This window comes from Kitasatospora sp. NPDC040550 (assembly GCF_055594965.1).
Genome location: NZ_JBVIWC010000028.1, coordinates 1 through 55,978, shown reverse-complemented (window position 1 = coordinate 55,978; position 55,978 = coordinate 1). Strand labels below are relative to the sequence as shown.

The window sequence follows — 55,978 nt, the reverse complement described above, 5'->3', positions numbered from 1 at the left end:
GCTCCAGGTTCGCCCAGGTCATGCCCTTGTGGGCGCCGACCGGGCCGAACAGGGCCTCGTAGCTGCTGCGGTAGATGTTCCACTGCTGGTAGGCGCCGTCGTTGCAGCCGAACATGTAGAGCTTCCAGCCGCCGAAGTTCTTCTCGGTGTTGTCCAGGCACAGCGAGCTGGACACGTTCTGGATCCGCACCCCGACCATGTCGTACTTCGCGCTCTGGCCGGCCGCCGTGTAGGGGGTGATCCGCCACATCTGGCTGGTCACGTTCGCGTAGCACTGGGTGCCGCCGGGGCGGCTGTCGGAGGCGGTCAGGCAGGAGCGCTTGTCGGCCTCGTTGTTGATCGTGTAGACGCCGTTCCAGCCCGGGACCGGGGTGAACACCCACCTGCCCGGGTTGTTCGAGGGCGCGCAGGGGTGCATGTCCTGGGTGTCCCACACCGCGCCGTCGGGACAGCGTTCGGAGGCCTGGTTGAACAGGACCGTCGCGGGGGTGTCGGCCGAGGCGGCACCGGGAGCCAGCGCCAGGCCGCCCAGGGCGAGCGCGGCCGAGAGGACGATGCGTCGGATGAGCGAGCGCAAGGGATCTCCAGATCGAGGGGGTACGGGGCAGAGGCGGTACGGCCGGCCGACCGGCACCCAGGCTGTCAGGAACCCGTCACCCGCCGGTATCCGAGCTTTCTCGGACCCGCCGCGCACCCCCCCCGCGCCCCGTCCTCGCCCGGTTACGTCATCCCTACTGATGCGTGACCGATTCGCCCGCCACCCCCCGCGCCCTACCGTCGGAGACGTCAGCACGACGCGCCCCTCCGACACCGCCACGGGAGCAGCACATGAGCGCCTACGCCCTCGCCCAGGTCCACGCCGCCGAGATGTGCCCCGACATCGTGGAGTACCTGGAGCGGATCGACGCCACCCTCGACGACTTCGGCGGGCGCTTCGTCGTCCACGGCGGCACGTTCGAGACGCTGGAGGGAAGTTGGGGCCCGCTCGGGCTGATCCTGATCGAGTTCCCCGACTACGAGCAGGCCCGCGCCTGGTACGACTCGCCCGCCTACCGGGACATCCTGCCGCTGCGCACCCGGCACATGAGTGCGGACGTGATCATCGCCGAGGGCGTGCCGGCCGGCTACCGAGGCGCGGACAGCCTCAAGGGGCACTGAGCCCCCAGGGGGCCTACGACCGCTCGCGCCACCAGGCGACGGTCGCCGCGAGCTGCTCCTCCAGCGGGGTCGCGCGGACGGTGAAGGCGGCCTCGTAGGCGGTGGAGTCCACCACGAAGGGGCGGTCGAACTGGTAGCGGGTCTCGCGCAGTTCGCGCAGCAGGGGGGAGAACAGGCCGGCCGCGGCGAGCAGGACGGGGGAGAGGCGGCGCACCGGGACGGGGTCGGTGCCGGCCTCGGCGGCGAGGCGCTCGACCATGGCGCGCACGGACAGGGCGGGCGCGGTGGGGACGTGCCAGGGGCGGCCCCAGGCGCTCTCCTCGCCGGCGACCTCGACCATGGCGCGGGCGACATCGGGCAGGTAGGTCCAGCTGTGCGGGGCGTCCGGGTCGCCGAGGACGGTGACCGGGCGGCCCGTGAGCAGGGCGGGCACGGCCCGGGAGGCGAGGTGGCCGCCGTCGGTGACGCCGGGGCCGAAGAAGTCGCAGGCCCGCACCTCGACCGCGCGGATCCGCCCGGCCTCGTGCAGGGCCCGGGCCTGTTCCCAGGCCGCGGCGCGGACCCGGCCCTTGGGGCCGGTGGCGGCGAGCGGGAGGTCCTCGGTCAGCGGACGGTCCACGGGGCCGTAGCCGTACAGGTTGCCGAGCATCACCAGCACCGCCCCGCTGTCCTCGGCGGCCGCGCACAGCGCGGAGGCGAGCGCGGGCCACTGCCCGGCCCACCGCGCCAGCGGCGGCGCGGCACAGCCGTGGATCGCGACGGCCCCGCGCGCGGCCTCGGCCAACCGCACCGCGTCGCTCGCGTCCAGGGCGAGGTGCTCGACGCCGTCGGCGGGGGCGGCGGGGCGCCCGGTACGGGTGACGACCCGCACCTCGTGGCCCTGTTCGGCCAGCAGGCGGGTGGTGGCGGCCCCGGCGGGCCCGTGTCCGACGACCAGATGAAAGCTCACGCGCCCACCCTAGGGGCTGTCACTGACAGGCCGTGACGTCCGCCGGAACGGTTTGTCCCGGTCCGGGAGAGCTCGGCAAATACCTGGTATGGCAATAGCAAAAAGGGGCCTATGCTGTCGGGCGTTCAAGATCTCTTCACAGGAAAAACAGGTCTGCCCGCATGAAGCTGCCCCGGGTGTCCACCGTCGTCGCCGCCGCGGTCCTGGCGCCCGCCGTCCTCTTCCCCTCCTCGGCCTCCGCCGCCGACGCCCCCCGGCCCACCGGGCTCTCCGGTCCTGACACCGCCTCCGGCTCCACGCCGGACGTCACCCCCGGCGACGACGGCGCCAACGGCGGCCCGGGCGACAGCAGCCGCCCCGAGGCCCCCGACGGACAGGAGCAGCGCGACCGCGCCGAGATCCAGAAGATCCTGGACGACAAGAACACCGGCCCCGGTGTGCGCGAGGCCGCCCAGCAGGCCCTCAAGGGCAACGCCGCCCAGCTGCGGCACTTCCTGGAGATCGACTTCCCCAAGAACCGCCTGGACGACCTGCGGGTGAAGGTCTCCCAGTACATGAACCACGGCGGCCCGGCCGTACGCGCGGCCGGCGGCAAGGTGCTCGAGGGCAGCGAGGCGGACCTGCTGAGGTTCCTCTCGGAGGGCCTGCCGGCCGCCCAGGCCGAGGACGCGGACCGCGCCGAGATCCAGAAGATCCTGGCCGACCCGAACACCGGCCGCGGCGTGCGCGAGACGGGGGAGCAGGCCCTCAAGGGCGGCGCCGCCCAGCTGCGGCACTTCCTGGAGGCCGAGCTGCCCAGGCAGCGCGCCGACGACAACCGGGTCAAGGTCGCCCAACTGCTCGCCTCCGGCGGCCGCGAGGTGCGCGAGGGCGCCAACAAGGCGATGGACGGCAGCGACGCGGAGGTCGCGAAGTGGCTGGCGGAGGGCTACCCCGCCGCCCAGGCCTCGGACGACCGCGTCGCGGTCTTCGTCGCGCTGTCCGACAAGAACACCGGCCGGCACACCCTCGACGCCGCCAAGAAGGCGCTCGCCGGTACCCCGGCCGACGTCGCCCAGTTCCTGCGCGACCTGCCCAAGCTGCGCGCCTCCGACAACCGCGTCAAGGTCTCGCAGCTGATGGAGACCGGCGGCCCGGCCGTACGCGCGGCGGCCGGCAAGGCGATGGAGGGCAGCGACGCCGACATCGCCACGTTCCTCGCCGAGGGCTGGGCCACGGCCCGCGCCGCGGACGAGGCCGCCGCCGGCAAGCCGGCGGACAAGCCCGCCGAGAAGCCCGCCGAGAAGCCGGCCGACAAGCCCGCCGGGCAGCAGGACCAGAGCGCCCAGCAGCCGCAGACCGTCCAGCCGGCCGCCCTGACCGGGACCGCCACCACGGGCACCGCCACCACGGTCACCGGCGCTCCCACCGGCAGCGGCTCGCTCGCCGCCACCGGCACCGAGGGCCTGGGCTGGGAGGCGGGCGGCGCCGCCGCGGCCCTGGCCGCGGGCGCGGCGCTGGTCGCGCTCTCGCGCCGCCGCTCCGCCGAGAGCTGACACACCGAGAGCTGACACACCGAGGGCCGACGCCCGCTCGTGTCCCCGGCCGCCGTGCCCACCACGGCGGCCGGGGACACGCCGCGTCCGGCCCCCACTCAGTGCCTCCGGCTCGGCGCCTTCGGCTCAGTACCCGTGTTCGGCGAACTTCTGCGCGAGCTGCTCGCGCCAGCGCGCCGCGTTGCTGCCGTCCAGCTGCCCCTCGAAGGTCCGACGGGCTGCCGCCACCAGTTCCTCGACCGTCCCCGGGCCGGTGCGGTGGCCGGTCGCGGCGTCGTACACCGCCCACAGCGCCTCCTCGGTCGGGTCGTCCAGACCCAGGCAGGTCGCCACCCCGTGCCCGGCCAGGGCGTCGGCCAGCCCGACCTCGAAGACGCGTCGCAGCCGCTGTCCGTCCGTCACGCCTCAGCTCCCGTCCCCGCCGCCCTCGCCGCCGCTGCTCCGGCCCAGCATCCACCGCTCGCGCCGCTCCCGCCGCCGCCGGCGCTGCTCCGCGCCGCGCAGCAGGTCGCCCGCGCCGAGCGTCACCGCCGCCACCGCGCGCACCCAGCCCGGCCCGCCGCGCGCGGCCCACACCACGCACCCGCATCCGGCGAGCACCAGCACCAGCACCCCGACCAGCACCGCTCCGACCACCACGGCCACCTCCACTTCCCCTACCGGTTCGGCCACGAATCCTCGCATGTGCCAGGATGCCCATCCGAACGCCGAACAGGACCGACGAAGAAGGAGACACCCGTGGCCAACGCCCGGTTCGCCACCCTGCACACCACGGCGGGCCCGATCCGGCTGGAACTGTTCCCGTTCCACGCGCCGAAGACGGTCCGCAACTTCGTCGAACTCGCCGAGGGCGCCAAGGAGTACACCGACCCGCGCACCGGCGAGCCGGGCAGCGGCCCGTACTACGACGGCACGACCTTCCACCGGGTGGTCAAGGGCTTCATGATCCAGGGCGGCGACCCCACCGGCACCGGCACCGGCGGGCCCGGCTACGCCTTCCCGGACGAGTTCCACCCGGAGCTGTTCTTCACCCGGCCGTACCTGCTGGCGATGGCCAACTCCGGCCCGGGGACGAACGGTTCGCAGTTCTTCATCACGGTGGGCACCCCCACCCACCTCAACCGCAAGCACACCATCTTCGGCCAGGTCGCCGACGCCGCCTCCAAGGCCGTGGTCGACGCGATCGCCACCGCGGAAACCGACGGCGAGCGCCCGGCGCAGGACGTGGTGATCACCAAGGTCGAGATCACCCACGCCTGACCCCGGGGGCCGTAGGCCCACCCGCGGGCCCACCCGCCGCCCCGCCCGCCACCCGCCGAGCACCCCGCCGCACGCCGAGCACCCCCGCCGCCGCCCGGCGAAGTACGGGCGGCGGCGGGGGAGTTGACGGCAGTCGGCGCTCAGCAGCCGCCCGCCGGGCGTTCCCGGGTCACCAGGTCGGCACGCCCCGCCGTGGCGTCCAGCCACACCACCCGGGTGCCCCGGTCGGCGGCCACCGCGTACTGGCCGCCGCGGTCGCAGGAGACCCGCTGCGCCGGGCCGCCCGCCAACGGCACCTGCCACAGCTTGGGCAGCGCCGCGTTGGTCCAGCCGCCGGCCGGCTTCGCCGACGTCAGCTGGTAGCTGACGGCCTGGTCGGAGGCGGTCAGCGTGGCGAACCGGGGGGCCTGCGGGGAGCTCGCGGACAGCACGTCCACGATCCCCGAGCCGTCCACCGCCCCCGAGCGGATGGTGCTGCGCGCGGCCGGGTCGGCGGGGGTGTCCAGCCACACCAGGCGCCCGCCCGCCAGCAGGGTGGAGGAGGTGAGGCTGGGCCCGGAGCCGGCCGGGGCGTGCGCGGTGTACTGGGCGGTGACCTTGCCCGCCGCGATGGAGTAGACGGTCGGGGCGGTCACCGTCCGGTCGCCGTCCTGCCAGGTCTCGGTCCAGCCGAGCAGGCCGTCGCGCAGGGTCAGGCCGGACAGGCCGTGCCCCTCGGGCAGCGGGAGTTCGACCGCCGGGGCCCCGTCGTGGACGAGGAGGGCGCGGGTGCGGTGGGCGGTGTGGTCGGTGAGCACGTACGCGGTGTCCGGGCCGGAGACCTGGAGCCCGCCGATGTCCTGGGTGGTGCGCAGCAGGCTGCGCACCGGGCCGGCGCCGGTGAGCGGGGCGGTGAGGATCTCCTTGCCCGGTCCGCCGGAGCCGCCCTGGGCCTCCCAGACGGCGGTGGTGCCGTCGGTGGCGGCCCAGCTGTGGAAGCGGCCGTCCTGGGGGCTGAGGCGTACGGGCCTGCCGCGGCCGTCGGTGGTGCCGGTGTACAGCCCGTTGCCGTCGGGGCCGTCGGCCAGGAGCAGCCAGTGGCCGTTGGCGGCGACCGGGGTGGCCTGGCCGTTGGGGGCGCTGGGCAGCAGGGTGCGGGCGTCCATGCCGAGCTTCTGCTGCCAGCCGGCCCGGATCCCGTGGGCGTCGAAGGCGGCGGCGACGGCGCGCAGTTGGCGGGCGTTGAGGCCCTGGTCGCGTCCGGCGGCCAGGACGGCGTCGCGTCCGGCGAGGAAGTCGTCGGTGGGGGTGAGGTAGTCGGCGAGGGCGTGGTAGACGACCCGGTCGGCGGTGAGCGGGTCGAGGGCGCGCCGCACGTCCCACAGGGCGCCGCCGAAGATGGTGGAGTTCAGGTGCACCCCGCCGGTGTCGACGTCCAGGGTGCCCAGGTAGTCGTCGACGGTGGTGCGGTGGTCGTCCAGGTGGCGCTGGGCGCAGGCCTGGGGGGTGCCGGTGCGGCACAGGCTCTCGCCGAGCAGCGCGGCGGCGGGGTCGTCCATGGCCAGGCCGCGGGCGGTGACCTCGATGGCGTTGCCGAAGTAGTCGGCGAGCGCCTCGTCCATGGCGCCGGACTGGCCGAAGTAGACGAGGTCGGCGGTGTTGGTGATGACGGCGTGGGTCATCTCGTGGCCGGAGACGTCCAGGGCGGCGGAGAAGGGGTAGTAGCCGGGGCCGCTGCCGTAGATCATCTTGCTGCCGTCCCAGAAGGCGTTCGGGAACGGGTCGCCGTGGTCGCTGACGTTGACCACCGAGACGATCGGCCCGCCCTTGCCGTCCAGGCCGTTGCGGCCCAGGCGGTCGCGGTAGAAGTCGTACACGATCCCGGCGTTGACGTGGGCGTCGGTGGCGCCGTCGTCCCCGGCGGCGGCGGGGAAGCCGGGGGTGGGGGAGGAGGCGGGGGAGACGTCGGCGGGGACGGCGCGGTCGAAGTCGCCCGCGTCGCGGCCGCCGGCGTCGTAGGTGGTGATGGTGGCGGGGCGGGTGAGGTCGGTGAGCTGGTAGCCGCCGTCGGGGCGTTCGGCGATGTTGACGGCGGTGGGACGCCCGTGGGCGTCGGGGGCGGTGCCGGTGGCGGGCCGCAGGCCGTCGGCGGCACCGGCGGTCGGGTGGGCCGGGGCGTTCGGGTCGGCCGCCGGGCGGGGCGCGCGGGCGTCGTGGGCGAGGGCGACGGTGCCGGTGGTGGCGTCGACGTACACCTCGCGGGTGGTGGTGCCGGTGGCGGGGTGCACGGTGTAGTGCTCGGTCAGGCGGCCCGGGCCGCCGGGCAGGACGACGGCGCCCAGGTCCTCTGCGGTGGCGCCGGTGCGCTGCTGCGGGTCGGTCAGCGCGTCGATCGCGGCGCGGCGCAGGGCCTCGGCCGGGACGGCGGGGGTGGTGGGGGCGGTCAGGCCCGTGAAGTAGCGTCCGCCCGCCGACTCGACCTTCTGGGCGTCGCCCTGTCCGGTCAGGTGCACCAGGTACTGGCCGCCGAGGACGGGGATCCCGCCGTGGCGCTGCTCGAACCTGACGGTGCGCCGGCCGTCGGGGCCGGGGGTGGAGGCGAGTTCGGTCAGCTCGCCGGTGTCGATGCGGTAGCGCTCGGGGTGCGCGGCCAGGTGGGCCCGGGCGGCCCGGCCCGGGTCGCCGGGGGCGGGCTCGGCCAGGCCGGTCACCAGCTGGGGGGCGGCGGTGTCCCTGCCCTCGACCAGGGCGGGCACCGGGTCGGCGCCGACGGCGGCCGGTTCCGGTGCGGGTGGCGGTGCGGCCAGGGCGGTCGGCGCGGTCAGGGCCAGCGCCACGGTGGCGGCGGCGACGGCCAGGGTACGGGCGGTGCGCGGGTGTCGGGGCACGGCGGTCCTCTCGCATGCGGATGCGGCGGCGCGACGGCACAGCGGTGCGGTCGCGCCCACCCACCATATGCAGTCTGGCGGCATATGTCGATTGACTGCCTATCAAGTGCGGTCCCACAGGCCCCTCCCGGTTCAACGGCCCTCCGTGGGCGACCAGTTCAGCCCCACTCGCGCCCGCCCGGCTCCCGCGCCGGCCCCGCCCCCCGACGTCGCGCCCCCGTCACCCGACCCGAGCATCGGACCACCCGGGGACTCAGCCCGTACGGCGCACGGGGGTCTCGTCCTCGGCCCCGGCCACCCAGGCCGGCAGGGGCTCGCGCCGGGCGAGCCAGCCGGCGGCCGGACCGCCCAGGCCGGTGCGGGCGGCGACCACGCCGCCGGTGATGGCACAGGTGGTGTCCACGTCGCCCAGGCCCTCGGCGGTGGTCCACAGGGCGTCGGTGAGGCTGTCGAGGTGGTGGGCGGCCGACCACAGGGCGAACGGCACGGTGTCGCCGGCCCGCACCCGCTGCCCGTTGCCCAGCAGGTCCGCCGCGCGCCAGGGCTCGGTGTCCGGGGCGAGTTCGGCGGCCCGGGCCAGTCCCTCGCGCACCGGGCCGGCCGGGGTGCGCCCGGCCACCTCGGCAAGGAAGGCGGCCCCGGCGAGGAAGGCGGCCCCGGCCGGCGCCGGAGCCCCGGCGCCCCCGCGTCCGCGCGCGGCCAGCGCGGCCGCCAGCGCCACGGCCACCGCGCCGGCGATCCCCTCGGGGTGGGCGTGCGTCACCTCGGCCGACAGCGCGGCCTGTTCCGCGGCCTCGTCCAGGTCCGCGTGGAACCAGGCGCCCAGCGGCGCCACCCGCATCGCCGCACCGTTGCCCAGGCTGCCCTGCCCGTCGAACAGCCTGCGCGACTCCTCGCGCCACGCCGACGGCCGCCCGGCCAGCCGGGGCAGCAGCAGGCTCATGCCGTTCCCGTAGCCGCGGTAGGCGTCGGCCAGGTACGTCGCCCCGAAGGCCTGGGCCAGGCGCTCCTGGTGCACCGCCTCGTACGCGGTGAGGATCCCGTACACCGACAGCGCCATCGCCGTGTCGTCGGTCCAGTGCCACGGGGTCTCCGGCGGCACCTGCCGGGCCCGGATCTGTGCGAACGCCGCCTTGGGTCCGCGGAAGAGCGGGAACCACCGCTCGCCGAAGCCGTCCCCGAGCGCCAGGCCCTCCAACGCGTCACGTGCTGCCGAATACGTCATGGCCGCATGATCGCACCGGCCGTGCCCCGGCGGTGCGGTGGTCCGGCGTCAGTTCGCCGTGACCGGGAGCAGGCCGCGCTCGCCGAAGACCTTCTTGGCGACGAAGGTCGCGTTCAGCGCCTTGGGGAACCCGCAGTACACGGCCGAGTGCAGCAGCGCCTCGGTGATCTCCACGGGGGAGAGGCCGACGTTGAGCGAGGCGTTGATGTGGACCTCCAGCTGCGGCTCGCAGCCGCCGAGCGCGGTGAGCATCCCCAGCGTCACCAACTGCCGATCGCGCGGGGCGAGTTCGGGACGGCTGTAGATGTCGCCGAAGCCCCAGGCGACGACCTGGTGGGCCAGCTCCGGGCTGATGTCGGCCAGCGCGTCCACCACCCGCTGCCCGCCCTCCCCGTCGACCCGGGTGAGCACCTCCATGCCCCGCTCGAACCGCTCCTGCCGCTGCCCGGCCCCCTGCTCCGCAACACCCATGGCGCCTGTCCTCTCCTCGTACCCGTTCTCGTGCCGAGGCCTCGGCCGACCGGCCCTGACCACGGAAGGAACCGTAGGACTTGGAGTGCACTCCAACTCAAGCCCGGCCCGGAACCACGGCCTCCGTGCCACCCGGATGCACGACACCCCGTCAGGGGGCCTGTTGCGGTTGGGTCACGGAGTGTCCGATTCATCGGGCATTGCACGGGAGTGCGGTGATTGTTTTCGTTGGCGAGAATGTCATCGGACTCTCATAATCCCTGCTGAGGCGCGTGATGGCCGGTCCGGGAAAGCCGCGGGGGAGCGGATTGCGACGGTGGCCCACGTGCGACATTCCGATCATTCCCCTGGGGGAGTCCTTTGCCCGCGCCCGAGAACGAGAGCGCCGCGTTCACCGACCCGCCGCCGGCCGTCGTAGCACAGCCGGCCGTCGTAGCGCCCGAGCCCGCAGCCGCGCCGGAAGCGGCTGTCGTGCCCGAGCCCGCGCCCGCGGCCGAGCCCGTGGCCGCCGACCCGGCCCCGGCGGCCACGGCCCCGCGCCGGCTGCCGCGCGCCCTCGGCGTCGCGCTGGCCACCGCCGGACTGCTCGCCGTCACGGCGGCCAGTGCCGCGGTGACCGTCGCCGTCGGCAAGCCGGACGGCCACCCGGCCGCCGCACCCGCGCCGCGCACCACCGCCACCGCCCCGGCGAGCGCCGGCGCGAGTGCCACCGCGAGCGCCACGCCCTCCGCCGTGCCCGTCCCGGTGCCGACGGCCGTCCCGACCGCGCCCGCCCCGGCCAGCACCGTCAAGGGCACCGTCAGCGGCGGCAAGCACGACGGCGACCTGCGCTACTTCCTGCTCCCGATCCCGGCCGGCGGCGAGTCCTACGGGCCCGCCGACGGGATGGCGATGACCCGCGACGACGTCTCCGAGATGTTCGGCAAGCCGGACGACATCGACACCATCCTCAGCCGCCTCGGCTACCGGGACGGCGCCACCCGCACCTACCGCACCGCCGACGGCACGGCCGAAGTCACCGTCACGCTGCTGCACTTCGGCTCCGCCGACCTGGCGGGACGGTTCGTCCAGGGCTACACCGTCACGTCGCAGGAACCGATCGACATCGACGGCGACCCCAACGCCCACGGCTTCCGCCGCAAGCCCAAGAACGAGGCCTACACCGGCTCGATGACCGGCATCTCCAGCCAGGGCGACGTCCAGTACACCGTCGACGTCGAGGTCAAGGGCACGCCGGACAAGGCGCTGCTGAACGACCTGATGAAGCGCCAGCGCGAGTGGCTCGCCTCCGGCGGCTGAGCCCGCGCCCGCGCGATCGCCCCTCGACGTCCTCCCGCCCCTCCTCCTCTGGAGTCGCTTCCCGTGACCACCGAACCCGAGCAGCCGCCGGCCGCGGCCGCTGAACCGTCCGCGTCGGCCGCGTCGGCCGAACCGCCGACGCCGCCGCTGCCGCCCGCACCGCCCGCACCGCCCGTCCCACCGGTCCCGCCGGTGCCCCCGGTGCCCGCCGAACCCTCCGTAGCGCCGGTCCCGCCGGTGCCCCCCGTCCCGGCGCCGTCCCCCTGGTCGGCCGAGGCAACGGCGCACCAGGCGCCGGTCGTGGAGGAGTTCGCCCCTGCGGCGGACGTCTACGCCGACTACCTGTGGGCCGGTCCCGAGACCGCCCCGCGCCCCGCGCGCCGCCCCCGCCCGGTGCTGCTGTCCGTCTGCGCCCTGGTCGTGGGCGTGCTGGCCGGCGGCGGCGTCGGCTACGCGATCCAGGCCCAGCGCCCGCCCACGCCGCTGCCCCCGCTCCAGGTCGCCCTGCCCGCCTACCCGGCCGAGGCGGTCGACCCCGCAGCCCTCGCCGCCGCCCAGCCCCCGCCGCCCGCCATCGAGGGCGACCTGCGCAAGCTGCTGATCAGCGCCCCCGACGGCAGCACCGCCTGGGGCGACTACCCGGACAAGCCCGGCTGGATGTCGATCGGCGAACTCGCCGAACGCAAGGGCGACGCGGCCGTCGTCTTCAAGGACCTGGCCGAGTCCGGCTTCCGGCGCGCCGCCGAGGTGGACTGGATGAAGGACGACATCCGCTACCGGGTCACGCTCACCCAGTACACGCCCGAGCACATCGACGAGGCCGCGGCCTTCCAGGGGCAGACCTTCGCCGACGACACCGACGGCGGCTACCGGGTGGACCCGGAACCCAGGCACTGGTCCGACACCAAGGACCAGTACTACTACGGCCACGCCGCCGCCCAGCGCGGCACGGTGCTGATGACCGTCGAGGTGTTCAGCCCCAAGCCGGTGGAATCCGGGGACCTCAAGGCCCTCGCCAAGCAGCAGTGGGAGCGGCTGGCATGACCGACGACTCCGTGACCGCGGTGCCGGCCACCCCGGCCGAGCCGCACACCCCGGCCACCCCGGCCACCCCGGCCACCCCGGCAACTTCGGCCACCCCGGCCGAGCAGACCCCCGCAGCCACCGAACCGGCCGCACCCGCAGCCCAGTTGACCCCCACGCCGAACCCGGCCTCCCGCCGCCTGCTGCGCGCGGGCGCCGCCACCGTCGCCGCCGCCCTGGTCGGCGTGGTCATCGGCGTCGGCATCATCAAGACCCAGTACGACGACCCCGCCCCGGTCGCCGCCGCCGGCCCCACCGGCACGCCCGCCCCGACCGCCACCCCCACGCCCTTCGGCGCCAAGTCCAACGGCAGCCACTTCGGCTCGCTGCGCGACCTGCTGCTGCCCGTCCCGGCCGGCTACGCTCCGGGCCCCGACGAGGGCGGCTACGGCAACGACACCGAGCTCGGCGCCGGGCAGCTGACCGACGAGATGGACGCCGAGCTCCAGCAGGTCCCCAAGGACAAGCGCGACAAGCTCCGCTCCTACTGGCAGGGCCTGCACGTCAAGGGCACCGGCGTGCGGACCTACCGCAACGACGACGGCAACCTGGTGGTGGGCCTGCGGCTGCGCCAGTTCAACCAGCAGGAGGTGCAACGGATCAACGAGTACACCGCGGTGTTCACCGGTGACACCGGCATCTTCCGCTCCGGCCCGCAGGTCCCCGGCCACCCCGAGGCGCACTGCTACCTGATGCCCGCGCCGCCGTCCGCGCCGATCGACTACCTGGAGTGCTCGGCCGCCGAGGGCGACCTCCTGGTGATCATGAGCGCCGAGGGCGTGGCACCGCTCCCCAAGGACCGGATCGTGGCCCTCTTCACCATGCAGCTCGACCGCCTCGCCAGCCCCGGAGCCTCCGTATGACCGACCACGCCGCCACCCCGCAGCCCACCCCGCAGCCCGGGCCGCAGTCCGCCCCGGAGTCCGCCCCGGAGTCCGCCCCGGAGTTCGCTCCGGAGTCCGCCCCGCCGCTCGACGCCGCCCCGGCCCCCGCCCCGGCGCCGACCGCCGAGGAGCAGGCCCTCGCGGCGCAGGCCGCCGAGGAGCAGGCCGCCCACCGCACCCGCCGCCGCAAGGCCGCGGTGCGCTGGGGCTGCGCCGTCCTGGTGTTCGCCCTGGCCGGCACCGGCACGGCGCTGGCCGTCACCGCGCCCGAGCGCACCGACATCCCCGGCCTGGCCACCGCCGGCGACGGCCGCTACACCTTCCCGCCGCTGGCCCTGCCGCCGCTGCCCTCGGGCAAGGCCGCGCCCGACCTCAAGGACAGGAGCAAGGACAAGAGCGCCGCCGCGCACCTGGCGGACCTGCGGCACCTGCTGCTGCCCGTGCCCAAGGAGGCCGGCGGCTCGGTGAACCCGCCGGTCTTCCCGGCCCCGACGGCCCCGACGCTCCCGACGGGTTCGGCCTCGCCCACGGCGGAGCCCTCCGACACCCCGTCCGGGACCCCTTCGGCCACCGCGAGCCCGAGCGCCTCCGGCACGGCGTCGGCGGTCCCCGACGGGGCGGCCCCGGCCAACTGGGTGTCCTGCGACGCGCTGCTCGGCGACCTGCAGAACCCGGCCCGGATGCGCACCCTGCTGCGGCAGAACGTGTGCCGCGCGGCCACCGTCCGGGAGTGGACCGCCTCCGACGGCACCAGTACCCGGATCCGGCTGATGCGCTTCGGCACCTCCGCCGAGGCCTGGGACACCTTCTCCCGGACGCGCTCGGAGATCCAGCTCAAGGCCGCGCCCGACGCGCGGACCGCCACGTCCTCGGCCGACGGCGAGCTGCCGGACGGCGTCGAGGTGACCCGCAAGGAGTCCCGGGAGACCGCGGGCAAGGACGTGCCGACGACCCGGCTGGCGTTCGTGTCGGCCTCCGACGTGGTGGCCGTGATCACCATGACCAACCCGCGCGGCGTGCCCGCCGCGGCCTTCCGCCAGGTGGTCGACCTCCAGTCCGACCTGCTCGCCTGAGCGCGGCGCCCACCCGAGGGCCCCGCACCCCCCCCGCGCAACGGGTGGGGGTGCGGGGCCCTCGGGCCGTCACGGTACGGCGGCCGGGCCCGGCCCCGGGCCGTTCCGCCGGCCCGGCCCGGCCGGTGTGCCGTACCCGAACGGCCCTTCGGGCGCCGGGCGGTGACAGAACGGTGACGAATCCCTGATGAATCCCTTGCGAAAACCGGTGCTCCGCGGACTTACGATCATCGGCGCCCGGTGACCACACCGCCGGGTCACCACACATGGGGGATCGACGGATGAGCACACCGGCACCGGGCGGCTTCGGGGTCAACCACGCCGCGCTGGACAAGGCGCACGCCACGCTGACCAACCTGGCCCACGACTGCCCGGGCGCGGGCGCGGTGGCCGACGACGCCACCGGGACGGCGGTCGGCGCCCTCAAGAACTGGGACAGCTCCGGGGCGTTGAAGGACTCGCTGGACGAGTGGCACCAGCAGGTCAAGGCGCTGACCGGGCGGCTGAACGCCAACGCCGCCGCGATGCAGAGCACCGGCGCCAACTACCGCAGTACCAACCTGTCCATCGCCCAGTCCCTCCAGGTGCAGTGACCATGCTCGGATACGAAGACGTCATCAACGCCAACCCGGACGCGCTGACCGCGGCCGCCACCCAGTGGCGCGCGATGGCCACCCGGTTCCACACCATGCAGACCACCATGGAGCAGGACGTCCTGGGCGGCTCGGGCAACGGCGGCGGCATCGGCGGCAACGGCCTGTTCACCCCGGGCGGCCCCGGCCTGCCGGGCAGCGGCAACGGCCTCACCGGCGGCCCCTGGTGGACGGGCGGCACCGCGAACCTGGCCAACGCGGCGCTGCTGGCCACCAAGGGCCAGATCGTCGACGCCCAGACCGAGGCCAACGCGATGGCCTCGCTGCTCGACGAGGCGCACGCCGACTTCGCCGCCGCGCAGAAGCAGACCCGCGACGCCGCCGACGGCGCCGTCAAGGACGGCTTCAAGGTGACCGGCACCGGCACCGCCGTGTTCGACGAGAGCACCCTCGACCCGGCCACCCGCCAGGCCCTGCACCACGACCCGGAGGCCCGGCAGTCCTACCAGGACGCGGCCGACAGGTGGACCAAGGCGATCACGGCCGGCGTCCAGGCCGCCACCCGCGCCGACCAGCGCATCGCCGCGGCCCTGCGCGGCGCCTCCAAGGCGGGCAACCCGCTGGACACCACCTTCAACGGCCAGGCCGTGGGCGGCGGCGACGCCGGTGACGCCCAGCGCGCCGCCGACCTGGCCACCCACCTGGACGACCTGACCCCGGAGCAACTGGTCCAGCTGCAGGACCTGATGAAGGACAAGGCCGACCACCCCGCCTTCTCCCAGGGCCTGCTGGACCGGCTCGGCCCGGACGGCATGCTCAAGCTCGCCGGGAAGCTGAGCAGCCCCGGCGGCGACCGCAAGGCCGCCTACACCGACCTCCAGGGCGGCCTCACCCACGCGCTGGCCTCCGCCACCCAGGACACCAACACCGACTTCTACCGGCGCTGGCGCGCGGGCATGAGCAAGATCGGCTGCGACGGGGACCACAACTACGGCTCCAACACCGACCCGGTGTACGGGTACCAGGTCCTGACCACGCTGATGACCAAGGGCGACGCCACGTACTCGGCCGGGATGCTCGGCGACCTGGCCGACGACATCACCGCCGCGGAGAAGAAGACCCCCGACGCGTGGGCCTACAAGGCCAACCACAACGGCACCGCGCTGGGCGCCGACCCACTGGACAACGTGCTCGCCGTGATGGGCCGCGAGCCGGACGCCGCCACCGCCTACCTGGACCCGAACGCGGGCGGCGGCAACCAGCACCTGCACTACCTGCTCAAGGACCGCAAGTGGCCCGAGGGCTGGGTCAGTTCGATGGCCGGCCCGTTCAAGGCGCCCGACCCGCTGTCGCAGAGCGGCCTGGGCGCGGCGCTGGAGGCCGCCACCACCGGCCAGCCGGCCGGCGCCCCGCACACCGGGCACCACACCGAGGCCCAGGCCCGGATCATGCACGACACCGTCACCACCCTGGACGAGGGCCAGGGCGGCAACAAGGTCAACGCCAACCTGCGCCAGCCGCTGGCCAACGCGCTGGCCGACTACACCAACGACAGCCACGAGATCTTCAACGGCCGCAACTCCCAGTACCTGGACCACGGCAGCACGGTGTGGACCGACGCGAACGGCACCGTGCACATGGGCGTCGGCGAGGACAGCCTGGTGCGGGTGATGCGCGGACTGTCCGACAACCCCGACGCCTACGCCACCCTGCACCAGGCGGAGAGCGCCAAGATCGCCCAGGAGCTGTCCTCGATCGGGCCCAACCCCTCGCAGAACGACGTCCAGGACGTGATGAACAAGGGCGCCGCGAGCCTGGGCGTCTACGACGCGATCCGCGCCGACGTCGCCATGGGCCAGCGCGACGACGCCAACCTCCAGGCCGACTGGAAGGCCAAGGTCGCCTACCACGTGGTCGGCGCCCCGCTCACCCCCATCCCGTGGGTCGGCGACAGCGCCCAGCGCCTGGTCGACACCTGGGCCTGGGAGTGGGACAACCAGATGAAGGACCACAACAACAGCGTCGCCAACGCCAAGATCTCCGACACCTACCTGGACGCCAACAACGAGATGACCCACCTGGTCAGCGGCTGGGCCAAGGACCGGGGCATGGACCCGGACAGCAGCATGATCCACGTCGTCGAGGACGCCTCCCACGACCGCCGCTCCACCAGCGCCACCACCGCCGGCCACTTCCTGGGCCGCGGCAACTCCTGACGCACTCCTGACGCGCTCCTGATGTGCCGTCAACCATGCTGCGGCCGCCGCCCCCGGAACTCCGGGGGCGGCGGCCGCAACGGCGTCCTCAGGCGCGGTGGTACTGGACGGGGGTGTGCACCTCGCCGCCCAGCTCGCCGGCCGCGTGGCGGGCCCAGGACGGGTTGCGCAGCAGCTCGCGGCCGAGCAGGACGGCGTCGGCGCGGCCGGCGGCGAGGATCTCCTGGGCCTGGGCCGGCTCGGTGATCAGGCCGACGGTGGCCACCGGCAGGCCGACCTGGTCGCGCACCGCCTCGGCGAAGGGCACCTGGTAGCCGGGGCCGGCCTCGATCGCGGCGTCGGGCACCAGGCCGCCGGTGGAGACGTCCAGCAGGTCCACGCCGTGCGCCTGGAGCTCCTTGGCCAGGCGCACGGTGTCCTGCGAGGTCCAGCCCTCGCGGCCGTCCTGGGGGTTCTCGGTGAGCCAGTCGGTGGCCGAGACGCGGAAGAACAGCGGCAGCTCCTGGGGCCACACCTCGCGCACCGCGTCGACGACCTCCAGCGCGAAGCGGATGCGGCCCTCGAAGGAGCCGCCGTAGGCGTCGGTGCGGCGGTTGCTCTCGGGGGAGAGGAACTGGTGGATCAGGTAGCCGTGGGCACCGTGGATCTCGACGACCTGGAAGCCGGCCGCCAGGGCCCGCCGCGCGGCGTCGGCGAACTGCCGGACGATCTCGGCGATCTGATCGGCCGTCAGCTCCTCGGGGGTGGTGTGCTCGGGCGAGAAGGGCAGCGCGCTGGGGGCGACCGGGGTCCAGCCGTGCTCCTCCTCGGGGCTCAGGGCGCGCCCGCGGTCCACCCAGGTCCGCTCGGTGGAGGCCTTGCGCCCGGCGTGCCCGAGCTGGACGGCCGGGACGGTGCCCTGGGCCTTGAGGAAGTCGGTGATCCGGCGGAACGCCTCGACCTGGGTGTCGTTCCACAGCCCGAGGTCGTACGGGCTGATCCGCCCCTCGGGGCTGATCGCCGTGGCCTCGGTGATGATCAGCCCGGTGCCGCCGGCGGCCCGCGCCGCCTGGTGGGTGTAGTGCCAGTCCGTGGGGACCCCGGCGGCCTCCCCGGCCGGTGCGGCGCTGTACTGGCACATCGGCGGCATCCAGACCCGGTTGGGGACGGTCACGTCCCGCAGGGTGTACGGAGTGAAGAGAGTGGTGGTGCTCATGTCGGACTCCCATGAGGTCGGCGCCGCCGGAGGTGCCGGGTGGAGTCCGGCGATGGGCGCGCAGCCGATTGCGGATGAACTTTACGCGCTCCAACAATAGTTGCGTACCGATTAAGTTGCAAGGGCCGTATATTTCGTGTGGCTCCTATCGTGAGGGCCCGGACTCCGGCCCCGGCTCACCGGCGGCACGCGATGCCGGGGATGCCGTGGGCGGGTCCGCTCGCGGAACTCAGAGGAACCTCAGAGCTCCGCGAGCCTGCCACCGGATTTGATGCGGCGTCAGAATTGGCGCCGCCGCGTCAAATGAGGCCGGGTCGTCCCGGCCGGCCCGGCGATCCCGTGCACAGCCGACACCTCCCGAACGCCTTCCCGCCCCCACCCGACCGAGGAGTTCCCGTGACCGTCGACCTCTCGTCGCTCTTCGAACGTGCCCGCCCCCTGGTCCTGGGGCTGTTCCGCATCGTGGTCGCCCTGCTGTTCGCGTGCCACGGTGCGGCGACCCTCTTCGGCGTCCTGGGCGGAGCACACGGCAAAGCGCCCGAGGCCGGACAGTGGCCCGGATGGTGGGCGGCCGCGATCCAGCTGGCCGGTGGGCTCCTGGTCCTCGTCGGGCTGCTGGTGCGCCCGGCAGCGCTCGTCTGCTCCGGCTCGATGGCCTACGCCTACTTCAGCGTGCACCAGGAGCACGGCCTGTGGCCGATCCAGAACGGCGGCGAGGCCGCGGTCATGTTCTGCTGGGCCTTCCTGCTGATCGCCACGGTCGGACCGGGCGGCCTGGCCCTGGGGCGGGTCCTGCACCGCGCGCCCGGCAGACCCCTCCTCTCCGTCTGACCACTGCCGGCGCCGGCCCGGTTCGCCTCAGACGCCCGGGCCCGCGGACAGCAGGCCGCGGGCCCTGGCCCCGAGGCCGTCGGCGCCGCAGCGGACGGCCAGCTCCAGGCCTCGGGTGAGCGCGGTGCGGGCGGACGGAGCGGAGCCCAGTGCCTCACCGAGGTCGACCAGGGCGATCGCGTGCTCGTAGCGGGCCGGCGAGCGCTCCAGGTACCGGACCGCCTCCGCCAGCAACCCGGCCGCCCGCGGGGCTTCGTGCACCGCGGCGCACAGCCGCAGGGCGCTGCCGACGGCCGAGTCCGTGGCGGACTCCCGGGCCCGGCGCACCGCCTCCTCGGCGAGGTCGCGAGCCCGGTCCGGCTGATCGGGGGCCACCGCTCGGGCCAGGTGCCCCAGCCACGGCGCCCACACCGTGTTGCGCCACCCGCGCGCGTCCAGGGCCGCCCCGGCGGCGGTCAGCACCTCGGCCGCGCCCGGCGCGTCGCCCCGGGCCAGCAGCAGGCGGCCGTACAGCGTGGGGGCGTCGGGCAGCACCATCACCGTCGGGAACGGCGGGCCGAAGGCGTGTTCGCGCGCGAGTTCCAGGGCCTCCTCCAGCCGGCCGCGCGCGGCCACGGTCTCGGCCAGCGCGCCGACCGCGTCCCAGTGCAGCGGGGTGCCCGGGCCGATCCGTTCGGCACTGCGAAGGGCGCGGCGCAGGTAGTCCTCCGCCTCGACGAGGGCGCCGCAGCGGAACCGCAGCATGCCGGTCAGCAGGTACGCGAAGCCGAGGTGGCCGCCGCTCCACCCGGCGACCTCGTAGGCGCGTACCGCCTCGGTGAACAGTTCCTCCGCCCGGTCGACGCGGTCGGCGTACAGGTAGCTGAGACCCAGGACCCCGGGCAGTTCGAAGCCCCAGGTGGCGTTGGTCCAGCCGAGGCTGCTCGGCAGCCGGCCCTGCGGCAGCGCGGACTCGCCCAGCGCGAGTGCCCGTGCGTGGTCGACGCCGCGCAGCGTGAGGTCCCAGCAGCGCAGCACGGCCACCGCGTGGGCCAGGCCGTCGTGTTCGAACACGACGGCCTGGCCCGGGGCCGTCGGGCCGGCGCCGGCATCGGTGAAGGCCAAGCCGACGGTGTCCAGCATCCGGTGGAACTCCGCGAGCCGCCTGGAGCGGCCGGGCCCGTCCGCGTCCTCGGACTGGAACGCGGCGAACATGAAATGGGCGACCTCCAGGCGCAGCCGGCCCGGCCCGGGCGGGGTGAGCGCGGCCTCCTCGGCGCACAGCGCGGCGGCCTCGCCGAGCCGGTTGCTGTGGGCGAGGGCCTGGGCGAGCCGGAAGGTCGCGTCCACCCGCAGCCCGGGTTCCAGCCCGTACGGATCGGCGAGCGCCAGGCGGAGCTGGTTGACCGTGGTCGCCGGGTCGGTGAGCAGGGCCGAGCAGCCGAGTTCGTAGAGCACCGAGGCCCGGTCCTCGTCGGCGGGCGGTTCGCTGACGGCGCGGCGCAGGCAGCGCTGCGCCGCCTCGGGCGCGCCGATGGCCAGGTGTTCGCGGGCCGCCCGGCGCAGCTTGGCCACGATGCGGCCGTCCCCTTCGGGAAGGATCTCCAGCAGGTGCCGGGAGGCCGAGAGCAGGCCGAGACCGGCGTTCTCGATCTCGACGGCGGCCACTCCGTGCATCCCGGTGCGGGTGGCGGGTGGCATCGACTGGTAGACCGAGGTGGCGACCAGCGGGTGGACGAACTCCAGCCGGCCCGTCGGCGTACCGGTCAGCACCCGGTGCCGGCGCAGTTCCCGGACGGACTGGGCGGCGGCCTCCGGCCCCTGGGCGCAGATGACGGCGGCGAGTTCGGGGCGGATGTCGGTGTCCAGCACCGACGCCGCCCAGGCGAAGCGCAGCGCGGTGGGGCCGAGCCGGTCCAGCCAGTGCCGCAGCGTCATTCCCTTCGCCGTGGCGGCGAGTTCGCGCAGCAGCCCGGTGCTCTCCTCGACCGGGGCGAGCCGCTGGTCGGCCACCTCGCGCAGCAGAGCGGCGGTCTCGTACGGGTTCCCGGCGGTGACCGCCCAGACGTGCCGGCAGAAGGCGTCCTCGGCCCGCGCGCCCAGGGCCGCGCGCACCAGGTGCGCGACCGAGGCGGGCTGGAGCGGGCGCAGTTCGTGCCGGCGGTCGGCGCGGTCGGCGAGGCCGCGCTGCAGTGCCAGCGCGTCGTCGGGGAACTCGTCGCGGCAGGCGAGTACCAGCAGGGCCGGCAGCTCCCGGGCGCGGACCGCGAAACCGGCCAGCCAGCCGAGCGATTCCGGGTCGGCCCAGTGCAGGTCGTCGACCAGCACGGCCACCGGCGAACGCAACTGCACGAGACGGGTCAGGACGAAGTCCAGTCCGTCCCGCACCCCCTGCGGATCGAGCTGCCCGCCGGGTGGCAGCAGGCCCGCCGCAGGTCCGACGACGTCCTCCCACGGCCCGAAGACCCGCGCCCGCTCGTCACCGGACAGGGCCGACAGCACCGGCCGCACCAGCTGGCGCACCACGTGGAACGGTTCGTGGCACTGCCGCTGCCCGCCCCGGGCGAACAGCACCGTGCAGCCCGCGCGTTTCGCCGCCCGCCGCACCTCGGTGAGCATCGCGGTCTTGCCCAGCCCGGCCGCGCCGGTGTAGAGCAGCAGTTCACCCACCCCGGTACCGGCGGGCAGGGTGAGTGCCTCGATCGCCTGCGCCGCCGAGCGGAGTTCGGCCTCGCGCTCGTGCAGCGGCCCGTCGCCGCCCCGTCCGGCCCCGCCGTCCCCGGCCCTGCCCTCGGCCACCGCCGCCCCCAATCCGCCCTGCCCGAACCGTCGTTGCAGAGGGCCGAGGCTACTGCCGATCGGTCGGCTCCGGCACGGGCTTGACAAAGCCGCCCACCGGGCCCGGAAAACCCGTTGGCCCACACCCGCCCGGGCGGCGATACTCGCCCGTCGGCGGGGCGGACGAAGGGGGAACGGGCGGGCATGGAGGCCTTCGAGTGCAGGGGGTGCGGCACCGCACTGACCGTGCCGCTGACGCGGGTCCCGTACCCGCTCTACGCCGGGGTGCCCTTCGGCAACGGCGTGGCCATGCCCGTCCTGATGGAGTCCGGCACCTACGCCGTCGACCAGGGCACGGCCGGGCCGGAACTCTCCATCGTGATCGCCCCCGGCGACGCCCACGGCACCGCCCTCGTCCAGCGGCGCGAACTCGGCGCCTGCTGCGGCATCGACGGCCGCTACGGCCCCAACGTCACCTGCGCCGGCTGCGGCCGCAAGGTGGCCACCAGGATCGACGACTGCTCGCTGTGGCAGGCCACCTGGCTGGAACCGTCCGCGGTGCGCCCCGTCCCGGCGGGCCCCGACGCCCCGATCGCCGACTGGCACACCGTCACCGACCGGTGGTGCGCCACCGACCCGGCGGACGGCGACGGCAGCCGGAGCATCCGCTGGGACGTGGAGGCCGCCGTGACCCTGGCCCACCTGGTCCACGCCGCCGACGGCGCGCCCCTGGCCCTCGCCACCGGCCCGCTCGCCCAGGCCTTCCGCCCCCTCCTCGCCCAACTGCCGCCCCCCGCGGCCGACCCGGCCCGCACGGCCCGCACGTCCCGGCGCGCGGCCCTGGCCGGCCCGGGCCGACCACTGCCCCACCGCCTCCCCGACATCGCCGTCGTCCCGCGACACCCCCGGACCGGCGAGTCCTGGCCCCTGCCCCCGGGCGTGGCGGCCGTGCCGCTGGCCGCAGGGTTCTGGACCGCCCTCGCCTTCCGCGACGAACGCGAACTCGCGCCCGCCACCGGCGGCCTGCCCCCGGGCGTCGAACGCGACGACCCCCTCCCGCCCCACCCCAAGTACCCCGGGTACCTCGACCGGTGGGTCTTCCGGGCCGTCCTGAACCGCCTGAACGGCGTCGACGACACGGCGGACGCCCTCTGGTGAGGAGAAACGGCGGCGCCGCCCGGGGAAACCCCGGACGGCGCCGCCGCCACGACCAGCTGTCAGCGCACCGTCTGCGCCACCCGCTGCGCCGGGACGCCCGGCGCCCGGCCCGTACGCGGCGCGGCCGGGGAGGCGCCCAGCGCCGTGCCGCGGGTCTCCTCCGCCCACAGCACGCACACCAGCAGGCCCAGCGCCGTCACCCCGGCGGCGATCAGCATGGTCGGGCCGGTGCCCAGCCCGGTCAGCGCCAGCGGCAGCAGGTAGGTGCCCACCGCGGCGCCGATCCGGCTGACCGAGGTGGCCATGCCCACGGCGGTGGCCCGGATCTCGGTCGGGAACAGCTCGTTGGGGTAGGTCCAGTCGAGCACGTTCGGCCCGCCGCACAGGAAGGCGTACGCGCACAGCGCGGTCAGCGCCACGGCCGCCGGGGCGGTGGGCCACACGCCCAGCAGCGCCAGCGGCACCGTCATCAGCGCGAAGGACCAGATGATGACGGGGCGCCGCCCCTTGGTGTCGATCAGGCGCAGCGCCGGGTAGCAGCCGAGCAGGAAGACCAGGCTGATCAGCCCGGTGCCCAGGGTCTCCATCACGGTGCCGCCGGGCATGCCGAAGGAGGACAGGATCTGCGGGCCGAAGGTGAGCATCGCGAACAGCGGGCCGACCTGGCACAGGAAGAACAGGCCGCAGAACAGGGTGCGGCGCCGGTAGGGCGGGGTCATCAGCAGCCGCAGCCCGCCGGCGGCGCGGGCGCGCCCGGCCGGGTCGGGCATCAGCTCGCGGCCGTCGACCCGCACCCCCAGGTGCTTCTCGACCACGCGCACCGCCTCGCCGACCCGCCCGTTGGCGGCCAGCCAGCGCGGCGACTCCGGCGAGCCGCGGCGGATCACCAGGAACACCACGCACAGCACGGTGGAGCTGGCCAGCATCCACCGCCAGCTGCCCGGTCCGGCCAGCTCCAGGAACAGGTAGCCCACCACGTAGGCGAGCACCGAGCCGGCGTACCAGGCGACGATCTGCTGGCCGAGCAGCCGCCCGCGGTGCTTGGCGGGCAGCCACTCGGCCAGCAGGGAGGTGGCGATCGGGTAGTCGGCGGCCACCGCCATGCCGAGCACGAAGCGCAGCACGGTGATCGCCCACACCGAGTCGACCCAGAACGAGAGCACCGAGCAGGCGACCATCACCAGTAGGTCGGCGGTGTACATCACCTCCCGGCCGATCTTGTCGGTCAGCACGCCGAACACGGCGCCGCCGACGAACATGCCCACCAGGGCGGCGGCGCCGATCAGGCTGACCTCCGCGGTGGACAGGCCCAGGTCGGGGCGCATCCCGATCAGGGCGACACCGACGATGCTCAGGATGTAGCCGTCGAGCAGCGGCCCACCGGAACAGGCCAGCGCCAGCCTGCGGTGGAAGGCGGTGTACGGGGCGTTGTCGATCGTTTGGGACATGGGCTTCGGGGTCCTCCGGGACGTACGGCCACGCGCTCATCACGCGTCCCGTGCGCCGGGTAGACGGCAGGGAACGACGCCGCCCACCGTGGACGGCGCCACCGCCCGATCACACCGGGCGACCGTCCACGGTTGCCCGGATACGCACGGTGAACCACCGGGCCGAAGGTCGGCCGGATTCGTGCCCAAGGTCCCGAAGCGGACAGGGCCTTCGCCCGTGCCGGTTTACGCCCCGCCCAGTCCTCACGGGCCGGACCACGATCCACCCCCCTGTCCGGGGGTGCTGAGTGACCCTCATCACTTCCGGGGCCGCAGAGTGTGGGACCCGCCACATTTCGCCGCACCGGTCCAGACCACCGGCCCACAGGTCAGACGGTGGGCCGCGCCGCGCGCAGCCGCTCCAGCCCCGAGTCCAGCACCCGCCTCTCAGGTGCACCTCCCGGGCCTTCGGGCCTGACTTCGCCGTAGCTGACCCCTGTATGTTCCTTGCGCCCGGCTCGGCGGCACTGAGCCCGGAAATCCAGTGTCGGCGGGCGACGCTCGATTCCACGCAGGTAGCCCGCGAGACGTACCTACCCAGATCATGCTGAGCCCGGCCAGCTTTCCGCTGGCCGGGCTTCTGCGATTCTTTGAGGCCGAAGGGCGAGTTCAGCTTCCGTAGCGCGACGCGTACGCGTCGGGGTACAGGGAGGGCGGGAAGTCCGAGCGTGTCACCCAGACCGAGATGCCTTCTAGCACGACGGCCCATGAGTGCGCGGCTTGCTCCATGTCGCCGTTGTTCACCGCCACTCTGGTTCGCGCCAGGTTCTTGTCCATGAGCTGAGACCATGCATCGAACGCCGCAACAATATCGGCCTCGCACGACGCCAGTTTGGAACGATTACGCCGCTGGCAGCTGATGACAAATGCCCGTGCGTCTCCGTACTGTTCCTCGGTCGGAATCGGTCCAGCAGCGTTCAACTTCCGCTCCCATCATTTGCTGCGAGCATAACCTTCCGCAGGTCCTCGATAGGGATGGTCACGGTGACTCGACTATCGGGATTTATCCGGAAGTCTATCGCACCCGGAATCTCGGCCAGCAGGCGAACCGGCATCGGTACGGCGCCCGGCCAGTTTCGCGGAATGTATTCGAGGGATGTGCAGCCGTCAATCATCTTTCTGCCATCTTCTCCGAGAACTGCGACAGGGCCTCGCCAGGTCGAGCCGGTGTAGACAAACAGCTCTGCTTCCAGAAGTGCCGCCGCAAACCGCTGCTCACTGTAATATCCAGTTGCCGTCAGCTGCAGCTTGTTCTCTATCTCATTAGCTGGCTGAGGCAATCCGAGTGCCATCGGTGAAGGCGCATAGTTTGGATTATGAACAAATTCCATTGCATTGCCGGCCTGGTCAATTTTCCACGCCCCTGCAATTCCCTGTGGAGGGACCTCGCCGTTCGGGTCGAAGCCGGGGTCTATCGAGTAGAGCCACTGACCCGGACGCTTCCGCGCCGCAGCGCGCATGGCATTGGTCAGGGTGGGTTCCTTGCGGTCTGCCATCAGCCGCCGCCTACCTTTCCAGGCGCTCTCGCGCCATATTCTCGCAACAGCTGACCTCTAGGGCGTGCGGCTGCCCGGATTCCTGCCCGCCTCAGGCCTGTAGTACGGGTTCTCGACATATCGGACCGGTTTGCCGTCCTGCATTTCCCAGGCTCCCTTGATGTTCTCAAGGTTGACCCCGCCCGGAAATGCCACTTCCATTTCTTCCGGATAAGGACTGTCCTTGCGGAGTGTGGCATTGACATCGATGCCGCCTTCGGCATCGATGTCATAGCGCCAAGGCTTGGTTTCTCCGATTCTGTTTACCGGATCACGAGTTGTTCCGACAAATACGGAGTTTGTGTTACTGTCTGCATAGCCGCGAAGGTTGTTGTAGTCTTCGACCCACGGGTGGAATCCCCCGTCCGGGGTGAAGATCTCGCTGGGGCTCCTGCGGTCGAAGCGATAGAGGTCCTCAGTCGTGGTTCGCCATGTCGGGGCATATTTCATGTCGGAAAGATCGACATTCTTATTGGCCGCCGATTTCAAGGGGTCGTTCGGCCACTCAGGGGTACTCTGGCCTTCAAGCTCCCGGAGCTTCCTCGCCTCCGGCGGGAGGTCCGCCAGATCCTTTTCCCAGGCGGCCTTCTCGGCTGCTTCCTTCGCCGCTTTCTCGGCAGCCTCTTTAGAGGCCTTCTCGGCGGCGTCCTTGGCGGCCTGTTCGGCGGTGTTCTTGGCCGCGTTCTCGGCTACGGCGGTGGCTTCGCGTTCGGCTGCGGTGGCGGCGACGCTGCTGCCGCCGGTTTCGGGGGCGAGGAACAGGTTGCCGAAGAGTTTGCCGCCGGCTTCGGCGGGGTCGGATCCCCAGCCGCTGCCGACGAGGCCCTTGACGGCTTCGACGGGGTTGTTGGCGGAGCCGGACAGACCGGCCAGGAGGCCGGAGAGGCCGGTGGCGTACTCGGCGGGGTGGGTGGCGTTGTACGGGTCGATCGGGTTCACGCTGCGCAGGAGCTTGTTCAGGTCGACGACGCTCTTCACGACACCGCCGCCGAAGTGGGTGACGAGTTGTGGGACGGACGTCGCGGTGTCCATCACCTCGGCCTTGAGGATCTCCGTGCGGCTCGGCATCGCCGGGGCGGACTCCACGAGCGCCTTGATCGCCGTCAGTGCGGTGCGGGCGGCGGAGTCGCGCTGGGTGCGGGCGGCGTTGAGCTTGTCCTCGGCCTCCTTGAACTGTGCGACCGCGTCCGCAGGGGGTGAGAACGTGCCGGGGTCGGCCGGCGGGCCGCCCTGGCGCTGGTTCGCCGGCGTCGCGTTGTACGCCTTGAGCCGCAGATCGTAGGTCATCGCGTCGTTCATGAAGGACTTGGCTGCGGCGTCGGTCTTCTTCTGCGCCTCCTTCCAGATCCGGACGGCGTCCTTGGCCTGATCCTGCGCCCAACTGACGGTGTGGGCGTAGGCGGTCAGGGCGGTGCCGGCTTTCGCGAAGGAATCGGCCGCGGCCAGCCACTGTTTGGGCTGGGGGTCGAAGTCCCGGCGGAAGTTGTCGGCGGCCTCTCCGGTCCAGTGGTCGGTGTCCAGGCGGGTCAGGCCCTGGCCGGCCTTGTCGAACGCGTCGTGGAACTTCTGCAGGTGTCCGGCGACTTCGTTCAGTTTCTTGGCGTCGCCGTGCAGCAGTTCGGCCGGGTCGTCGCTCTGGTCGAGGTTGCGTTCCCTGACCTTGAGGCCGGCGTCGTCGGCGATGTCGTCGCCCCAGCCGCTGACGGTCTGTCCGGCGCCGTGCAGGCCGGCCGCGTCGAGTGCCTCCCCGGCCAGGTGCCCGCCCTTCTGCAGGCCCTTGGCGACCATCTTCGTCCCGCTGTCGACGGCATCGTCGACGAAGTCCAGGGCGTCTCCGAGGAATCCCACCGCGTCACTTCTCCGGGGCCGGCGGGACGGGGCCGGTGATCGCGTTCACCGTCATGTTGACGTATCCGGGCTTCTGGAGGGCGTCCTGGGCCGCCTTCTTCCACTGCTGCTTGATGTCGTCCTCGGCCTTGTCGAACGACTCGCCGGAGTAGTCCGGGTGCATGATGTCGTTGATCGGGTTGTCGCCCCAGGTCTGCGACCACGACCGGTGCTCGACCTGTTCCTCGGTCAGGTGCGGGTTGCCCATCACTCCGGACACGACGTCCTTCGCCAGCCCACTCGCGTACTGCTCCTGCTCGTAGTAGGTGCCGGCCGCGAGGCCTACCCGGCTCGCCATGTTGGAGCCCTTCACCACCAGCGACCTGACCGCCCAGCTCCAGCGCTCGCAGAACTCCGCGAACGTCGAAGACAGTTCGGAGTCGCCGGCATCCATCCCGCCCAGCTCCAGCTCGGTGAAACCGTTCCCGCCCTCCGCGATCCCGGCGATGCCGATCGCCTTCAGCTCGGCGATCACCCCGGTCAGGCCGTCCGCCACCAGCTTCAACGCCTCAGGATCCGCCTGATAACCCTCACCCAACGCCCACACCCCCCGTCATCCCCGGCCCGTCCAGGGCCACCGCGTCCGGCACGATCCCCCGCACCGGTGGAAAGAGCATCGGCTCCTTCCCCGCCACATCCAGCGCGATTCCCCCGGGGACACCGAGCCCCGGCACCGCCACGTCCAACAACCGGCTACCGAACACCGTCATGTACGGGAACCCGTCCAGCGGAAGCCCCTTGGACCGTACGAACGCCGCCAGCTCCTCCTCGGACGAGAACGCGAAGATCCACCGCAGACCGCTCTCGTCCGCCGTCCACACCGCCTCATCGCCCCACAACGGCACCAGTACGGCACTGAGCCGAAACTGCGCCAGCATCACCAACGGATCCCCGGCCCCCGCCCGCAACATCCGCACCTGATGCACCAAGCCTGTATTACGCACCGTCACCCCCCATCACAGGCCGCCCGATACCTTAGCGCACGTACTTTCGAACACCGGGTTGCCGGCTTTCGAGGGCCAAGGCCGCCGTGCCTGAACCGGGGCGGGCACCGGCCATCGGCCCACCGGGACCGGTGCCATGATCCCGAGCATCCCAGGATGTCGGGTGGCGGTTGACGATCCCGGCGGGGCGGGGGAGGGGGGTTCAGGAGGCGGGCGGGCGGTGCGGGTGCTGGCGGTCCTGCTTGCAGGCCTCCTGCTGGAGGAGGACGGCGATCTGGTCGACGTCGTCGTTGACGTCGAAGAAGCCCTGGATGTTCGGGACGGCCGCGCCGTTGACGCCGACGAAGAAGGTGTAGAGGTGGCCGTCGTCCGCCTGGAGGTAGCCCGCGTAGGTCTGGGCGTTGATGGCGAACTGCTGGTTGAGCCAGTCGAAGCCGATGATGGTGCCGGGCTTGGCGAAGACCTTGCCCTTGGCCGGGCAGGCATCGGTGGTGCAGTAGAGCGCGCCGGTGCCGGACACGCCGAGGATCGGCAGCGAGGTGCGGAAGGCGTCCGCGTCGGGGGTGTGCAGCCAGTACGCGAGCAGCTGGTTGAGCCCGGTGGGCGTGACCCGGTCGACGGGGACGTCGCCGCGGCCGTCGGCCATCTGGAACTGGGTCGGGTCGACCTTCGCCGTCGTGGTGAGGAAGTCGTGGATGACGGGGAAGCCGTCGAAGCAGTTGGTGCTGCCGCGGCCGACGGCCATGTTGCACAGGGCCAGGTTGGCGCCGAGGTTGTGGCTGACGTTCAGGATCAGCTTGGCGTACTCGCGGTACGGCGGGGAGACGAAGGCGGCCACCTGGGGGTCGCCGCTGTACGAGGCGGGCAGCGCGGCCTGCGGGTTGGGCCCGGTGGGCGGGGCGGTGACGGTGACCCCGGCGCGGGCCAGGGCCTCGATCAGGGCGGTGCGCCCGAACGCGTTGGGGTCCTGGACCTGGGAGATCTTCAAGGTGGGCGGGGCGTCGGCGGCGATGGTGCCGGAGAGGGTGATGTTCGTGCCGTCGGGGGAGGCGCCGACCTGGATGTCGGTGGTGCCGCCCGCGTCGACGGTGCGGACGGTGGAGGTGACCTGGTAGGGCGCGACCTGCGGGCGCCAGCTCAGCTGGGCGGGCTGCCCGGGGGAGGAGGGCGTGGTCAGCAGGTCGATGACGTTGTCGTTGATGATGAGGGGGGTCGGCTGGGGGTTGAGCGCCGGGGGCGTGAACAGCCGCGGGTCGATGACGACGTCGCCGTCGACGGTGGTGATGCCCGAGTCGCGGACCTGACGGGCGATCTGGTCCAGGCCGGCGAGCGGGTCCTCCGGGGTGAGGGTGGCGCCCGGGACGTCGTCGGCGTAGGTGTGGTCGATGGGGGTGAAGTCGACCGACCCGTCCGGCTTGGTGCGGCCGCCCATGGTGAGGTCGCCCTGGGCGACGAGCGCCAGGTTCCCGGTGAGGGTCGACCCGTCGAGGCGGCCGACGGCGTGCACCGGCGTGGTGAAGCGGTGGTCGGGGCCCAGGGCGTGCCAGGCGCCGGAGACGGTGATCAGCTTGACGGTCGAACCCGGCATGAAGAACTGGTCGGGGTACCGGGAGTGGACGACCCGCCCGTCCTCGGGGTCGATCTCCAGCAGCCCCCACTGGGCGTGCTGGTAGGCGGGCTTGTTCATGATCGCCGTGATGTCGGGACTGAGGTCGTCCTGCGGGTTCTCCCCGGGCGCGGCGGCGGCCGTACCGGCCACGACCGCGAGTGCGACGCCGACGACGGCCCAGGGCCGAAGCCGACCGCGGATCCTTGCTCTCATTCGCTCAGCCGTTCCTTGAGTCGGAAGCCCCGTTTCGCGGGGCGCTCAAGGCGCACATGGTAGGTATGCGGACTCCGGGCGCCGGGATCCCGGGCGGTGTGCTGACGGCGCGGGGTGCGAGAACCATCCGATCGGTCGAAGGCGGGCGGCGTCTGATAACAGTAGGCCCGGGCCGCACGCGCTGCGGCCCGGGCCGTCACCGCAGCGGTGAGGGGGGCCGTGACTTGGGGGAGTGAACCCGTGCGTGTACAGACCGAACAGCTGGAACAGCCTGCTGCCGAGACCACCGACAAGCGAGCCGTCCGGCACGCCCTGCTGATCTCGCTCGGCAGCGGCATCGGCTACATGCCGTTCGCCCTGACCATCCCGATCCTGCCCGGCCTCGTCACGGGCCCGTTGCACGGCGGCCCCGCCGAGGTCGGCGCCGTCGTCGGCGGTTACGCGCTGACCGCGCTGCTGTCCCGCCCGGTGTCGGGCGCGCTGATGAACCGCCTCGGCGCCCGGGCCCTGACCATCGGCGGGGCGATCCTGACCACGCTCGCCACCGTCTGCTACCCGCTCGCCGGGTCGGTCGCCCAACTCGTCGGCCTGCGCATGCTGGTGGGCATCGGCATGGGCGTGATGCTGGCCGCGACCGGGGTCTGGCCGGTCCAACTGGTCGCCAAGGACCGGCAGAGCTGGGCGCTGGGCCTCAGCGGCACCGTCATCTACGTGGCCATCGGCGTGGGCGCCCCGCTGGGCACCCTGGTCGAGCACCTGGTGGGCACCACGACCACGTTCGTGATCGCCGGGCTGCTCGCCCTGCCCGTCATCCCCATCGCCCTGTCCGTCCCCGAGGTGCGCCTGCCCCCGAAGGCGGCGGAGCGCACCGGCATCGAGCGGGGCCGGGCCCTGCTGGGCACCGTGCTGCCCAGCATCGCGCTGGTCTTCACCGCGTTCGGCTTCGCGGCCGTCTCCGGCTTCGCGGTCGCCAAGTTCGACGCCCTCGGGATCGCCGGGGGAGCGGCCGTGGTCACCGCGTACTCCCTGACCGTGGTGCTGCTGCGGGTGGCGAGCACCTGGATCCGCTGGGAGGCCACGCGACCGGTGGCGCTGGCCGCCCTGTTCCTCGTCGAGGCCCTGGGGGTCGCGCTCATCGGGCTGTCGGACGGCCTCGGCGCGGGTGTGATCGGCGGTGTGCTCACCGGGGTCGGCATGTGGCAGATCTACCCGGTGCTGGGGCTGTTCGTGGTGCGCTCGGTCGGCGAACGCCAGCGCGCCACCGCGCTGTCGACCTTCGGGGCCTGCTTCACCGTGGGCCTCGCCGCCGGCAGCGGCTCGCTCGGACTGGTCGCCGAGGCCACCGGGTACCGGACGATGTTCCTCGTCTGCGCGGCCTGCGTCGGCCTGGGCCTGGTGGTGGCCGTGGCGGCGGCCCGCGTCGCCCGGATCCGCTGACGGCACGGGCCCGGACCGCATCCGTTGCGGTCCGGGCCCGTGGGTGCTGCTACGAGCCGGCCGTGGCCAGGTCCAGGGTGGTGGCCATCACCGGGCTGGTGAAGGTGTTCGTCGCCGCCCCCGGGTTCTGGTGGTAGGAGCCCCACTTGAGGTAGTTGCGGTCGCCGTCCCAGGTGGTGCCCTTGAAGGTGCCCGAACCGGTGCTGAACGTCTGCTTCTTGCCGTCGAACCAGAAGTCGATCGTCCCGTCGGTGCGGCCCAGGTGGATCTTGAGCGCGTACGCGTGCCACTCGCCGTTCTTCACCGGCGCCGTCCAGAGCGGGTGCGCCACGTGCTCGGTGTCCCACTCCTGGAGCCGCACCCGGCTGTTGGTGATGTCGATCTCGATCGGGTGGTTGGCGGTGCCCTCACTGGGCGAGCACTTGAGCTGGAACACGTACCGGCTCTGGTCGTCCTTGATGTCCACCTTGGACGACCAGCCCAGGTAGAAGGTGTCGCCCGCCTTGAGGTCCGGGCCGACCGTCTCGCAGCGCTCCTGGTTCGCGGCCTGGAAGGCCCGCCACACCTCGCCCTTGGCGGGGTCCTTGGCGACGCCGAAGGTGCTCGGGGCGGCGCACTGCACGCCGGGGAAGGAGGACGGGCCGGTCTTGGTGCTCGGGGTCCACAGGACCTTGCCCGCGGCGGCGGTGGTGCCGGCGGTGGCCGAGCCGCAGGAGATCGCGAACACGGCGAGGGCCAGGGCCCCGACGGTGAGCCGGCGGCGGTGGGGCAGAACGGACATGCCACTCCCAGTGGGTGGAATCGGGTGGTCGGATCGCTGCGTGCGATTCGACCACCCGACGGCCCTGCTGACCAGGCGGAACGACCGGCGGAAGTACCGTCAGGTCATGTCCCGGCCAATTCTGCCTACGGCTCGCGCCGCCGCCCCCCGCTCCCGGAGCCCCCGGTGCCGCCGGTGCCGCCGGTGCTCCCGGTGCTTCCGGAGTCCCCGGGCGACGGCGCGTCGTACGAGGAGGTGCCCTCGTCTAGCAGCGGCTCCTGGGTCTTGAGGTGCGCGGGGGCCAGCGCCCGCAGCGCGTGGTAGCCGGTGATGACGACCAGGGTGCCCAGCGCGATGCCGCTGAGGCTGAACGTGTCGCTGAACTTGAGGGTCACGTTGCCGATGCCGATGATGATGCCCGCCGCGGCCGGCACCAGGTTCAGCGGGTTGCGCAGGTCGACCCCGGACTTGATCCAGATCTGGGCGCCGAGCAGCCCGATCATGCCGTACAGGATGACGGTGATGCCGCCGAGCACCCCGCCGGGGATCGCGGCCACGACCGCGCCGAACTTCGGGCAGACGCCGAACAGCAGGGCGAAGCCGGCCGCGGCCCAGTAGGCGGCGGTCGAGTAGACCCGGGTGGCGGCCATGACGCCGATGTTCTCGGAGTAGGTGGTGTTGGGCGGGCCGCCGAGCGCGGTGGAGAGCACCGAGCCGACGCCGTCCGCGGAGATCGCGGTGCCCAGCTTGTCGTCCAGGTTCTCGCCCGTCATCTCGCCGACCGCCTTGACGTGTCCGGCGTTCTCGGCGACCAGCGCGATCACCACGGGCAGCGCGACCAGCACGGCGGACCACTGGAAGGAGGGGCCGTGGAAGGTGGGCAGGCCGATCCAGTCCGCCTTGCCGACGCCGGAGAGGTCCAGGCGCCAGTGGTCGGTCGGCTGCCCGCCCGGGCCCACCGAGTGGATCCTGCCGAAGACCCGGTCGAAGACCCAGGAGATCCCGTACCCGAAGACCAGTCCGAGGAAGATCGCCACCCGCGACCAGAAGCCGCGCAGGCACACCACCGCCAGGCCCGTGAACAGCATCACCAGCAGCGCCGTCCACTGGTCCTGCGGCCAGTAGGTGGAGGCGGTGACCGGGGCGAGGTTGAAGCCGATCAGCATGACGACGGCGCCGGTGACGATCGGCGGCATCGTCGCGTGGATGATCCGCGCCCCGAAGTACTGCACCGCAAGTCCCACCAGGAACAGCACCACGCCCACCACGAGCACCGCGCCGGTCACCGTCGCGCTGGTGCCGCCCTGCGCCCGGATCACCGCGGCGACCCCGACGAAGGACAGCGAGCAGCCGAGGTAGCTGGGCACCCGGCCGCGGGTGGCCAGCAGGAAGATCACGGTCGAGACGCCGGACATCATGATCGCCAGGTTGGGGTCGAGCCCCATCAGCACCGGGGCGACGAAGCTCGCCCCGAACATGGCGACCACGTGCTGGGCGCCGAGCCCTGCCGTGCGGGGCCAGGAGAGCCGTTCGTCGGGGCGGACGACCGCTCCCGGTGCGGGCGTGCGCCCGTCACCGTGCAGCTTCCAGCGCACGCCGAGATCCATGTGGGGGTTCCTTCTCTGAACTTGCGGGGGACTGTCCGCACCATTCTCGTGGTCGTCCGGCCTCCCGCGCGCCACCGGCCCCGCGCCTGACCTGCGCACTCGCGCACGGGGCCGGGGCCGGGGGAGGGGCCGGGGGAGGGGGCGGGCGACGGGGCGTCAGTCCCGGGCCTGCGCGGCGGCCGTGAGGTCGCCGATCCAGGCGTCCAGGCCCTGGCGCAGGATCGCGGTGGCGGCCGGGACGTCCGCGTCGACCTGCGGCCCGGTGTGGGTCTCCTCGGTGCGCACCAGGACGCCGCCGCGCACCGGGGTGAAGGTCCACACGTGCACGCCGTCGATGTGCAGGCCCTCGGCGCCGGCGGGGCCGGTCCAGCGGATGCAGGCGCCGGGGCGCAGCTGCCGGACGGTGGAGGTGATGTCCAGGGCGGGGGCGGTGGTGGCGGGGTTGGGCGGCAGCGGGGTGGTCCAGTGGAACGCCGAGCCGGCCCGCAGCGGGCCCCGGTCCAGGCGCTCGGCGCCCGACACGGCGTGCTGCCAGGACGGCCAGCGGGCGACGTCGGTCTGCAGCCGCCAGACGGTGGACAGCGAGGCGTGGATCAGGGCCTCGGTGCGGTAGCGGACCCGGGCCTCGGGGTCGACGCCCTGGCCCCGGCAGGTGAGCGGCGCGGGCGAGCGGGTGCCGGAGTGGGCGGTGGCGGCCTGGGCGGTGCCGGCGGCCCGGGCGGGCGCGGCGGCGGTGCCGAGCGCGGTGGCGGCGAGGGCGGTGGCGAGCACGGTGGCGGCGGCGAGGGCGGTGCGGATGCCGGACATGGCGGTCCCCTTGGGTCGGCGGAGGTTTGGCCTGGTGGATCCGTTAGATGTTCCTTTGTTCGTTAGAAGTTGTAACTCCTTGGCCCGGTCGGGGTCAACAGCTTCGGTGATAGCCTCTAACCAAAACTTGAGGATGTAGCCGAGGCGGCACGGAAGGCGGCGGAGCATGGCGCGGGCGGAGGCGGACGGCGCGACCCCGAGGGAGCGCTACCGCGCTCAGGTGCGCGAGGAGGTCAAGCGGCACGCCCGGGAGCAGATCGCCACGGCCGGGGCCTCCGCGCTCTCCCTCAACGCCATCGCCAAGCGGATGGGCCTGAGCGGGCCCGCGCTCTACCGCTACTTCGCCGGCCGCGACGAGCTGATCACCGAACTCGTCCGCGACGCCTACCGCAGCCTCGCCGACACCCTGCGGGTGGGCGCCGAGGGCGGCGCCGACCTGCGCGCGCTGGCCCACGCCCTGCGGCTGTGGGCGCTGGCCGACCCCCAGCGCTACTTCCTGATCTACGGCACCCCCGTGCCCGGCTACCACGCCCCCGAGTCCACCACCGCGATCTCCGGCGAGATCATGACGGTCCTGCTGGACGCCTGCGCCGCCCACCTCGCCGCGCGGCCGCCCGCCCCCGCCGACCGGGCCGCCCCGCCCACCGCGCTCGCCACCCACCTCGCGGACCACCGCGACTGGGCCCTCGGCCACCCCGCCCCGCCCGAGGCGCTGCACCGCTTCCTGAGTGTGTGGACCCGCCTGCACGGCGTGCTGTCCCTGGAACTGGCCGGCCACTTCACCGGGATGGGTATCGACCCCGCCCTGCTCTACGCCGCCGAACTCGACGACCTGCTCGCCGCCCCGCCCGCCTGACGGGGGTTCACAGCAGCTCCGCCCGGGCCGCCTGGATGCCCGCCTGGAACCGGGTCCGGGCCCCGAAGCGGTCCATCAGCTCCCGCACCCAGCGCTGCACCGTCCGCGTCGACACCCCCAGCTGCCGGGCGATCGACTCGTCGGTGAGCCCCGCCGCCAGCAGGGCCAGCAGCCGCCGGTGCCGGTCCTCCGGCGGCTCCTCGGACGGCTCCGGCAGCCGCATCGCGTGCGCCCAGTACAGCTCGAACAGCCCGGCCAGCGCGTCCAGCAGGGTCGAGGGCCGGATCAGCAGCACGCTCTCCAGCTCGGTGCCCGCGCTGACCGGCAGCAGCGCCCACCGGTCGTCCAGCAGGGCCAGCTTCAACGGCACCTCGGTGTGCACCCGGGCCTGCTCCCCGGCCGCCGTGAAGGTACGGATCTCCGCCAGGCGCTCCGGGTCGCGCAGCACCCGGCTGTGGTACACCACCCGGGTCGTCACCCCGCGCCCCAGCAGCGCCAGTTCGGTGCGCGGATCGGAGCGCCGCACGTACGGCGGGCGGTCCAGCACCCGCAGCCGCTCGCGCACCCCCAGCTGCAGGGTGCGCCACAGCTCGGCGATCGAGCGGCGCCCGCTGATCACCTCCACCGGCCCGGCCGCCTCGCCGTCCGGGCGGCCCTGCCGGTAGGCGCGCATCAGCTCGCCGATCCGGCCCCGGGCCCGCCGCAGCTCCACCTCGCGCCGCAACAGCAGCTCCTCCAGCGCCACGTCCGGCGGCACCGCCGTCCACGCCCCCGCCGCGCAGGCCTCCACCAGCCCCAGCTCGGCCAGCACGGCCAGCGCCGCCACCACGATCGGGGCCCGCAGGTTCAACTGGGCGGCCAGCCACTGCGGTTCGGCCGCCGGCAGGCCCAGCAGCCGCAGGTAGAGCTGCTCCTCCAGCGCGCCGAGCCCGAGTCCGGCGAGCATGCCCGTCCCCGGCACGACCCTCTCCTCGCGTTCATGACAGCCAGTGGAACAGAGCGACTGTGCGCCACCCGGTGGCCGAAATCAAGGGATTGACCGTTCGGCATGTTCCCGCCATGTCGGGTTCCGGCCCCCACGGCTCCCTTCCCGGCCCGGCCGGGGCGCCACCAAGCTGGGCGCCACCCCCACAACGCCCAGTCGAGGAGCCCCCCATGGCCCTTTCCCGCACCGGCCGCCTCGTGCTCGCCGCCGCGCTGGCCCTGCCGGTCGCGGCGGTCGCCGCCCCCGCCGCCAGCGCCGCCCCCACCCACACCGCCGCCCACGGCGCCCACGCCCACCGCTACGGCCACGGCGCCCGCTACGACGGCGGCGTCTGGGGCGGCTACGTCGCCCAGGGCAACGGCTTCCAGAGCGTCTCCGGCTCCTGGACGATGCCCACCGTCCAGTGCAACACCTCCAACGACCTGTTCGCCCCCTGGGTCGGCATCGACGGCTACGGCTCCCAGACCGTCGAGCAGACCGGCGTCCAGGTCGACTGCTCCAGCGGCTCCCCGGCCTACTCCGCCTGGTACGAGATGTACCCGGCCCCGCCGCAGTACTTCAACGACCCGGTGGACGCCGGCGACAGCTTCACCGCCTCCGTGGTCAACAGCGGCGGCTCCACCTACACGCTGCAGATCACCGACACCACCAAGGGCTGGACCGAGACCACCGACCAGCAGCTCGACGGGCAGAACGTCAGCGCCGAGGCCGTCATCGAGTCCCCGAGCCAGAGCTACCCGTCCTTCGACCGCCTGGACTTCTCCGGCGTCACCGTTAACGGCCAGGTCTTCGACAGCTACTCGCCGCAGGCCGTCAACAGCGGCCAGTACACCGAGACCCCGCTCAGCAACGGCGCCTTCGCCATCGTCCCCGCCTGACACCACCCGGCACCGCACCGCCCGCCCCGGCCCGCACCCCTCGCGGACCGGGGCGGGCGCTGGGTCAGCGCAGGCCGGCGAAGAGGTCCTGCTCCGGCAGGGCGGCGCCGGTGGTGTCGCGGACCCGGACGAAGGTCTCGGTGCCCATCAGCTCGGTGAAGCGCTCCTTGCCCATCCGCAGGAAGAAGATGTTCTCGCCCTGGCTGGCGTGCGCGGCCAGCGCGTCGTACTTCTGGCCGCCCCAGGCGTGGGTGTCCACCCAGGTGGTGACCTCCTCGTCGGGCAGCCCGATCGGGGGCAGCTCGGGGGGCCCGGCCGGCTCGGAGCCCTCCGCGGCCTCCCCGGCCTGCTCGGAGCCCTCCGCGGCCTCCCCGGCCTGCTCGTCCCAGTCGGTGCCGAACTCCTGCATCGCCGCGAAGAAGCGCTTCATCGCCGAGTGCGGCGCCGTCGTCCAGTACACCTTGGCGGCCACGTCGGGGGCCAGTTCCAGGGCGGCCATGGTGATGCGGTGGGCCTGGATGTGGTCGGGGTGGCCGTAGAAGCCGTTCTCGTCGTAGGTGACGACGACGTCCGGCCGGTAGCGGTGCAGCAGTTCGGCCAACCGGGCGGCGCCCTCGGCGACCGGGGTGCCCCAGAACGAGCCGGGCGCGTCGTTGGCGGCCCAGCCCATCATCCCGGAGTCGCCGTACTCGAGCAGTTCGAGGTGGTCGACGCCCAGGACCCGGCAGCTGGCCTCCAGTTCGGCGCGGCGCAGGGCCGCGACCGCCGCCGGGTCGTGCCCGTCCTCGCCGGGCTTGACGCCGTCGGGGCCGTCGCCGCAGGCACCGTCGGTGCAGGTGACCAGGACGGTGCGGATGCCCTCGGCGGCGTAGCGGGCGAGGACGCCGCCGGTGCCGGTGGCCTCGTCGTCGGGGTGGGCGTGCACTGCCATCAACGTCAGGGGCCGGTCGGCCATGGTGTCGTCCTCGGTTCGTTCGGGTGATCCACCCCCAGTCTGCCCGGTGGCCCCGACAACCCGCCGTCCGCCCTCGCCGCCGCGGCAGCCGCCACGGCGTCCTCCGCGGCGGGCGCCGCCCGCACCGTCCGATGCGAACTGACATGAATGGTTTTTGGACAAGCCATCCACAACAGTTGACGCGTCCTCATCCGGTCGCCCACGCTGGGCGACACCAACCACAGGATCCACACAACCGGTTGGGCCCCGTCTGCTCGGAAGGGACCCTCACATGCGCCTGCGACGAACCCTCGCCGCCCTGTTCACCAGCCTGCTCGCCCTGGTGGGCGTCGCCGTCCTGCCCGCCACCGCCGCCCACGCCGACTCCCCGGGCCAGTGCTCCACCACCCACAGCGGCCCGGTCGCCTCCGCCTACTGCACCAACGTGCCCAACGGCACCATCTGGCAGATCCAGGCCGTCTGCTTCTACGCCGTCGGCACCACGCCGGTGAACTACTGGGTCAACGGCAGCATCGTCACCGGCAACGGCAGCTCCGTCGCCTACTGCAACCCCGGCCACTACGCCACCACCACCATCCGCCCGGTCGTCCTCGGCATGCAGGGCAAGCAGGGCCGCCTGGTCGGCTACGGCGGCAAGTGCGTGGACATCGCCGGCGGCCGGACCACCGTCGCCACCCCCGTGCAGATCTACGACTGCAACGGCACCGGCGCCCAGTGGTGGACCCTGGGCGTCGACAACACCGTGCGCGGCCTGGGCATGTGCCTGAACGTGGTCTGGGGCAGCGCCGACAGCCCCAACGGCACCAAGGTCGAGATCTACGACTGCGTGGGCACCGCGGGCGAGCAGTGGCTCCCGCAGCCCGACGGCTCGTTGAAGAACGTGCTCACCGGCAAGTGCCTGGACGAACTCGGCTTCGACACCTCCAACCGCGCCCAGCTGGGCATCTGGGACTGCAACGGCCTCGCCAACCAGAAGTGGGTCCTCACCCCCTGAGGCCGTCCCCCCGCCCCCGTCCGGGTAGCCCGCACTCCCCGAACGGGTATCCGCCCGGGCCCACCTGAGTACCCGTACTCAGGTGGGCTCGGCGCCCACCTCGCCCGCGCCCACCTCGCCCGCGCCCATCTCGCCGACACCCTCCTCGCGTTGGCCCCCCACCACCCCCGCGTCGTGCGCTCCCGCGCCGACCGCCACGCCGCCCTGCCCGGCTATGCCGAACTCACCCTGCGCCGAGGAACCCGCTGACCATGCGCCTCGCCATCACCGGCGCCACCGGCTTCTGCGGCGCCCACCTCGCCCGCGCCGCCGCCCGGTCGGGCCTGGACGTCACCTGCCCCGGCCGCCGCCCCGGCCCGGTGGGCCGCCACCTGCCCTGGGACGCCACCGCGGCCGACCCCGACCTCAGTGGCGCCGACCTCGTCGTCCACTGCGCCGCCGCCGTCGCCGACCTCCCGCCCGGCCACCGGGACGAAGCCCACCAGTACGCCGTCCCCGACACCGCACTCAGCCTCACCGCGTCGCCAGCCTCACCGACGCCTGCCTGGCCGCCCTCGGCCTCACCGGCACCCCGCCCTGGCCCCCCGGCGCCTACAACATCGCCGACCCCGCCCCCTACCGCCGCGACGCCGCCCTGCGCCACGTCCTGACCGCCCACCACCTGCCCGCCCGCATCGTCCACCTCCCCGCGCCGCCGGCCCGCCTCGCCGCCCGCACCACCCTGCTGCCCGGCCTCACGCCCTACACCGTCGACCTGCTCGCCCGCGGCGTCGTCCTCGACCTCACCCGCGCCCGCGCCCAGGGCCGGCACCCGCGCCACACCCTGGCCGACTACCGGCCCTGACCCGCCGCCCCGACTGCCGTGCAGAGCTCCCGTCCTGACCCCCCGTCCGGCCCAAGTGGCCCACGGATGCGGCGGTCAATTGGATACCCCGCCGGGGCATCCGCCCTGGCTAGGGTCGGGGCACACGCCGCGCCGCGAGAACGGCGGCGCGCGCCAACGGGAGGGAACCCATGCGCAAGATCATCATCGGGCTGGCCGCCACCGGCCTGCTGCTCGCCGGAACCGTCGCCACCGCCGGCACCGCCGACGCGGCGGGCACGCGCTGCGGCGACTGGAGCACCGCCGAGCCGCTGCTCAAGTACGGCGCCACCGGCGACGCCGTCAAGGAGCTCCAGTGCGAGCTCAACTACTCGCTCAACCCCGACACCCACGGCAAGATCACCGTCGACGGGGTCTTCGGCAACGCCACCCTGGACCGGGTCCGCACCTTCCAGGCCTGTATGGGCTACCTCCAGGTCGACGGCGACGTGGGCCCGCAGACCTGGGGTGCGCTGGACTGGTGGAGCTCCAAGAACATCTACCCCAACTGCTGAGCCGGTCGGTAGGAACGGCTGGTGGAAACAGCCGGTAGGAACAGCTCGTAGCAACAGCTCGTAGCAACAGCTCGTAGGAACCTGGGGGCGGGGCATCCGGAGGCCCCGCCCCCAGGCCGCCGTTCGGGCACCGGCCCCGTACAGGAGATGGTCCACCGTGCTGATCGCCGACTTCGATGTCCACGGCCGGGTCGCGGACTTCGACCCGGCGACCGGACGGCTCGGTCCCGGGCGCACGGCCGACCCCGGGCAGCCGACGCACGGCCACCACGGTCGACTCGGCGGCACCGGGGTGGTGTTCTACCGGGCCGGGGACGGGCTGCGGATCCGGGTGGGGGAGCGGGACGTGCGCCTCGACGCCGCCACCGCGCTGCGGCACCGGATCGCCGAGCCGGAGTGCGTGCTGACCGTCGGCCGGGTCGTCGAGCTGCGCTATCCGGTGCCGCCGCAGTGGTACGGCCTGGCGGACGACCTGACCCCGTTCGTCGAGGCCGAGCACTTCGACCTCGGCCTGTTCGCCGCCAACGTGCTGGCCGCCCCCGAGCGGGCCGCCCGCATCTACCGCTGACGCCCGGCCGGGGCCTCCGGCCGGCCGGCGACCAGGCCGCCCGCGGCGGCCACGTCGGGGTAGCGGTCGCAGTCCACGGCGGCACTCTGCCGGCGCCGCGCGGTGAAGGGAAGGGCGGGCGCGGGCCGCTGCGCCGCCGTCAGCAGCGCCGGTCGGGCCCCGGGCGGTGTCCGCGGCCCGCGCCCGCGCCGCCGGACAGGGCCCGCAGGGCGGCCCGCGCCGCGGCCTCGCCCTCGCCGTACTGGTGGGCGCGGGCCGCGCGCAGGGCGGCGTCGAGGTGGCGGGCGGCCTCCTCGCGGCGGCCGGTGGCGGCCAGGGCACGGCCGTACAGGGTCTGCAGGACGACCCGGCGGGCGGCCGGGAAGGGCGGTTCGGCGAGGGCGAGGCCGCGGGCGGCGTGGTGGGCGGCCGCCTCGGGGTCGCCGCCGGCCAGGCAGGTGTCGGCGAGGTGCTGGCGGGCGAGGGCGACGAGGTCGGCGCGGCCGGCCTGTTCGGCCAGGGCGAGGGCGCGGCCCAGCAGGTCCCGCACCCGGGCGGGGACGTTCCCGGACCCGGGCCCGCCGTAGCGGGTGAGCGCGGCGGCGAGGTTGACCAGGGCGACGGCCTGGGCGCTGCGGTCGCCGGCCAGGGCGGCCAGGCCGGGGGCCCGTTCGAGGTGGACCAGCGCCTCCTGGGGCCGGCCCTCCTCCAGCAGCACCCAGCCGAGCAGGGCCCGGGCCCGGGACTGGGCACCGGGGTCGAGGTCGGCCTCGGCGGCGGCGAGGCCGTGTTCGAGCAGCGGCACCCAGCCGTCCCGGACCTGCCACACGATCAGCGGCCACTGCAGCAGGACCAGCCGCCAGGCCCGGTCGTGCAGTCCGGCGCCGACGGCGGCCAGCGCGGCGCCGCGCAGGGTGTCGCGTTCGGTGGCGTACCAGGCCAGGGCGCTCGCCCGGTCGGGGAAGGGGCGGACCTCGACGGGCCGCCGGGCCCCGGCGGGCAGTTCGCAGCACGGTTCGCTGCCGGGCTCGGCGGCGGCGCTCGCGGCGAGCAGGGTGTTCAGCAGGTGGTCCAGGAGCCGGGGCAGGGTGTCGGAGTCGTCCTCCTCGGGCGGGGTGCGCAGGCTGCGGGCGTAGAGGCGCACCAGGTCGTGCAGGGTGTAGGCGTCCCGGTCGATCTCGACGACCAGGTGGGCGGTGGCCAGCTGCCCCAACGCGCCCGCCGCGTCGGGCAGTCCGCAGCCGGCGAGGGCGGCGGCGGTGCGGCTGTCGAGGGTGGTGCCGGTGTGGGTGCCCAGGCGGCGGAACAGCCGGCGGGCGGCGGCGGACAGGTGCTGGACGGTCAGGGCCAGGGCGGCGGCGACACTGGTGTCCTCCACCTCCAGCAGCCCCAACCGGCCCTGTTCGTCGGCGAGTTCGTCGGCGAGCGCGGCGAGTCCCCGGTGCGGGCTGGTGGCGAGACGGGCGGCGGCCAGGCGCAGGGCGAGCGGCAGCCCGTCGCACAGCCGGGCCAGCCGGGCGGCGGCCTCGGGTTCGGCGCCGACCAGGTCGGGGCCGAGGTCGGGGCCCAGGGTGGTGGCGAGCAGGCTGACGGACTGCGGGGCGGACAGTTCGGCCAGCGGCAGCGGCCGGGCGGCGTCCGAGGCGACCAGTCCGCCGAGCCGGTCGCGGCTGGTCACCAGGGTGACGCAGCCGTCACCGTCGGGCAGCAGCGGGCGGACCTGCTCGGAGCGGCGGGCGTTGTCGAGCACGAGCAGCATCCGGCGCCCGGCGGTCAGCTCCCGGTAGCGGGCGGCCAGCGCCTCGGGGGAGGAGGGCATCTGCTCCGCGGGCAGGCCGAGGGCGAGCAGCAGTTCGCGCAGCACCGCGCCGGTGGCCCGTTCGGGCAGCGGACTGTGCCCGCACAGGTCGACGAACAGCCGCCCGTCGGGGAAGTCGGCCTGCCGCCGGTGCGCCCAGTGCACGGCGAGGGCGGTCTTGCCGACCCCGGCCCCGCCGGTGACGACGGCGATGGCGCCGGGGGCGCGGGCGGCCCGGTCGAGCGCGGCCAGCTCGTCCTCGCGCCCGGAGAAGCCCCGGGGCCGCCGGGGGAAGGGCCACGGCGCGGGGACGGGCTCCGCCACCACGGGGGCGGGCGCGGGCCCGGACGTCAGCACGGAGACGGGGACGGAGACGGGGACGGGGGCGGGGACGGGGGCGGGTGCCACGGCAGGCCCCGGCGCGGTCGCGGGCCCGGACGCCGTCGCGGGCCCCGGCGCCACGTCGCCGAGCAGCAGCAGCTCGTGGGCCTCGGTGAGTTCCGCCCCGGGGTCGATGCCCAGCTGCTCGGCCAGGGTCCGGCGGGTGCGGTGGAACCACTCCAGCGCCTCCGGGCGCCGCCCGGCCCGTCCGAGCGCCACCACCAGCGCGGCGACCAGCGACTCCCGCAGCGGGTTGAGCGCGGCCTCGGGGGCCAGCACACCCGCGGCCGCGCCGTGGTCGCCGAGCCGGCCGTGGGCGCGGGCCAGTTCCTCCACGGCGGACAGCCGCAGCTCCTCCAGCGCCCGGGCGGCGCACTGCAGCGGCAGGCTGGGTTCGGTGCCGGCGAGCGCGGGTCCGCGCCACAGCGCGAGCGCCTCCCGCAGGGCCGCCACCGCCGCGCCGGCCTCCCGGGCGCCGTGGGCGTCCCGGACCAGCCGTTCGAAGCGCCGGACGTCCACCGCCGCCTCGGGCACCCGCAGCAGGTAGCCGCCGCTGCCGCCGCTGCCGTCGGTGGCCAGCTCGACCCCGGCGTCGGGGGCCCGGTGCTCGGCGAGGACCGCGCGCAGCCCGGAGACGTGGTTGTGGATGACGGTGCGGGCGTGCCGGGGCGGCTCCTCCTCCCAGAGGGCCTCGGTCAGCCGGTCGATGCCGACGGGCGCGCCGGGGTTCAGCGCCAGCGCGGCCAGCAGGCTGCGGCGCTTGGGCGGGCCGAGGGCGAGTTCCCGACCGTCCGCGGCCACCACGGCCACCGAGCCCAACAACCGGAATTCCACCCGTGCTCCCACCCTGACCAGCAAATATGGCAAGCATATGACAGTAGGCGACCTTGCGATGACGTACGGTTCCCCGCACCCGAACCACCCCGCACCGGCCCGCGCGGCGCCCTGGACGGACCCGGACCCGATCGGATCCAATACCACCTCCGGACACCAGGGGAGGGGACCGATGCTGACCGACACCTCGACCGCCGCGGGCAGGGCGATCCTGCTCCACGACCGCTACCCCACACTCGACGAACTCACCGACACCGCCCGCCACCTGGCCGCCCGCCACCCCGGACGCTGCCGGCTGCGCACCCTCGGCACCTCCCGCGCCGGCCGCCCCCTCCACCTCCTCTCGATCGGCCCCGACGGCCGGGGCATCGCCACCGACCGCCCCGCCGACGACGTCCTGGTCGTCTCCGGCGCCCACGCCGACGAGTTCTCCGGCCGCGCCGGCCTCGTCGAACTGGCCCACCGGGCCCTGGCCCACCCCGCCCGGCACCCGGCCACCACCTGGCACCTGCTGCTCTGCCTCGACCCCGACGGCGCGCACCTGGCCCGCGGCGGCCTGCTCGCCCGCACCCTGCCCGCCTACTTCGCCGGCTACTACCGCCCCGCCGCCGAGGAGCAGCCCGAATGGGCCCCGGCGATCGGCGGCCGCCTTCCCGAGAGCCGGATCCTGCTCGACCTGATCGACGAACTGCGCCCCGCCCTCCAGCTCTCCCTGCACACCGCGGACGTCGGCGGCACCTTCCTCCAGGCCACCGCCGACCCGACCGCCCTCGCCGCCCCCTTCGTCCGCTCCGCCGCCGCCCTCGGCATCCCGGTGGAGACCGGCTCCTTCGACACCCACCGGCTGCCCGCCGTCAGCCCCGGCGTCTTCCTGATGGAGCCCGAGCACATCGACACCCAGGAGAACACCACCGGCATGCTCACCGACCGGCCCGAGGCCCTGGGCGGCGCCCGGGCCGCCACCTGGTTCGCCCCCCGGCGCCACGGCGGGCGCACCGTCGTCGTCGAGGTGCCCGCCTGGACCAGCGACCACCTCGGCGACCCCGCCCCCGTCCCGCCCGAGGACGCCGACCGCCACCTGCGCGCCGCCGCCGACCAGCTGCGCGAGCGCGGCCGGCAGCTCACCGGCCTGCTGAGCGCCCTCCCCCCGCACGACGGCCCGCACGACACCCCGCTGCTGCGCGCCGCCCGTACCCAGCTCACCGCCCTGCGCCAACTCGCCGACGCCTGGGACCCGCGCACCCCCGAGGGGCCGCTGCCGGCACCGCCCCCGCCCACCCGCGCCCACCTGGCCGGCATCGACCTGTGGGCCCACCGCATCCCGGTCCGCGCCGCCGCCCTGCTGCGCCGCGCCACCCCCGCCCCGGACCCCCGCCCCGCCGCCCTCCTCCACGCCTGGTGCGCCCAGTACCGCCTCCGCTTCCGCCCCACCTGGCTCCCCGTCACCCGCCAGGCCGCCCACCACGCCAACACCGCCGAAGCCGCCGCGGCCGGGTAGGCGCTCAGGACCGGACGGCCCCGCGCCCGGCACGCCGCGCGGCGGCCCGGGCCGTCCCGTCGGCCGCGCCCACCCCACCGCGCGCGCCCGTCGCGCCGCCCGTACCCGTCGCGCCGCCCGGGTCCGCCGGGGGAGGGGTGTCGTCCTCCGACAGCAGCGAGCCCCGTACGCGCTGGACGTAGCGCTCGATCAGGTGGCACAGCACGCTGACGGTCGCGGCGACGTCCGGTTCGGGGACGCCGGCCAGGGCGTCGGTCAGGCCGGTGATGTTGGCCTGTTTCAGCCGCTCCAGCAGGGCCCGCCCGTCGGCCGTGAGGGCGACCCGGCGGGCCCGGCGGTCCAGGGCGTCGGGGGTGCGGGCCACCAGGTGCTGGTTCTCCAGGCGGTCGATCTGCCGGGTGACGTGGGAGGGCTTGACCATCAGCCGCTCGGCCAGGTCGCCCACCCGGCTGGGCCCGTCGGCCTCGGCGAGGGCGCGCAGCAGGTAGACGTCCGAGCGTGCGGCGGTGATGCCCGCCTTGGCGGTGCGGCGTTCGTGTTCCTGGGAGCGGGTCAGCAGGTAGGCCAGCGAGGCCAGTACGGCCTCCAGGTCTGCGGTGGCGGTGTCCGCGGTGGCGGTCCGATCGTCTGCGGCGTCCGACATGGGGGAACTTTAGCGGCCGGTGCGCCTCCCGGCTGCGGCGCAGACCGGTCACCGGATTTCGGACAGATTCCGCGCCCACCGGATGGGCCCTTTCGCCGCCACGGACCGCGAGTTAGCGTGACAGCGAGTTAGTTGCTTTTGGCACGTAAATGCTCCGGGCCCGCACGCCCGCCGCACCCGCGTGCCCCCGCACGGCCGCACCCTCGCGTGCCCCGCACGGCACCGCGGGCCGGACCGGACCGACCCATCCGGCACAGCCAGCTCCGAGAGGGGAGCCCCCCATGGCCACCGCCGCACAGACCCCCCGCTTCACCCACCCCGCCGCCCGCGGCACCTGCCCCTTCGCCCCGCCGCCGGCCTACCAGCAGGCCCACCAGGACGAGCCGATCAGCCGCATCTCCCTCTGGGACGGTTCCCCCAGCTGGCTGCTCACCCGCCACGAGGACATCAAGGCGGTGCTCTCCGACGCCCGGTTCAGCTCCGACTCCACCCGCCCCGGCTTCCCCTTCGTCAGCGCCGGCGCCCGCCAGCTGAACAACGGCCAGCCCGTCTTCATCCGGATGGACGACCCCGAGCACGCCCGCCTGCGCCGGATGCTCACCGGCGAATTCATGATCAAGAAGGTCGAGGCGCTGCGCCCCGAGGTCCAGCGCATCGCCGACGAACTGCTCGACCGGATGACCGAGGGACGCACCGAGGCCGACCTGGTCCGCGAGTTCGCCCTGCCGCTGCCCTCCCTGGTCATCTGCCTGCTGCTCGGCGTCCCCTACCAGGACCACGAGTTCTTCCAGGAGTGCAGCCGCGTCCTGCTGCGCCGCGACTCCTCGGTCGAGGACGTCATCACCGCCCAGGCCCGGCTGACCGACTACCTGGAGGAACTCACCGACACCAAGCGCACCCACCCCGACGACGGCATCCTCAGCCGCCTGGTCGAGCGCGGCGAACTGAACACCCAGGAGATCGGCGCGATGGGCCGGCTGCTGCTGGTCGCCGGGCACGAGACCACCGCCAACATGACCGCGCTGTCCGTCCTCGCCCTGCTGCGCCACCCCGCCCAGCTCGACCACCTGCGCCGCCACCCCGAGGCCGTCCCCGGCGCGGTCGAGGAACTGCTGCGCTACCTGACCATCGTCCACTCCGGCCTGACCAGGGTCGCCACCGAGGACGTCGAGCTCGGCGGGGTGCGGATCCGGGCCGGCGAGGGCGTCGTCTGCATGATCAGCACCGCCAACCGGGACACCGCCGAGTTCCCCGACGGCGACACCCTCGACCTCACCCGCGACGCCCGCCGCCACCTCGCCTTCGGCTTCGGCGTCCACCAGTGCCTGGGCCAGCCGCTGGCCCGGCTGGAACTGCAGATCGCCCTCGACACCCTCCTGCGGCGCCTGCCCGAACTGCGCCTGGCCACCGCCTTCGAGGACGTCCGCTTCCGCGGCGAGATGCTCATCTACGGCGTCCACGAACTGCCCATCGCCTGGTAGTCCGGGCCCGCGACCACGGCCGCCCCTCACCCCCGACCCCCACCCCGAAGGGAAACCCATGCTCGTCCGGATCGACCAGGAGAAGTGCTGCGGCGCCGGCCACTGCGTGCTCGCCGCCCCCGACGTCTTCGACCAGCGCGACGAGGACGGCATCGTCGTCCTGCTCGACGCCCGCCCCCCGGCCGACCTCCACCAGGCCGTCCAGGACGCCGCCGCGGTCTGCCCGGCCGCGGCGATCACCCTGGAGAACGTGTGACCGCACCGCGCGAAGTGGCCGTCGTCGGAGCCGGCGCCGCCGGACTGCACGCCGCCGAGGCGCTGCGCCGGGCCGGCTACGACGGCCGCCTCACCCTCGTCGGGGCCGAGCCCGAACCCCCGTACGACCGGCCGCCGCTGTCCAAGCAGCTGCTCGACGGCCAGTGGGAGCCCGGGAAGGTGACCCTGCGCGAGCCCGCCGCCCTCGCGCAGCTGCGGCTCGACCTGCGCCTGGGGGTGGCGGCCGAACGCCTGGACCGCGGCGCCCGCACGCTGCACCTGGCCGACGGCCGGCGGGTGCGCTGCGACGCCCTGGTCGTGGCCACCGGCGTCCGCCCGCGCCGGCTGCCCGGCGCCGAGACACCGCTGCCCGGCGCCCACGTGCTGCGCACGCTGCCCGACGCCCTCGCCCTGCGCGAGGAACTGCGCCCGGGCGCACGGCTGTTGGTGGTCGGCGGCGGACTGCTCGGCGCCGAGGCGGCGGCCACCGCCGTCGGGCTCGGCGCCGAGGTGACCTGGCTGGTGGCCGCCGCCGCGCCGCTGGCCGCCGTCCTCGGGGCGGAGACGGCCGCGCTGCTGACCGACCTGCACCGCGAGCACGGGGTGCGGATCCACCGGGGCGCGGCCGCCGCCGTGCTCCGGCGGCACGGCCGGGCCGCCGGCGTACGGCTCGCCGACGGCGGCGAACTGGCCGCCGACGCCGTGCTGATGGCGATCGGCTCGCTGCCGGCCACCGAGTGGCTGGCCGGCAGCGGGGTCCCGCTGGAGCCGGACGGCGGCGTGGCCTGCGACACCCACTGCGCCGCCGGCCCCGGCGTCTGGGCGGCCGGCGACGCCGCCTCCTGGCCCGACCCGCGCACCGGCCGCCGCCGGCGCCTGGAACAGCGCACCAACGCCACCGACCAGGCCCTGCTCGCCGCCCGCAACCTGCTGGCCGGCCCGGACGGCACCCGCCAGGCCTACGCGCCGGTCCCGTACCTGTGGACCGACCAGTACGGCCTGCGGGTGCAGGCCTTCGGCAGCCCCGGTGCCGCCGACCGCTTCGAACTGGTCGACGGCAGCCTCGCCGGGCACCGCTTCGCCGCCGCCTGCCTGCGGGAGGGCCGGGTCACCGGCGCGGTGGGCATCGCCGCCGCCCGCGCCCTGCGCGGACTGCGCGCCCAGGTCGCCGCCCACGGCCCCTGGCCGCCCGCCGCCGAGCGGGAGGCCGCGCCGGTCGGCTGAGCCGTTCAGCGGCCCGGTACGCCCTCCCGGACGGGGAGGGCGTACCGGGCCGCCCCCTCGCCCGCTTCGGCCCGTCGCCGCGCCCGGCCCGCAAGGGGCAGCGGCCAGCCGACCCGGCGACTTCGGGGGCAAATCGCTACATTGGGGGCATTTGGCAGCAGCGCCAGGCACCGTGCGCCCACGCAGAGAAGGCCGACCGCCTTCGGAAAGGGTCCCCATGCACCCCGCCCTCAGCCCCGCCGTCCTCGCCGAACTGCGCCGGCCCCGGCGCTACCCGGCGGTGTCCGTCCTGATGCCCACCCACCGCCGCGAACCCGACAACACCCAGGACCCGGTACGGCTGCGCAACCTGCTGGCCGAGGCGAAGGAGCGGCTCCAGGCCGACCCCGAGGTCTCCCGGGCCGACCGGATCGACGTGGCCGGGCAGCTCGACAAGGCCCTCGCCGAGGTCGACCTGGTGCACGCCGAGGACGGCCTGGCGATCCTCGCCGCGCCCGGCGAGCACCAGGTGTGGACCTTCGCCCGCACCGCCCCCGCCCGGGTGGTGCTGTCCGACACCTTCCTCACCCGCAACCTGGTCTCCGCCCAGGCCGCCGAGCGCCCCTACTGGGTGCTGGCCGTCGCCGCCGACCGGGCCGTGCTGTGGAGCGGTACCCCCGAGCGGGTCACCGAGGACCGGGCCCACGGCTTCCCGCTGACCCGCGCCTTCTTCGACAACCCCGACCCGGAGCGCCGCGAGCGCATCGGCGACACCCCCAGCACCTTCCGGGACGAGGAGACCAAGACCTTCCTGCGCCAGGCCGACACCGCGCTCGGCAAGGTCCTGGCCGCCGACCCCCGCCCGCTGTACGTGGTCGGCGAGGCGCCCGCCCTGGCCCTGCTGGACGCCGCCGGCCCGATCGCCAAGGAGGCCACCGCCCAGATCCCGCACGGCGGCCTCGCCCAGGCCGACGTCGAGACCGTCCGCAAGGTGGTCGGGCCCGCCGTGCGCGCCCACGCCGAGCAGGAGACCGCCGACGCCCTCGCCCGGCTGGACCGGGCCCGCGGCCGCTCCGGGTTCGCCGCCGGCCTCGACGAGGTGTGGCAGGCGGTGGGGGAGGGGCGCGTCGCGCTCCTGGTGGTCGAGGAGAACCACCGCGCCGCCGTCCGCGACGCCGGCGAGCACCTCGTCCCCGCCGAGGCCGGCGAGGCCGGGGCCCGCGAGGACATCGTCGACGAGGTCGTCGAGCGCGCCCTCGACACCGGCGCCCGGGTCGCCTTCGTCCCCGACGGCACCCTCGCCGACGCCGGCGGCATCGCCGCCGAGCTGCGCTACTGACCCCGTCCCCGCCGCGCCCGGGCCGCAGCCCGCCGCCCGGGCCGCGCCTCAGCGCCCGGGCGCGGCGGCCTCCAACTCCTCGACGCTGCCGGACATCACGGTCCGCAGCTGCCGGGTCAGGTGCTCCACCGGCCAGTGCCACCAGGCGACGGTCAGCAGCCGCGCCACCTCGTCCGCCTCGTAGCGCAGCCGGATCACCCGGGCCGGGTTCCCGCCGGCGATCGCGTAGTCGGGCACGTCGGAGGTGACGACCGACCCGGCGGCCACGATCGCGCCGTGGCCGATCCGCACCCCCGGCAGCACCGTCGTCCGGTGGCCGAGCCACACGTCGTGGCCCACCACCGTGTCCCCGCGCCCCGGCAGCCCGGTCAGCAGGTCGAAGTGCTCCGCCCAGGCCCCGCCCATGATCGGGAACGGGAAGGTCGACGGCCCGTCCATCCGGTGGTTGGCGCCGTTCATCACGAACCGCACCCCCGCGGCGAACGCGCAGAACCGCCCGATGACCAGCTTCTCCGGCCCATAGTGGTACAGCACGTTGCGGGTCTCGAACGCCGTCGGATCGTCCGGGTCGTCGTAGTACGAGTACTCGCCCACCTCGATCAGCGGCGAGGTCACCAAGGGCTTGAGCAGCACCACCCGCGGCTGCTCGGGGAACGGGTGCAGCACGTCCGGATCGGGCACGACGGGAACCACGGGGCCACCTCTTCCGGGTCGACGGGACGTCAGACCGTCAGACTGTCAGACCGTCAGGACATCAAGGCGTCAGGGCGTCGGAGCCCCGACCCCTCATGCCCGGCCGGCACCCAGCGGCCCGGGTTCCCCGCGGGCGCCCTCGACGCCGGCTCCCTCCCGACCGTCCCGGTGGTCGACCGCCGCGGCCGCCTCGCGGCGCGCGCCTTCGGCGGCCAGGGCTACGATGCCCTGGAGTCCGTGGTCGAGCCCGTGCTCGCCGAGCAGCCCGGCCGAGCGCGGTGTGGGGCCCCGCCGGGGCGTAAATCGTTTGGGTGGGCGGGCCGCCGACTGCTACCGTCTGCCCAGCCGTGCGACCGATGCGAGGAGGTGAGACCCATGAAGGCAGCAACCGGGTGGGTGCTCCCCCTCGTCGTCATGGTGGGCGATTGACGTTGGCGTCGCCCGGGAGCGCCTCAGGCAAGGCACTTCCGAAAGGCAGCACCATGAGTGCTCCGCACCCCGCCCCGAGCGCCCCTGTCCCGAGCGCTCCTCTTCCCAGCGCCCTTGCCCCGAGCGCCGCTGTTCCGGGCGCCCCCGCCGTGACGCGGGCTCCGGTCCCCGACCGCCGCGCCGCCGCGCCCGTGGAGGGCGCCGCCCGGCGCCCGGGCAGCACCCTGGAACCGGCCCACCGCTGACCCGCGCACCGGCCGCCCCGGCATCGAACGAACGACCCCGACACCGAACGAACGAAGAAGAGGTGAACACCATGACCAAGACAACGAACGGCATCGAAGTCGAAGGCACCGTCATCGAGTGCCTGCGCAACGCCAATTTCAAGGTGGAACTGCAGAACGGGCACGTCGTCCTGGCCCACATCAGCGGGAAGGTCCGCAAGAACCACATCAAGATCCTCCCGCACGACCGGGTGCTCGTGGAGCTCAGCCCCTACGACCTCACCCGCGGCCGGATCCGCTACCGCTACCGCAACTAGCGGCCTGCGGCGGGAGAACCGGTGGCCCGGCACGCTCCCCCGTGGCGTGCCGGGCCACCGGTGGTTCTGCCGCGCGGGGCTGACGGGCCCGGCGCGTCGCGGTGTTCCTCGTGGAGGATGCCAGGACGCGCGGCGCCCGTGTTGTCCCTGCGTCTCCACTTCCTTGGCAATGCGTCTACGCGCCGCCCGCGCCGCTACCGTCCGCGCCGCCGCCCGCGCTCCCGGCCAGGGCCCGGTGGCGGTGCTCACGGGGCGGGAGCCCGTACGCGACCCGGAAGGCGCGGCTGAAATCGTCGGCCCGGGGGAAGCCCCAGCGGGCCGCGACGACCTGGACCGGCAGGGTGCGCAGCGCCGGGTCGGCCAGGTCGCGCCGGGCCCGCTCCAGCCGCTGCCCGCGGATCCAGGCCGCCAGCGTCCGGCCGTCCCCGCACTCCCCGGACTGCCGGGTGAAGACCCGGTGCAGGTGGCTGACCGAGACGTGGTGGGCGGCGGCGATCGTCGCGGGGGTGAGGTCGGGGTCCTGGAGGTTGTGCCGCACGAAGGCGCGCACCGCCTCCGCCAGGGCCCGCTGCCGGGTCTCCTCCGGTACGGCCGCCTCGGCCTCCAGCTCCCCGGCGACCCAGGCGGCGACCAGGTCGACCGCGATCGTCCCCAGCCGGGCCGCCCCGGCCGGCCCCAGCGCCGCCGCCTGCCGGTCCAGCCCGACCAGGAAGTCCGACAGCAGCGCGCAGGTGCCCTCGCGCACCGAGAAGCCCCGCCCCAGCAGGTCGCGCAGCCGATGCGGCGGCAGCGGCAGCAGCGACACCGGGAAGTCGATCCCCACGGCCTCGGTCCGCTGCTCCCGGCGGCCGCCGCCACGGGCCCCGAGGGCCCGCACCTCGTACGGGTGCGAGCTGTCCACCAGGTACAGGTCGCCCCGGCCGAAGGTGCGGGTGCGCTCCCGGGTGCCGCGGGTCAGCGACAGCCCGCCGTTGAGCGGCATCGTCAGGTGGTACACCCCGGGGTCGGTGCGCCGCACCATGGCGGCGGAGCGGCGGAAGCGCGTCGGCGGGAACGAGGACCGCAGCAGGGTCACCGGCCCCAGCTCCAGGCGCCGCATCTCCGCCCGGAAGTCGTCGGCGTGCTCGCTGGTCATCTCGCTGGCCCGGGTGCGCCCGATCATCTCCCGCCAGCAGTCGAACCGCTCCCGCGCGGGCACGCCCTCGCCCCGGAACACGCTCCCCGTCACTGCGGCCACCTCGCCGCCCCCTTCCCGCTCCGTTTCCCGGCCCGGCCGCTGCCGGACCGTCGACCGTAACCGATCCCCGGCCGTCCGCCCGCCCGGACCCCCGTGCCCGCCTCCGGGCCGCCCCCCGTGCCCACCCCCGGGCCCGAGCCCGGTCAGGGGGCCAGCAGTGCGCAGACGAAGTCCTCCTCGACCGCCCGCAGCTGCGCCAGCAGGTCCGGGGTGCCGCTCTGGTTCACCTGCGTGGTGACGGAGACGGTCAGGCTGCGCCGCCCGTCGGCGGTGCCCGCGCCGAACTGGGTGTAGCCGGGGGTGTTGCCGGTGTGGCCGTAGACCGTGCCGCACCGGGTGGTGTACCCGAAGATCGCCAGTCCGGCGTGGTTGGTGCCGGGGCCGGCGGGTTCGGAGGCGCCGTCGACGAAGGCCCGCTGCTGTGCGCGGGTGGCGTCGCCGATCAGCGGGCCGCCCGCCCAGGCGGCGGCGAAGGTGTTGAAGTCGGCGGGGGTGGAGACCAGGCCGCCCGAGGCCCAGGAGCCGGAGGCGCCGTACAGGGTGCTGACGTCCTGCGGCGGGGCGGGCGGTTCGATGTCGTAGCCGTGCAGGTAGGGCCGGGGCAGCCGGTAGCCGGAGGGCAGGCTGGTGCGGGTGAGTCCGAGCGGGCGGTAGACCTGGGAGGCGAGCAGGTCCTCGTAGCGCTGCCCGGTGGCGGCCTCGGCCATCAGGGCGACGGCGATGTTGTCGGAGTTGGAGTACTGGTAGCGGGTGCCGGGGGTGAACTCCAGGGGCCGGTCGGCGACGAAGTCCAGCAGGTGGCGGGAGTCGAAGACGTGGTGCGGGTCGGCGCGCAGCAGGTCGCCGAAGTCCGGCGCCCGGCTGTAGTCGGGCAGCCCGCTGGTGTGGTTGAGCAGCTGGCGCAGGGTCACCGCGCCCCAGTCGGCGGGCAGCGCGGGCAGCCGCCGGGCGAGGGTGTCGTCGAGGCCGAGCAGTCCGCAGTCCACCAGCCGCAGGGCGACCGCGCCGCTGAACGCCTTGGCGGCGCTGGCCAGGCGCATGTGGTCCTCGGCCCGGGGCGGGCGGCCGGTGTCGAGCTCGGCCGTGCCGGCCCGGATCACCCGGACCCGGTCGTCCTCGCGCAGGACGGCGATGGCGCCGGGCGGGCCGTCCGGGCGGTCGACCAGCTCCTGCAGCCGGGCCCGCAGCGCCCGGTCACCGTCCCGGTGGGCCTTTGGCCCGTCGTCCGCGGCGGCGCTGCCGGCGGGGGCCAGCGCGAGCGAGGCGGCGAGCAGGGCGGTGACGGCGGGCCGTGGGGAGCGGCGGGGGCGCGGTGACATGACGGATCCTCCGGAGGGCGGTGCGGGGGCCGGGCGGCCTGGCGGCCGGGGGCTCGGGGGCAAGGGATCACCGCCCGCGGGCCCGGGGAAACGGCCGGGCGCCCGCCGTGACCCACCTGGTCGATCACCGCGCGGGGCGGGCGGGCGAGGGGGCTGACGCGCCGTCCCGCGAACCCTTTGCCGGGGTCCGTCCTCGAACTCCCGCCTGCGGGGCGACGCTTCCCCAGCCTTCGGCCGGGAGGTACCCCCAGGGCGCTGTCCGCCCCGCAGCCGTGGGCGGCGTCGGCGCACCGGCGGGTGAAACCCCAGGCCCTCAGACCTGGAACGGCCCCTCGTCCACGAAGGTGCGCAGCAGCCGGGCGAAGGCCCGGGCGTCCTGCGCCGGCCAGGAGGCGAGGGAGTCCTCGATGCGGGCCGCCAGGCGTTGCCTGGTGGCCCGCACCGCGTCCTGCCCGCGGTCGGTGAGGACGAGCAGGGTCGCCCGCCGGTCGCCGGGGTCGGCCTCGCGGCGCAGCAGTCCGCCCTCCTCCAGCCGGTCGGCGCGGCGGGTCACGGTGGTGCGGTCCAGCCCGATCTCGCGGCCCAGGTCGGCGGCGCTGCACGGGCCGGTGCGGGCCAGGCCGCTGAGGACCGGGTAGGTGAGCTCGTCGACGGCTTCCCCCAGGCCGTCGGTCAGTTGGGCGTGCAGGCCGGCGCGGGTGCTGCGCCGCAGCAGCAGTCCCAGGGCCTCGGCGATCTCGTGTCCGGTCGGATTCGTCACCCCCTCAGATTAGCGTGCGCTGCGCACGCTTTTCCTGTACCGTCAGATGCGTGCTTGAGGCACGCATTTTTCGTGACGACCATCGGAGGACCCCGTGCAGCACACCGACATCACCACCGCCCTCACCGACCTGCT

51 protein-coding genes (1 of these 51 cut by a window edge) are annotated in these 55,978 nt (G+C 74.4%); 24 read left to right on the top strand and 27 right to left on the bottom strand.

Annotated elements, in window-relative coordinates; all coding sequences use genetic code 11:
* On the bottom strand, positions 1-577 hold the 5' portion of the coding sequence (locus ACZ58X_RS32640; protein ID WP_470337190.1) for an RICIN domain-containing protein. 374 nt of this gene lie to the left of the window's left edge; only the first 577 of its 951 coding nucleotides appear in the window; it begins with the start codon at positions 575-577; the stop codon falls past the left edge of the window.
* A gap of 251 nt (positions 578-828) precedes the next feature.
* Between ACZ58X_RS32640 and ACZ58X_RS32635 the strand changes: the two genes are divergently transcribed.
* The gene (locus ACZ58X_RS32635) at positions 829-1,158 is read left to right on the top strand and encodes a DUF1330 domain-containing protein (RefSeq protein WP_470337189.1); all 330 of its coding nucleotides are present in this window, start codon (positions 829-831) and stop codon (positions 1,156-1,158) included.
* A gap of 13 nt (positions 1,159-1,171) precedes the next feature.
* On the opposite strand, the gene ACZ58X_RS32630 is transcribed toward ACZ58X_RS32635, so the two are convergent.
* Positions 1,172-2,107, bottom strand: a complete 936-nt coding sequence (locus tag ACZ58X_RS32630) for an NAD-dependent epimerase/dehydratase family protein (RefSeq protein ID WP_470337188.1) — start codon at positions 2,105-2,107, stop codon at positions 1,172-1,174.
* A 161-nt stretch (positions 2,108-2,268) separates the two neighbouring features.
* Here ACZ58X_RS32630 and ACZ58X_RS32625 point away from each other — a divergent pair, with 161 nt between their 5' ends.
* Complete coding sequence (locus ACZ58X_RS32625; protein ID WP_470337187.1) at positions 2,269-3,642, top strand: ALF repeat-containing protein; 1,374 nt, start codon at positions 2,269-2,271, stop codon at positions 3,640-3,642.
* A gap of 126 nt (positions 3,643-3,768) precedes the next feature.
* On the opposite strand, the gene ACZ58X_RS32620 is transcribed toward ACZ58X_RS32625, so the two are convergent.
* Both ACZ58X_RS32620 and ACZ58X_RS32615 read right to left on the bottom strand, forming a co-directional pair.
* Complete coding sequence (locus ACZ58X_RS32620) at positions 3,769-4,044, bottom strand: hypothetical protein (protein ID WP_470337186.1); 276 nt, start codon at positions 4,042-4,044, stop codon at positions 3,769-3,771.
* A 3-nt stretch (positions 4,045-4,047) separates the two neighbouring features.
* Positions 4,048-4,314, bottom strand: coding sequence for a hypothetical protein (locus ACZ58X_RS32615; protein WP_470337185.1), 267 nt, complete (start codon positions 4,312-4,314; stop codon positions 4,048-4,050).
* Positions 4,315-4,380: 66 nt separating this feature from the next.
* On the opposite strand from ACZ58X_RS32615, the gene ACZ58X_RS32610 reads away from it, so the two are divergent.
* Positions 4,381-4,902, top strand: a complete 522-nt coding sequence (locus tag ACZ58X_RS32610; protein WP_470337184.1) for a peptidylprolyl isomerase — start codon at positions 4,381-4,383, stop codon at positions 4,900-4,902.
* A 140-nt stretch (positions 4,903-5,042) separates the two neighbouring features.
* On the opposite strand, the gene ACZ58X_RS32605 is transcribed toward ACZ58X_RS32610, so the two are convergent.
* The 3 genes from ACZ58X_RS32605 to ACZ58X_RS32595 form a co-directional block, all read right to left on the bottom strand.
* Entirely contained in the window at positions 5,043-7,769 is a 2,727-nt protein-coding gene (locus ACZ58X_RS32605; RefSeq protein WP_470337183.1) for a M4 family metallopeptidase, read from the bottom strand.
* A 253-nt stretch (positions 7,770-8,022) separates the two neighbouring features.
* Positions 8,023-8,994: an ADP-ribosylglycohydrolase family protein gene (locus ACZ58X_RS32600; RefSeq protein WP_470337182.1), complete on the bottom strand. Its 972-nt coding sequence runs from the start codon at positions 8,992-8,994 to the stop codon at positions 8,023-8,025.
* Positions 8,995-9,042: 48 nt separating this feature from the next.
* On the bottom strand, positions 9,043-9,465 hold the full coding sequence (locus tag ACZ58X_RS32595) for a carboxymuconolactone decarboxylase family protein (protein ID WP_470337181.1): 423 nt from the start codon (positions 9,463-9,465) through the stop codon (positions 9,043-9,045).
* A 360-nt stretch (positions 9,466-9,825) separates the two neighbouring features.
* Between ACZ58X_RS32595 and ACZ58X_RS32590 the strand changes: the two genes are divergently transcribed.
* From ACZ58X_RS32590 to ACZ58X_RS32565, 6 genes are all read left to right on the top strand, one after another.
* A complete protein-coding gene (locus tag ACZ58X_RS32590; RefSeq protein ID WP_470337180.1) occupies positions 9,826-10,764 on the top strand; it encodes a hypothetical protein in 939 nt (312 codons plus the stop codon).
* Positions 10,765-10,827: 63 nt separating this feature from the next.
* Entirely contained in the window at positions 10,828-11,808 is a 981-nt protein-coding gene (locus tag ACZ58X_RS32585; RefSeq protein WP_470337179.1) for a hypothetical protein, read from the top strand.
* A complete protein-coding gene (locus tag ACZ58X_RS32580) occupies positions 11,805-12,710 on the top strand; it encodes a hypothetical protein (RefSeq protein WP_470337178.1) in 906 nt (301 codons plus the stop codon). The genes ACZ58X_RS32585 and ACZ58X_RS32580 overlap by 4 nt, the downstream gene beginning before the upstream one ends.
* Positions 12,707-13,804 (top strand): hypothetical protein, encoded by a 1,098-nt coding sequence (locus ACZ58X_RS32575; RefSeq protein ID WP_470337177.1) that lies wholly within the window; start codon positions 12,707-12,709, stop codon positions 13,802-13,804. The genes ACZ58X_RS32580 and ACZ58X_RS32575 overlap by 4 nt, the downstream gene beginning before the upstream one ends.
* 281 nt (positions 13,805-14,085) lie before the next feature.
* Complete coding sequence (locus tag ACZ58X_RS32570; RefSeq protein WP_470337176.1) at positions 14,086-14,397, top strand: hypothetical protein; 312 nt, start codon at positions 14,086-14,088, stop codon at positions 14,395-14,397.
* Positions 14,398-14,399: 2 nt separating this feature from the next.
* Positions 14,400-16,613 (top strand): hypothetical protein, encoded by a 2,214-nt coding sequence (locus tag ACZ58X_RS32565; RefSeq protein ID WP_470337175.1) that lies wholly within the window; start codon positions 14,400-14,402, stop codon positions 16,611-16,613.
* A gap of 88 nt (positions 16,614-16,701) precedes the next feature.
* On the opposite strand, the gene ACZ58X_RS32560 is transcribed toward ACZ58X_RS32565, so the two are convergent.
* Positions 16,702-17,808 carry an NADH:flavin oxidoreductase/NADH oxidase gene (locus ACZ58X_RS32560; RefSeq protein WP_470337174.1) on the bottom strand — a complete coding sequence of 369 codons (1,107 nt, stop codon included), beginning with the start codon at positions 17,806-17,808 and terminating at the stop codon, positions 16,702-16,704.
* Between the two features lie 396 nt (positions 17,809-18,204).
* Here ACZ58X_RS32560 and ACZ58X_RS32555 point away from each other — a divergent pair, with 396 nt between their 5' ends.
* A complete protein-coding gene (locus ACZ58X_RS32555; RefSeq protein WP_470337173.1) occupies positions 18,205-18,639 on the top strand; it encodes a DoxX family protein in 435 nt (144 codons plus the stop codon).
* 27 nt (positions 18,640-18,666) lie between these two features.
* On the opposite strand, the gene ACZ58X_RS32550 is transcribed toward ACZ58X_RS32555, so the two are convergent.
* Positions 18,667-21,417, bottom strand: coding sequence for an ATP-binding protein (locus ACZ58X_RS32550; protein ID WP_470337172.1), 2,751 nt, complete (start codon positions 21,415-21,417; stop codon positions 18,667-18,669).
* 183 nt (positions 21,418-21,600) lie between these two features.
* Here ACZ58X_RS32550 and ACZ58X_RS32545 point away from each other — a divergent pair, with 183 nt between their 5' ends.
* Positions 21,601-22,554, top strand: coding sequence for a hypothetical protein (locus ACZ58X_RS32545; protein ID WP_470337171.1), 954 nt, complete (start codon positions 21,601-21,603; stop codon positions 22,552-22,554).
* A 59-nt stretch (positions 22,555-22,613) separates the two neighbouring features.
* Here the strand turns inward: ACZ58X_RS32545 and ACZ58X_RS32540 are convergent, their stop codons facing one another.
* From ACZ58X_RS32540 to dacB, 7 genes are all read right to left on the bottom strand, one after another.
* Complete coding sequence (locus ACZ58X_RS32540) at positions 22,614-24,002, bottom strand: MFS transporter (RefSeq protein ID WP_470337170.1); 1,389 nt, start codon at positions 24,000-24,002, stop codon at positions 22,614-22,616.
* 648 nt (positions 24,003-24,650) lie between these two features.
* A complete protein-coding gene (locus ACZ58X_RS32535; RefSeq protein ID WP_470337169.1) occupies positions 24,651-24,962 on the bottom strand; it encodes a hypothetical protein in 312 nt (103 codons plus the stop codon).
* Positions 24,959-25,537: a type VII secretion system-associated protein gene (locus ACZ58X_RS32530; RefSeq protein WP_470337168.1), complete on the bottom strand. Its 579-nt coding sequence runs from the start codon at positions 25,535-25,537 to the stop codon at positions 24,959-24,961. The genes ACZ58X_RS32535 and ACZ58X_RS32530 overlap by 4 nt, the downstream gene beginning before the upstream one ends.
* A gap of 57 nt (positions 25,538-25,594) precedes the next feature.
* Positions 25,595-27,424: a putative T7SS-secreted protein gene (locus ACZ58X_RS32525; RefSeq protein ID WP_470337167.1), complete on the bottom strand. Its 1,830-nt coding sequence runs from the start codon at positions 27,422-27,424 to the stop codon at positions 25,595-25,597.
* Positions 27,425-27,428: 4 nt separating this feature from the next.
* Complete coding sequence (locus ACZ58X_RS32520; RefSeq protein ID WP_470337166.1) at positions 27,429-27,968, bottom strand: hypothetical protein; 540 nt, start codon at positions 27,966-27,968, stop codon at positions 27,429-27,431.
* A gap of 25 nt (positions 27,969-27,993) precedes the next feature.
* Complete coding sequence (locus ACZ58X_RS32515) at positions 27,994-28,389, bottom strand: SseB family protein (RefSeq protein ID WP_470337247.1); 396 nt, start codon at positions 28,387-28,389, stop codon at positions 27,994-27,996.
* Between the two features lie 220 nt (positions 28,390-28,609).
* A complete protein-coding gene (gene dacB / locus ACZ58X_RS32510; protein WP_470337165.1) occupies positions 28,610-30,229 on the bottom strand; it encodes a D-alanyl-D-alanine carboxypeptidase/D-alanyl-D-alanine endopeptidase in 1,620 nt (539 codons plus the stop codon).
* Between the two features lie 240 nt (positions 30,230-30,469).
* Between dacB and ACZ58X_RS32505 the strand changes: the two genes are divergently transcribed.
* The gene (locus tag ACZ58X_RS32505; protein WP_470337164.1) at positions 30,470-31,666 is read left to right on the top strand and encodes an MFS transporter; all 1,197 of its coding nucleotides are present in this window, start codon (positions 30,470-30,472) and stop codon (positions 31,664-31,666) included.
* Positions 31,667-31,715: 49 nt separating this feature from the next.
* On the opposite strand, the gene ACZ58X_RS32500 is transcribed toward ACZ58X_RS32505, so the two are convergent.
* The 3 genes from ACZ58X_RS32500 to ACZ58X_RS32490 all read right to left on the bottom strand — a co-directional run bounded on the left by ACZ58X_RS32500 (position 31,716) and on the right by ACZ58X_RS32490 (position 34,840).
* Complete coding sequence (locus ACZ58X_RS32500) at positions 31,716-32,447, bottom strand: heparin lyase I family protein (protein ID WP_470337163.1); 732 nt, start codon at positions 32,445-32,447, stop codon at positions 31,716-31,718.
* A 125-nt stretch (positions 32,448-32,572) separates the two neighbouring features.
* Entirely contained in the window at positions 32,573-34,033 is a 1,461-nt protein-coding gene (locus tag ACZ58X_RS32495) for a uracil-xanthine permease family protein (protein WP_470337162.1), read from the bottom strand.
* 156 nt (positions 34,034-34,189) lie between these two features.
* Positions 34,190-34,840 carry an SRPBCC family protein gene (locus tag ACZ58X_RS32490; RefSeq protein WP_470337161.1) on the bottom strand — a complete coding sequence of 217 codons (651 nt, stop codon included), beginning with the start codon at positions 34,838-34,840 and terminating at the stop codon, positions 34,190-34,192.
* 166 nt (positions 34,841-35,006) lie between these two features.
* Here ACZ58X_RS32490 and ACZ58X_RS32485 point away from each other — a divergent pair, with 166 nt between their 5' ends.
* Positions 35,007-35,696, top strand: a complete 690-nt coding sequence (locus tag ACZ58X_RS32485) for a TetR/AcrR family transcriptional regulator (RefSeq protein WP_470337160.1) — start codon at positions 35,007-35,009, stop codon at positions 35,694-35,696.
* 7 nt (positions 35,697-35,703) lie between these two features.
* On the opposite strand, the gene ACZ58X_RS32480 is transcribed toward ACZ58X_RS32485, so the two are convergent.
* A complete protein-coding gene (locus ACZ58X_RS32480; protein ID WP_470337159.1) occupies positions 35,704-36,657 on the bottom strand; it encodes a helix-turn-helix domain-containing protein in 954 nt (317 codons plus the stop codon).
* Between the two features lie 194 nt (positions 36,658-36,851).
* On the opposite strand from ACZ58X_RS32480, the gene ACZ58X_RS32475 reads away from it, so the two are divergent.
* Entirely contained in the window at positions 36,852-37,559 is a 708-nt protein-coding gene (locus ACZ58X_RS32475) for a G1 family glutamic endopeptidase (protein WP_470337158.1), read from the top strand.
* Positions 37,560-37,623: 64 nt separating this feature from the next.
* Here the strand turns inward: ACZ58X_RS32475 and ACZ58X_RS32470 are convergent, their stop codons facing one another.
* Positions 37,624-38,514, bottom strand: coding sequence for a PIG-L family deacetylase (locus tag ACZ58X_RS32470; RefSeq protein WP_470337157.1), 891 nt, complete (start codon positions 38,512-38,514; stop codon positions 37,624-37,626).
* Positions 38,515-38,785: 271 nt separating this feature from the next.
* On the opposite strand from ACZ58X_RS32470, the gene ACZ58X_RS32465 reads away from it, so the two are divergent.
* The 4 genes from ACZ58X_RS32465 to ACZ58X_RS32450 all read left to right on the top strand — a co-directional run bounded on the left by ACZ58X_RS32465 (position 38,786) and on the right by ACZ58X_RS32450 (position 41,453).
* Entirely contained in the window at positions 38,786-39,508 is a 723-nt protein-coding gene (locus tag ACZ58X_RS32465; protein ID WP_470337156.1) for a ricin-type beta-trefoil lectin domain protein, read from the top strand.
* Positions 39,509-39,759: 251 nt separating this feature from the next.
* A complete protein-coding gene (locus ACZ58X_RS32460; protein ID WP_470337155.1) occupies positions 39,760-40,158 on the top strand; it encodes an NAD-dependent epimerase/dehydratase family protein in 399 nt (132 codons plus the stop codon).
* A gap of 364 nt (positions 40,159-40,522) precedes the next feature.
* The gene (locus tag ACZ58X_RS32455; protein WP_470337154.1) at positions 40,523-40,885 is read left to right on the top strand and encodes a peptidoglycan-binding domain-containing protein; all 363 of its coding nucleotides are present in this window, start codon (positions 40,523-40,525) and stop codon (positions 40,883-40,885) included.
* A gap of 157 nt (positions 40,886-41,042) precedes the next feature.
* Complete coding sequence (locus ACZ58X_RS32450; RefSeq protein WP_470337153.1) at positions 41,043-41,453, top strand: hypothetical protein; 411 nt, start codon at positions 41,043-41,045, stop codon at positions 41,451-41,453.
* Positions 41,454-41,592: 139 nt separating this feature from the next.
* On the opposite strand, the gene ACZ58X_RS32445 is transcribed toward ACZ58X_RS32450, so the two are convergent.
* Complete coding sequence (locus ACZ58X_RS32445; protein ID WP_470337152.1) at positions 41,593-44,445, bottom strand: AfsR/SARP family transcriptional regulator; 2,853 nt, start codon at positions 44,443-44,445, stop codon at positions 41,593-41,595.
* Positions 44,446-44,617: 172 nt separating this feature from the next.
* Here ACZ58X_RS32445 and ACZ58X_RS32440 point away from each other — a divergent pair, with 172 nt between their 5' ends.
* Positions 44,618-45,943, top strand: coding sequence for a M14 family zinc carboxypeptidase (locus ACZ58X_RS32440; RefSeq protein ID WP_470337151.1), 1,326 nt, complete (start codon positions 44,618-44,620; stop codon positions 45,941-45,943).
* A 4-nt stretch (positions 45,944-45,947) separates the two neighbouring features.
* Here the strand turns inward: ACZ58X_RS32440 and ACZ58X_RS32435 are convergent, their stop codons facing one another.
* Complete coding sequence (locus ACZ58X_RS32435) at positions 45,948-46,586, bottom strand: MarR family winged helix-turn-helix transcriptional regulator (RefSeq protein WP_470337150.1); 639 nt, start codon at positions 46,584-46,586, stop codon at positions 45,948-45,950.
* Positions 46,587-46,867: 281 nt separating this feature from the next.
* Here ACZ58X_RS32435 and ACZ58X_RS32430 point away from each other — a divergent pair, with 281 nt between their 5' ends.
* The 4 genes from ACZ58X_RS32430 (at position 46,868) to ACZ58X_RS32415 (ending at position 50,864) form a co-directional block, all read left to right on the top strand.
* Complete coding sequence (locus ACZ58X_RS32430) at positions 46,868-48,067, top strand: cytochrome P450 (protein ID WP_470337149.1); 1,200 nt, start codon at positions 46,868-46,870, stop codon at positions 48,065-48,067.
* A 58-nt stretch (positions 48,068-48,125) separates the two neighbouring features.
* Positions 48,126-48,323, top strand: a complete 198-nt coding sequence (locus tag ACZ58X_RS32425) for a ferredoxin (protein ID WP_470337148.1) — start codon at positions 48,126-48,128, stop codon at positions 48,321-48,323.
* Complete coding sequence (locus tag ACZ58X_RS32420; RefSeq protein ID WP_470337147.1) at positions 48,320-49,546, top strand: NAD(P)/FAD-dependent oxidoreductase; 1,227 nt, start codon at positions 48,320-48,322, stop codon at positions 49,544-49,546. The genes ACZ58X_RS32425 and ACZ58X_RS32420 overlap by 4 nt, the downstream gene beginning before the upstream one ends.
* Positions 49,547-49,763: 217 nt before the next feature.
* On the top strand, positions 49,764-50,864 hold the full coding sequence (locus tag ACZ58X_RS32415; protein ID WP_470337146.1) for a baeRF3 domain-containing protein: 1,101 nt from the start codon (positions 49,764-49,766) through the stop codon (positions 50,862-50,864).
* A gap of 48 nt (positions 50,865-50,912) precedes the next feature.
* Here ACZ58X_RS32415 and ACZ58X_RS32410 read toward each other — a convergent pair whose 3' ends face one another.
* Entirely contained in the window at positions 50,913-51,557 is a 645-nt protein-coding gene (locus ACZ58X_RS32410; protein ID WP_470337145.1) for a CatB-related O-acetyltransferase, read from the bottom strand.
* A 745-nt stretch (positions 51,558-52,302) separates the two neighbouring features.
* Between ACZ58X_RS32410 and infA the strand changes: the two genes are divergently transcribed.
* The gene (gene infA / locus ACZ58X_RS32405) at positions 52,303-52,527 is read left to right on the top strand and encodes a translation initiation factor IF-1 (RefSeq protein ID WP_188306513.1); all 225 of its coding nucleotides are present in this window, start codon (positions 52,303-52,305) and stop codon (positions 52,525-52,527) included.
* Between the two features lie 175 nt (positions 52,528-52,702).
* Here infA and ACZ58X_RS32400 read toward each other — a convergent pair whose 3' ends face one another.
* From ACZ58X_RS32400 to ACZ58X_RS32390, 3 genes are all read right to left on the bottom strand, one after another.
* Positions 52,703-53,755, bottom strand: coding sequence for a helix-turn-helix transcriptional regulator (locus ACZ58X_RS32400; RefSeq protein ID WP_470337144.1), 1,053 nt, complete (start codon positions 53,753-53,755; stop codon positions 52,703-52,705).
* Between the two features lie 152 nt (positions 53,756-53,907).
* Entirely contained in the window at positions 53,908-55,083 is a 1,176-nt protein-coding gene (locus ACZ58X_RS32395) for a serine hydrolase domain-containing protein (RefSeq protein WP_470337143.1), read from the bottom strand.
* Positions 55,084-55,396: 313 nt separating this feature from the next.
* The gene (locus tag ACZ58X_RS32390) at positions 55,397-55,843 is read right to left on the bottom strand and encodes a MarR family winged helix-turn-helix transcriptional regulator (RefSeq protein WP_470337142.1); all 447 of its coding nucleotides are present in this window, start codon (positions 55,841-55,843) and stop codon (positions 55,397-55,399) included.
* Positions 55,844-55,978: the final 135 nt, after the last annotated feature.

What these genes read in the sequence shown, in the direction of transcription:
- ACZ58X_RS32635 (WP_470337189.1), top strand. Translation starts at nt 829, where the DNA reads ATGAGCGCCTACGCCCTCGCCCAGGTCCACGCCGCCGAGATGTGCCCC.
- ACZ58X_RS32625 (WP_470337187.1), top strand. Translation starts at nt 2,269, where the DNA reads ATGAAGCTGCCCCGGGTGTCCACCGTCGTCGCCGCCGCGGTCCTGGCG.
- ACZ58X_RS32600 (WP_470337182.1), bottom strand. Translation starts at nt 8,994, where the DNA reads ATGACGTATTCGGCAGCACGTGACGCGTTGGAGGGCCTGGCGCTCGGG.
- ACZ58X_RS32595 (WP_470337181.1), bottom strand. Translation starts at nt 9,465, where the DNA reads ATGGGTGTTGCGGAGCAGGGGGCCGGGCAGCGGCAGGAGCGGTTCGAG.
- ACZ58X_RS32580 (WP_470337178.1), top strand. Translation starts at nt 11,805, where the DNA reads ATGACCGACGACTCCGTGACCGCGGTGCCGGCCACCCCGGCCGAGCCG.
- ACZ58X_RS32575 (WP_470337177.1), top strand. Translation starts at nt 12,707, where the DNA reads ATGACCGACCACGCCGCCACCCCGCAGCCCACCCCGCAGCCCGGGCCG.
- ACZ58X_RS32570 (WP_470337176.1), top strand. Translation starts at nt 14,086, where the DNA reads ATGAGCACACCGGCACCGGGCGGCTTCGGGGTCAACCACGCCGCGCTG.
- ACZ58X_RS32565 (WP_470337175.1), top strand. Translation starts at nt 14,400, where the DNA reads ATGCTCGGATACGAAGACGTCATCAACGCCAACCCGGACGCGCTGACC.
- ACZ58X_RS32560 (WP_470337174.1), bottom strand. Translation starts at nt 17,808, where the DNA reads ATGAGCACCACCACTCTCTTCACTCCGTACACCCTGCGGGACGTGACC.
- ACZ58X_RS32545 (WP_470337171.1), top strand. Translation starts at nt 21,601, where the DNA reads ATGGAGGCCTTCGAGTGCAGGGGGTGCGGCACCGCACTGACCGTGCCG.
- ACZ58X_RS32540 (WP_470337170.1), bottom strand. Translation starts at nt 24,002, where the DNA reads ATGTCCCAAACGATCGACAACGCCCCGTACACCGCCTTCCACCGCAGG.
- ACZ58X_RS32530 (WP_470337168.1), bottom strand. Translation starts at nt 25,537, where the DNA reads ATGGCAGACCGCAAGGAACCCACCCTGACCAATGCCATGCGCGCTGCG.
- dacB (WP_470337165.1), bottom strand. Translation starts at nt 30,229, where the DNA reads ATGAGAGCAAGGATCCGCGGTCGGCTTCGGCCCTGGGCCGTCGTCGGC.
- ACZ58X_RS32500 (WP_470337163.1), bottom strand. Translation starts at nt 32,447, where the DNA reads ATGTCCGTTCTGCCCCACCGCCGCCGGCTCACCGTCGGGGCCCTGGCC.
- ACZ58X_RS32495 (WP_470337162.1), bottom strand. Translation starts at nt 34,033, where the DNA reads ATGGATCTCGGCGTGCGCTGGAAGCTGCACGGTGACGGGCGCACGCCC.
- ACZ58X_RS32490 (WP_470337161.1), bottom strand. Translation starts at nt 34,840, where the DNA reads ATGTCCGGCATCCGCACCGCCCTCGCCGCCGCCACCGTGCTCGCCACC.
- ACZ58X_RS32485 (WP_470337160.1), top strand. Translation starts at nt 35,007, where the DNA reads ATGGCGCGGGCGGAGGCGGACGGCGCGACCCCGAGGGAGCGCTACCGC.
- ACZ58X_RS32475 (WP_470337158.1), top strand. Translation starts at nt 36,852, where the DNA reads ATGGCCCTTTCCCGCACCGGCCGCCTCGTGCTCGCCGCCGCGCTGGCC.
- ACZ58X_RS32470 (WP_470337157.1), bottom strand. Translation starts at nt 38,514, where the DNA reads ATGGCCGACCGGCCCCTGACGTTGATGGCAGTGCACGCCCACCCCGAC.
- ACZ58X_RS32465 (WP_470337156.1), top strand. Translation starts at nt 38,786, where the DNA reads ATGCGCCTGCGACGAACCCTCGCCGCCCTGTTCACCAGCCTGCTCGCC.
- ACZ58X_RS32460 (WP_470337155.1), top strand. Translation starts at nt 39,760, where the DNA reads ATGCGCCTCGCCATCACCGGCGCCACCGGCTTCTGCGGCGCCCACCTC.
- ACZ58X_RS32455 (WP_470337154.1), top strand. Translation starts at nt 40,523, where the DNA reads ATGCGCAAGATCATCATCGGGCTGGCCGCCACCGGCCTGCTGCTCGCC.
- ACZ58X_RS32440 (WP_470337151.1), top strand. Translation starts at nt 44,618, where the DNA reads ATGCTGACCGACACCTCGACCGCCGCGGGCAGGGCGATCCTGCTCCAC.
- ACZ58X_RS32435 (WP_470337150.1), bottom strand. Translation starts at nt 46,586, where the DNA reads ATGTCGGACGCCGCAGACGATCGGACCGCCACCGCGGACACCGCCACC.
- ACZ58X_RS32430 (WP_470337149.1), top strand. Translation starts at nt 46,868, where the DNA reads ATGGCCACCGCCGCACAGACCCCCCGCTTCACCCACCCCGCCGCCCGC.
- ACZ58X_RS32425 (WP_470337148.1), top strand. Translation starts at nt 48,126, where the DNA reads ATGCTCGTCCGGATCGACCAGGAGAAGTGCTGCGGCGCCGGCCACTGC.
- ACZ58X_RS32415 (WP_470337146.1), top strand. Translation starts at nt 49,764, where the DNA reads ATGCACCCCGCCCTCAGCCCCGCCGTCCTCGCCGAACTGCGCCGGCCC.
- infA (WP_188306513.1), top strand. Translation starts at nt 52,303, where the DNA reads ATGACCAAGACAACGAACGGCATCGAAGTCGAAGGCACCGTCATCGAG.
- ACZ58X_RS32395 (WP_470337143.1), bottom strand. Translation starts at nt 55,083, where the DNA reads ATGTCACCGCGCCCCCGCCGCTCCCCACGGCCCGCCGTCACCGCCCTG.